45 protein-coding genes and 1 pseudogene (1 of these 46 running past the window's edge) are annotated in these 57671 nt (G+C 72.1%); 26 read left to right on the top strand and 20 right to left on the bottom strand.

Going from position 1 to position 57671, the window contains the following annotated elements; genetic code table 11:
- The 12 genes from ACWGI6_RS10810 to ACWGI6_RS10755 form a co-directional block, all read right to left on the bottom strand.
- Positions 1-1550, bottom strand: partial view of a molybdopterin-dependent oxidoreductase gene (locus tag ACWGI6_RS10810; RefSeq protein WP_453267171.1) — the 5' end (the start) only. 2725 nt of this gene lie to the left of the window's left edge; only the first 1550 of its 4275 coding nucleotides appear in the window; the start codon lies at positions 1548-1550; the stop codon falls past the left edge of the window.
- Positions 1551-1692: 142 nt separating this feature from the next.
- On the bottom strand, positions 1693-2925 hold the full coding sequence (locus ACWGI6_RS10805; RefSeq protein WP_453267170.1) for an NAD(P)/FAD-dependent oxidoreductase: 1233 nt from the start codon (positions 2923-2925) through the stop codon (positions 1693-1695).
- Positions 2926-3012: 87 nt separating this feature from the next.
- Positions 3013-3783 carry an HpcH/HpaI aldolase family protein gene (locus tag ACWGI6_RS10800; RefSeq protein WP_453267169.1) on the bottom strand — a complete coding sequence of 257 codons (771 nt, stop codon included), beginning with the start codon at positions 3781-3783 and terminating at the stop codon, positions 3013-3015.
- A gap of 1 nt (position 3784) precedes the next feature.
- On the bottom strand, positions 3785-5032 hold the full coding sequence (locus tag ACWGI6_RS10795; RefSeq protein WP_453267168.1) for a type III PLP-dependent enzyme: 1248 nt from the start codon (positions 5030-5032) through the stop codon (positions 3785-3787).
- Positions 5029-6810: an IucA/IucC family protein gene (locus ACWGI6_RS10790; protein ID WP_453267167.1), complete on the bottom strand. Its 1782-nt coding sequence runs from the start codon at positions 6808-6810 to the stop codon at positions 5029-5031. Before ACWGI6_RS10790 ends, ACWGI6_RS10795 begins: the two co-directional genes overlap by 4 nt.
- Positions 6798-8078 carry an MFS transporter gene (locus tag ACWGI6_RS10785; protein ID WP_453267288.1) on the bottom strand — a complete coding sequence of 427 codons (1281 nt, stop codon included), beginning with the start codon at positions 8076-8078 and terminating at the stop codon, positions 6798-6800. The genes ACWGI6_RS10790 and ACWGI6_RS10785 overlap by 13 nt, the downstream gene beginning before the upstream one ends.
- A gap of 5 nt (positions 8079-8083) precedes the next feature.
- The gene (locus ACWGI6_RS10780; protein ID WP_453267166.1) at positions 8084-9892 is read right to left on the bottom strand and encodes an IucA/IucC family protein; all 1809 of its coding nucleotides are present in this window, start codon (positions 9890-9892) and stop codon (positions 8084-8086) included.
- Complete coding sequence (locus tag ACWGI6_RS10775; protein ID WP_453267165.1) at positions 9889-11079, bottom strand: ATP-grasp domain-containing protein; 1191 nt, start codon at positions 11077-11079, stop codon at positions 9889-9891. Before ACWGI6_RS10775 ends, ACWGI6_RS10780 begins: the two co-directional genes overlap by 4 nt.
- Positions 11080-11171: 92 nt before the next feature.
- Positions 11172-12185 carry an ABC transporter substrate-binding protein gene (locus ACWGI6_RS10770; RefSeq protein WP_453267164.1) on the bottom strand — a complete coding sequence of 338 codons (1014 nt, stop codon included), beginning with the start codon at positions 12183-12185 and terminating at the stop codon, positions 11172-11174.
- Between the two features lie 60 nt (positions 12186-12245).
- Positions 12246-13055 carry an ABC transporter ATP-binding protein gene (locus tag ACWGI6_RS10765; protein ID WP_453267163.1) on the bottom strand — a complete coding sequence of 270 codons (810 nt, stop codon included), beginning with the start codon at positions 13053-13055 and terminating at the stop codon, positions 12246-12248.
- Positions 13052-14134, bottom strand: coding sequence for a FecCD family ABC transporter permease (locus ACWGI6_RS10760; protein WP_453267162.1), 1083 nt, complete (start codon positions 14132-14134; stop codon positions 13052-13054). The genes ACWGI6_RS10765 and ACWGI6_RS10760 overlap by 4 nt, the downstream gene beginning before the upstream one ends.
- Positions 14131-15141, bottom strand: a complete 1011-nt coding sequence (locus tag ACWGI6_RS10755; protein WP_453267161.1) for a FecCD family ABC transporter permease — start codon at positions 15139-15141, stop codon at positions 14131-14133. The genes ACWGI6_RS10760 and ACWGI6_RS10755 overlap by 4 nt, the downstream gene beginning before the upstream one ends.
- A gap of 325 nt (positions 15142-15466) precedes the next feature.
- On the opposite strand from ACWGI6_RS10755, the gene ACWGI6_RS10750 reads away from it, so the two are divergent.
- The 5 genes from ACWGI6_RS10750 to ACWGI6_RS10730 all read left to right on the top strand — a co-directional run bounded on the left by ACWGI6_RS10750 (position 15467) and on the right by ACWGI6_RS10730 (position 20744).
- Positions 15467-16624, top strand: coding sequence for an FAD-dependent oxidoreductase (locus ACWGI6_RS10750; RefSeq protein ID WP_453267160.1), 1158 nt, complete (start codon positions 15467-15469; stop codon positions 16622-16624).
- A gap of 331 nt (positions 16625-16955) precedes the next feature.
- Positions 16956-17720: a VOC family protein gene (locus ACWGI6_RS10745; RefSeq protein ID WP_453267159.1), complete on the top strand. Its 765-nt coding sequence runs from the start codon at positions 16956-16958 to the stop codon at positions 17718-17720.
- 174 nt (positions 17721-17894) lie between these two features.
- Entirely contained in the window at positions 17895-18314 is a 420-nt protein-coding gene (locus ACWGI6_RS10740) for an SH3 domain-containing protein (RefSeq protein WP_453267158.1), read from the top strand.
- 121 nt (positions 18315-18435) lie between these two features.
- Entirely contained in the window at positions 18436-19230 is a 795-nt protein-coding gene (locus ACWGI6_RS10735; protein WP_453267157.1) for an SDR family NAD(P)-dependent oxidoreductase, read from the top strand.
- Positions 19231-19523: 293 nt separating this feature from the next.
- On the top strand, positions 19524-20744 hold the full coding sequence (locus ACWGI6_RS10730; RefSeq protein ID WP_453267156.1) for an acyl-CoA dehydrogenase family protein: 1221 nt from the start codon (positions 19524-19526) through the stop codon (positions 20742-20744).
- Between the two features lie 242 nt (positions 20745-20986).
- Here ACWGI6_RS10730 and ACWGI6_RS10725 read toward each other — a convergent pair whose 3' ends face one another.
- Positions 20987-21448 carry an NUDIX hydrolase gene (locus ACWGI6_RS10725; RefSeq protein WP_453267155.1) on the bottom strand — a complete coding sequence of 154 codons (462 nt, stop codon included), beginning with the start codon at positions 21446-21448 and terminating at the stop codon, positions 20987-20989.
- Between the two features lie 231 nt (positions 21449-21679).
- On the opposite strand from ACWGI6_RS10725, the gene ACWGI6_RS10720 reads away from it, so the two are divergent.
- The 3 genes from ACWGI6_RS10720 (at position 21680) to ACWGI6_RS10710 (ending at position 27323) form a co-directional block, all read left to right on the top strand.
- Positions 21680-24007 carry a bifunctional glycosyltransferase/CDP-glycerol:glycerophosphate glycerophosphotransferase gene (locus tag ACWGI6_RS10720; RefSeq protein WP_453267154.1) on the top strand — a complete coding sequence of 776 codons (2328 nt, stop codon included), beginning with the start codon at positions 21680-21682 and terminating at the stop codon, positions 24005-24007.
- Positions 24008-24334: 327 nt separating this feature from the next.
- Positions 24335-25180: an oxygenase MpaB family protein gene (locus ACWGI6_RS10715; protein WP_453267287.1), complete on the top strand. Its 846-nt coding sequence runs from the start codon at positions 24335-24337 to the stop codon at positions 25178-25180.
- A gap of 28 nt (positions 25181-25208) precedes the next feature.
- The gene (locus ACWGI6_RS10710; RefSeq protein ID WP_453267153.1) at positions 25209-27323 is read left to right on the top strand and encodes a protein kinase domain-containing protein; all 2115 of its coding nucleotides are present in this window, start codon (positions 25209-25211) and stop codon (positions 27321-27323) included.
- A 51-nt stretch (positions 27324-27374) separates the two neighbouring features.
- Here ACWGI6_RS10710 and ACWGI6_RS10705 read toward each other — a convergent pair whose 3' ends face one another.
- Entirely contained in the window at positions 27375-28682 is a 1308-nt protein-coding gene (locus ACWGI6_RS10705; protein WP_453267152.1) for a glycoside hydrolase family 27 protein, read from the bottom strand.
- A gap of 179 nt (positions 28683-28861) precedes the next feature.
- Here ACWGI6_RS10705 and ACWGI6_RS10700 point away from each other — a divergent pair, with 179 nt between their 5' ends.
- From ACWGI6_RS10700 to ACWGI6_RS10675, 6 genes are all read left to right on the top strand, one after another.
- Positions 28862-30433 carry a phytoene desaturase family protein gene (locus ACWGI6_RS10700; protein ID WP_453267151.1) on the top strand — a complete coding sequence of 524 codons (1572 nt, stop codon included), beginning with the start codon at positions 28862-28864 and terminating at the stop codon, positions 30431-30433.
- A 141-nt stretch (positions 30434-30574) separates the two neighbouring features.
- A complete protein-coding gene (locus ACWGI6_RS10695; RefSeq protein WP_453267150.1) occupies positions 30575-31678 on the top strand; it encodes an NAD(P)H-dependent flavin oxidoreductase in 1104 nt (367 codons plus the stop codon).
- Between the two features lie 19 nt (positions 31679-31697).
- Positions 31698-33257 (top strand): acyl-CoA synthetase, encoded by a 1560-nt coding sequence (locus ACWGI6_RS10690; protein WP_453267149.1) that lies wholly within the window; start codon positions 31698-31700, stop codon positions 33255-33257.
- A 140-nt stretch (positions 33258-33397) separates the two neighbouring features.
- On the top strand, positions 33398-34948 hold the full coding sequence (locus ACWGI6_RS10685) for a fatty acyl-CoA synthetase (protein WP_453267148.1): 1551 nt from the start codon (positions 33398-33400) through the stop codon (positions 34946-34948).
- 112 nt (positions 34949-35060) lie between these two features.
- Complete coding sequence (locus tag ACWGI6_RS10680) at positions 35061-35861, top strand: VOC family protein (RefSeq protein WP_453267147.1); 801 nt, start codon at positions 35061-35063, stop codon at positions 35859-35861.
- Positions 35862-36103: 242 nt separating this feature from the next.
- Positions 36104-36991 carry an alpha/beta fold hydrolase gene (locus tag ACWGI6_RS10675; protein WP_453267146.1) on the top strand — a complete coding sequence of 296 codons (888 nt, stop codon included), beginning with the start codon at positions 36104-36106 and terminating at the stop codon, positions 36989-36991.
- Positions 36992-37088: 97 nt separating this feature from the next.
- Here the strand turns inward: ACWGI6_RS10675 and paaK are convergent, their stop codons facing one another.
- Entirely contained in the window at positions 37089-38405 is a 1317-nt protein-coding gene (gene paaK, locus ACWGI6_RS10670; protein WP_453267286.1) for a phenylacetate--CoA ligase PaaK, read from the bottom strand.
- 121 nt (positions 38406-38526) lie between these two features.
- Here paaK and ACWGI6_RS10665 point away from each other — a divergent pair, with 121 nt between their 5' ends.
- Both ACWGI6_RS10665 and ACWGI6_RS10660 read left to right on the top strand, forming a co-directional pair.
- A complete protein-coding gene (locus tag ACWGI6_RS10665; RefSeq protein ID WP_453267145.1) occupies positions 38527-39225 on the top strand; it encodes an alpha/beta fold hydrolase in 699 nt (232 codons plus the stop codon).
- 111 nt (positions 39226-39336) lie between these two features.
- Positions 39337-39966, top strand: coding sequence for a chorismate mutase (locus ACWGI6_RS10660; protein WP_453267144.1), 630 nt, complete (start codon positions 39337-39339; stop codon positions 39964-39966).
- A gap of 66 nt (positions 39967-40032) precedes the next feature.
- Here the strand turns inward: ACWGI6_RS10660 and ACWGI6_RS10655 are convergent, their stop codons facing one another.
- Positions 40033-41661 carry an acyl-CoA synthetase gene (locus ACWGI6_RS10655; RefSeq protein WP_453267143.1) on the bottom strand — a complete coding sequence of 543 codons (1629 nt, stop codon included), beginning with the start codon at positions 41659-41661 and terminating at the stop codon, positions 40033-40035.
- A 163-nt stretch (positions 41662-41824) separates the two neighbouring features.
- On the opposite strand from ACWGI6_RS10655, the gene ACWGI6_RS10650 reads away from it, so the two are divergent.
- The 5 genes from ACWGI6_RS10650 (at position 41825) to ACWGI6_RS10630 (ending at position 46213) form a co-directional block, all read left to right on the top strand.
- On the top strand, positions 41825-42625 hold the full coding sequence (locus ACWGI6_RS10650; protein WP_393909723.1) for a crotonase/enoyl-CoA hydratase family protein: 801 nt from the start codon (positions 41825-41827) through the stop codon (positions 42623-42625).
- Between the two features lie 15 nt (positions 42626-42640).
- Positions 42641-43588 carry a Zn-ribbon domain-containing OB-fold protein gene (locus ACWGI6_RS10645; protein ID WP_453267142.1) on the top strand — a complete coding sequence of 316 codons (948 nt, stop codon included), beginning with the start codon at positions 42641-42643 and terminating at the stop codon, positions 43586-43588.
- Positions 43588-44670 (top strand): thiolase domain-containing protein, encoded by a 1083-nt coding sequence (locus tag ACWGI6_RS10640; RefSeq protein WP_453267141.1) that lies wholly within the window; start codon positions 43588-43590, stop codon positions 44668-44670. Before ACWGI6_RS10645 ends, ACWGI6_RS10640 begins: the two co-directional genes overlap by 1 nt.
- On the top strand, positions 44670-45836 hold the full coding sequence (locus ACWGI6_RS10635; RefSeq protein ID WP_453267140.1) for a thiolase domain-containing protein: 1167 nt from the start codon (positions 44670-44672) through the stop codon (positions 45834-45836). The genes ACWGI6_RS10640 and ACWGI6_RS10635 overlap by 1 nt, the downstream gene beginning before the upstream one ends.
- Positions 45837-45973: 137 nt before the next feature.
- The gene (locus tag ACWGI6_RS10630) at positions 45974-46213 is read left to right on the top strand and encodes a DUF397 domain-containing protein (protein ID WP_453267139.1); all 240 of its coding nucleotides are present in this window, start codon (positions 45974-45976) and stop codon (positions 46211-46213) included.
- 169 nt (positions 46214-46382) lie between these two features.
- Here the strand turns inward: ACWGI6_RS10630 and ACWGI6_RS10625 are convergent, their stop codons facing one another.
- Positions 46383-47123 carry a leucine-rich repeat domain-containing protein gene (locus tag ACWGI6_RS10625; protein ID WP_453267138.1) on the bottom strand — a complete coding sequence of 247 codons (741 nt, stop codon included), beginning with the start codon at positions 47121-47123 and terminating at the stop codon, positions 46383-46385.
- 108 nt (positions 47124-47231) lie between these two features.
- Here ACWGI6_RS10625 and ACWGI6_RS10620 point away from each other — a divergent pair.
- The 3 genes and pseudogenes from ACWGI6_RS10620 to ACWGI6_RS10610 all read left to right on the top strand — a co-directional run.
- Positions 47232-47647: pseudogene (locus ACWGI6_RS10620) on the top strand (CGNR zinc finger domain-containing protein); the annotation flags it as partial.
- 9 nt (positions 47648-47656) lie between these two features.
- On the top strand, positions 47657-48052 hold the full coding sequence (locus tag ACWGI6_RS10615) for an ACT domain-containing protein (RefSeq protein WP_453267137.1): 396 nt from the start codon (positions 47657-47659) through the stop codon (positions 48050-48052).
- Positions 48053-48149: 97 nt separating this feature from the next.
- Complete coding sequence (locus tag ACWGI6_RS10610; RefSeq protein ID WP_392378172.1) at positions 48150-48650, top strand: hypothetical protein; 501 nt, start codon at positions 48150-48152, stop codon at positions 48648-48650.
- A gap of 98 nt (positions 48651-48748) precedes the next feature.
- Here ACWGI6_RS10610 and ACWGI6_RS10605 read toward each other — a convergent pair whose 3' ends face one another.
- Entirely contained in the window at positions 48749-50755 is a 2007-nt protein-coding gene (locus ACWGI6_RS10605; RefSeq protein ID WP_453267136.1) for an N-acetylmuramoyl-L-alanine amidase, read from the bottom strand.
- Positions 50756-51133: 378 nt separating this feature from the next.
- Positions 51134-52267, bottom strand: coding sequence for an aminoglycoside phosphotransferase family protein (locus ACWGI6_RS10600; RefSeq protein ID WP_453267135.1), 1134 nt, complete (start codon positions 52265-52267; stop codon positions 51134-51136).
- A gap of 284 nt (positions 52268-52551) precedes the next feature.
- Between ACWGI6_RS10600 and ACWGI6_RS10595 the strand changes: the two genes are divergently transcribed.
- A complete protein-coding gene (locus ACWGI6_RS10595; RefSeq protein WP_453267134.1) occupies positions 52552-54081 on the top strand; it encodes a DNA-binding protein NsdB in 1530 nt (509 codons plus the stop codon).
- 158 nt (positions 54082-54239) lie between these two features.
- Here the strand turns inward: ACWGI6_RS10595 and ACWGI6_RS10590 are convergent, their stop codons facing one another.
- Positions 54240-55706, bottom strand: coding sequence for a PP2C family protein-serine/threonine phosphatase (locus ACWGI6_RS10590; protein ID WP_453267133.1), 1467 nt, complete (start codon positions 55704-55706; stop codon positions 54240-54242).
- Between the two features lie 312 nt (positions 55707-56018).
- On the opposite strand from ACWGI6_RS10590, the gene ACWGI6_RS10585 reads away from it, so the two are divergent.
- Positions 56019-57434, top strand: coding sequence for a HEAT repeat domain-containing protein (locus ACWGI6_RS10585; protein WP_453267132.1), 1416 nt, complete (start codon positions 56019-56021; stop codon positions 57432-57434).
- The last annotated feature ends 237 nt before the right edge of the window (positions 57435-57671 follow it).

The raw sequence follows: 57671 nt of genomic DNA, 5'->3' as shown, positions 1-57671 counted from the left end.
TCCTCCGCGCTCCGGTAGCCGAAGGCGTCCTCGTACCCCATCTCGCAGGCGATCCGGGCGATGATCCGCCAGTCCGGCCAGGCCTCGCCCGGGGCATCGGCGGCCTGCCGGACCAGCGTCAGATTGCGCTCGGAGTTGACCATCACGCCCTCGGACTCGGTCCACATGGCGGCCGGCAGCACCACATCGGCGTAGGCATGGGTCTCGGTCTCCGCGAAGACGTCCTGCGAGACGACGAATTGTGCCGCCTCCAGCCCCTCGATGACCGTCCGGCGGTTGGCGACCGAGGCGACGGGGTTGGTGCAGATGATCCAGCAGGCCTTGATGTCCCCGTCCGCCATCCGCCGGAACATCTCGACGGTCCCCCGGCCGGGCTCGTCCGCCCGTACCGTGCCCGCCTCCAGGCCCCACAGCTCCTCGACGAACGCCCGGTCCTCCGCCACCAGCGTCGAGCGCTGGCCGGGCAGGCCCGGCCCCATGTAGCCCATCTCGCGGCCGCCCATCGCGTTGGGCTGGCCGGTGAGCGAGAACGGGCCGCTGCCGGGGCGGCAGATCGCGCCGGTCGCCAGATGCAGGTTGATCAGTGCGTTGGTGTTCCAGGTGCCATGGGTGCTCTGGTTCAGGCCCATGGTCCAGCAGCTCATCCAGTCGCCCGCCGCGCCGATCCACTCCGCGGCCCGGCGGAGGTCCGCCTCCGGTATCCCGGTGATCTCCGCGACCGTCGCGGGCGGATAGTCGCGGAGAAAGTCCGGCATCGCCTCCCAGCCCTCGGTGTGCTCGGCGATGAACTCCGCGTCGATGGCGCCGCCTTCGACCAGCAGGTGCAGCAGACCGTTCAGCAGCGCCAGATCCGTACCCGGCGCGACCTGCAGAAACAGATCGGCCTTGGCCGCGGTGGCGGTGCGCCGGGGATCCACCACGATCAGCTTGGCGCCCGCCTTCACCCGTTCCATCATCCGCAGGAAGAGAATCGGGTGGCAGTCGGCCATGTTCGAGCCGATGACGAAGAAGACCTCGGCGTGCTCGAAGTCCTCGTACGAGCCGGGCGGGCCGTCCGCGCCCAGCGACAGCTTGTAGCCGCTGCCCGCGCTCGCCATGCACAGCCGCGAGTTGGACTCGATGTGCCGGGTACGTACGAAGCCCTTGGCGAGCTTGTTCGCCAAGTACTGTGCCTCCAGGGTCATTTGACCGGAGACATAGAGGGCGAGGGCGTCCGGGCCGTGCTCGTCGACGATCTCGCGCAGCCGCGCGGCGGTCCGCTTGACCGCCGTTTCCATCGACTCGGCCACCGGCTCGTCGCCACGGTCCGCGCGCACCAGAGCGGTCGACAGCCGCCCCGGCGCGCTGAGCAGCTCGGCGCTGGTCGCACCCTTCGTGCACAGCCGCCCGCCGTTCGCCGGGTGGGCCTTGTCACCGGCCGCCCTGCGGACCGTCCGCCGCCCGTCCGGGCCCGTCGCGACATCCAGCACGATCCCGCAGCCGACGCCGCAGTACGAGCATGCCGTCCGCACCTGCGTGAGGCTCTCGGCCGGCGGTTCCGGTGCGGTCACGGGCGGTCCCCTTCGTGGTCGGATGCTCCGCTCCACGGTACGAACCGCCCGTTAACCAGGTGTCACGTCAAGCGATCACCCGTCGTTACGGCGGCCACACAGTCGCCGGCCTCGCCACGTGAGATCGGCCGGCGGCCGCCGCTCAGGGGACCAGATCGCCCAGCGGTACGTCCGGATCGGCGAGCCGCTCGGGGTCCACGGCCCGCCCGCTCGCCACCAGGGCCCGGATCGGCTCGGTGACGTCCCAGACGTTCACATTCATCCCGGCCAGCACCCGGCCGCCGGACAGCCAGAAGGCGATGAACTCACGGGCACCGGTGTCGCCGCGGAACACGACACGGTCGTATCCCTCCGGTTCCACCTGGCCGGTGTACTCCATGCCCAGGTCGTACTGGTCGGTGAAGAAGTACGGCAGCCGGTCGTAGCTGACCTCCTGGCCCAGCATGGCCTTGGCCGCGGTCTGCGGCTGGTTGAGGGCGTTGGCCCAGTGTTCGACGCGGAGGTGCCTGCCCAGGAGGGGGTGGTAGGCGTTGGCGACATCGCCGGCGGCGTAGATGTCCGGGTGGGAGGAGCACAGCCGCTGGTCCACGACGACACCGTTGTCGACCTTGAGCCCGGCCGCGGCGGCCACCTCGCTGTTGGGTGTGATCCCGACGCCGACGATGACCGCATCGGCCGCGATGCGGGTGCCGTCGGCCAGCCGTACCCCGTCCACCGCACCGTCCGTGCCGGTGATCTCCGTGACCTGGGTGCCGCAGCGCAGCGCGACGCCGTGCTCGGTGTGCAGATCGGCGAAGATCTGGGCGGCCTCGGGGCCCAGCACCCCCAGCAGGGGCAGCGGCGCCGACTCCAGCACGGTCACCTCGACCCCGGCCGCGCGCGCGGCGGCCGTGGTCTCCAGACCGATCCAGCCGCCGCCGATCACCACGATCCGGGAAGCGGACCGGAAGAGGTCCTTGAGGCGGTCGCTGTCCGCCAGACGCCGCAGCGTGTGGACCCCGTCGAGGTCCGCGCCGGGCACCGGCAGCAGCCGCGGTGTGGAGCCGGTGGCCAGCAGCAGCTTGGCGTAGCCCAGCCGGCTGCCGTCGGCGAGGGTCACTTCGTGGGCCGCCGGGTCGAGGGCGGTGACGGCGTTGCCCAGGCGCAGATCGACGTCGTGCTCCGCGTACCACTGCGGCGGATGGACGTACACCTTCTCCTTCTCGGAGCTGCCCAGGAGATAGCCCTTGGACAGCGGCGGACGCTCGTAGGGACGCTCGTGCTCGTCACCCAGCAGCAGAACGGGGCCGTCGAAGCCCTCCGCCCGCAGTGTCTCCGCGGCCTTCGCGCCGGCCAGCCCCGCTCCCGCGATCATGAATGCTGTGTTCTGGGCCATGTCCCGCTCAGCTCCTTCGGACGATCGGTTACCCGGTCATCAGTTACCCCTCCGAAGCGCGAGTGGATACCGCCGATGGAGTTGCCGTCACCCCCGCCCGGCGGTCCGCTCCAGATGCCCGCGCAGCGCCCGCGCCGTCAGATCGCGGTCCTCGCCCAGGACGAAGGCCCGCACGCCGTCGGCGTGCCACTCGGCGCGGCGCTCCGGCGTGGTGGACATGGCGCAGAACGGAACCATGTGACGGGCGCAGGCGCCGCGGACGGCCTCGACCGCTTCCCGGACGCGGGGGTGCCGGACCTGCCAGGGCACTCCGTAGGACTGGGAGAGATCGCCGGGACCCGGCAGGACGAGGTCGACGCCGCCGGGGGAGAGGATCTCGTCGATCGCGTCGACCCCCTCGGCGTCCTCGATGAGCGCCACGACCATGATCTCCTCGTTGGCCCGGCGGATGTATTCGGCCGGGTCGATACGGCCGAAGCCGGGGCCCCGGCCGCCGTTGAGGGAGCGCATGCCCTCGGGCGCGTAACGGGCGGCGCGGATCGTGGCGTCGATGTCCGCGCGCCGCCGGACGTGCGGGACGACGATGCCCATCGCCCCGGCGTCCAGGGCGCGCAGCACGGCGCCGGGGTCGGCCTCGGGGACCCGGACGAAGGGGGTGAGCCCGGTCGTCTCGGCGGCCCTGATGAGGTTCTCCAGTTGCTGCGGGTCGACGAGGGTGTGCTCGGTGTCCAGAATGACGAAGTCATAGCCGGCGCAGCCGATCATCTCGACCATCGCGGGCTCGGGCAGGGTGCCGAACAGGCCGTGCACCTCCTCGCCCGCGGCGAGCCGCTGCCGGACCGCGTTGGGGCGGAGCATCTCAGGCCTCCTCGGTCGTGCCGGGCTCCGCGGCGCCGAGGAAGTGGAACTCGGGGCGCGGGTGCATCAGGAAGTCGTGGTGCGAGATGTTCCAGGCGTACGCCCCGGCGACCCCGAACACCACCCGGTCGCCGGGCCGCAGCCCCGGCGCCGGGACGTTGCGGGCGAGGACGTCCTTGGGGGTGCACAGCTGCCCGGTGACGGTGACCTGGCCGCCCCGCGCCGCCGACCGCGGCCAGGGGTGCGGCCAGGGCGCGTCGGACGGCAGGACCGTGCAGGGCTGGTCATGGCCCTTGGTCGCGGGGGTGCGCAGATGGTGGGTGCCGCCGCGGACGACGGCGAACTCCTCACCGTGGCTGTGCTTCACATCCAGCACCTCGGTGGCGTACCAGCCGCAGTACGCGGTGAGCGCCCGGCCGGGCTCGATGCGCAGGGTGAAGCCGGGGTGGGCGGCGGCGAGCCGCGCCAGGCCCGCACCGAACGCGGTCCAGTCGAAACGGCGCTCCGGGGCGGCGTAGTCGACGGCCATCCCGCCTCCGATGGTCACCTCGGAGAGGGGGATGCGGTGGTGCGCGGCCAGCTCGGCGGCCCACGTCACGATGGACTCCGACACGGCGAGTTGCTCGGGCGCCTCCAGGCCGCTGGCCAAGTGGGCGTGGATGCCGCGCAGTTCGAGCTGCGGGTAGGTGCCGTCGGTGAGCAGGGCGACGACCTCACCGGCCTGCGCGGGGTCCAGGCCGAAGGGGGTGGGGCGGCCGCCCATGGCGAGCGAACTGCCGTCCAGGGAGCCGTCGTCGACCGGCAGGTTGAAGCGGGCCAGCACCGCGATACGGCGCTCCGGGGCGAGGCGGGCGGCCAGGCTCGCGAGCATGTGGAGCTCGTACACGCTCTCCACATGGAAGCGCTCCACACCGGTCTCCAGCGCCTGCGCGACCTCGGCGGGTGTCTTGCCCGGTCCGCCGAAAGCGAGCGGGGCGCCCGGCACGGCCTTGCCGACATGCGCCAGCTCGCCGCCCGAGGAGACCTCGTAGCCGTCCACGTACGGGCGCAGCGCCTCCAGGATCTCCGGCTCCGGGTTGGCCTTGGCCGCGTAGTACAGCTCCACGCGCTCGGGCAGGGCGGCCCGAACCTCCGCCAGATGTGTGCGCAGCGCCGTCAGGTCGTAGAGGTAGGCGGGCAGTTCCGCGGGGGAGAGGGTCAGCGCTCGGTCCCGGACCTGCGGGGTGAGGGCGGGGGCGGGAGTGGTCATCGTGCGCTCCAGCGGGTGGTGTCATCGGTACGCACGGCGCCCGACAGGACGGCCTCGGCCAGCGGCGAGGGCAGCAGGACATAGCCGGCCTCGCGGTCGGCCTTGCGCTCCCAGCGGGTGAGCAGATTGGCCTTGGCGGGCAGCGGGACGCCGGCCAGCAGGGCGGCCAGCCGCGGCGGGCAGCCGTAGCGGTCCGCGTGGGTCTGCAGGGTGCGGCGGACCTGCGCCCACAGGTCCGTCTCGGTGTCCGGGTGCAGATCGGCGAGCGCGGCGAGCATCTCGGCGACGTGGTTGACCAGCAGGCAGTACACGACGCGGTCCCAGCCGCGCTGGGCGTCGTAGGTCATCGGCGCCGCGATCTGTCCCGGCAGCGAGGCCAGCAGTTCGGTGTGGTGCTCGGGGACGAGCTTGGTGCCCTCCAGGTCACGGAAGAGGACCTGTGCGGGCATGCCGTCGCCGTCGACACAGACCAGCACGTTCTGCAGATGCGGCTCCAGCACCAGGCCGTGGTCGAAGTAGGCGGCGAGCACCGGCGGCAGGAGCAGATTGAGGTAGGCGGCCCACCACTCCAGCGCGGCCTGCGGGCCGGCACCGTCCAGGAGGCGGGAGATGTGTGCCGGGCTGGTGGGGTACTCATCGGCGACCGCGGCCGCCAGCAGCGGGGTGGTGCCCGGCAGCAGCTGCTGGGACAGGCCCTCACGGACGATGACCCCGAACCCTTCGAGCAGTTCGGTGTCCGGGCGGCCGTCGGCGCCGGGCAGCGCGAGGCTGCGGTAGGCGGGTTCACGGAGCACCGCGCTGCCGGGGAAGCGGGTGGCGAGGTCGGAGAGCGCCGGGGCGAGCAGGCGGGTGAGGGCCACCGCGCCGGACAGCTCGTAACTGGCGTTCTTCCGCAGGCAGTTGGTGATCCGGACGTTCAGGCTGAACTTCAGGAAGGCGTCGCCGTCGTAGAGCGTGCGCACCGACGCGGTGGCGGCGAACGGCGTCTCGCTGGTGCCCAGGACGCGGATGTCGTCGCGGTCCAGCGCCTCCTGCAGGCCCGCGTGGTCGCGCAGCAGCTCGTACTGCCAGGGGTGGACGGGCAGCAGCCGGTAGCCGTCCGGGACGTCGGTGTGCAGCGCGTCCAGGGGGTCGGTGGCACCGTCGGCGGACACCTCCTCGGCGATCAGCTCCTCGCGTACGGCGAGCAGCAGCAGCGGGAAGACGGCCCCGGCCTCGGGGGCGTACGACTGCCAGGCGGCGGGGTCACCGGTGCGGGCCTTGGGGGTCGGGTGGAAGCGGTGGCCGAGGATCAGCGCCTGCTCGGAGGTGACATAGGCGGACTGCCAGTCGTCCGCCGCGGCCTGGCCGGCGGCGGTGTCCTGCTCCGTACGGGCCGCCAGCGCCGCGGAGACGGCCCGATGGCTGGAGGCGATCTGCGCCAGGAACTCCTCGTTGTGCACCCCGGTCCGCAGCGACAGCTCGGCGTGCACATACTCGGCCAGCCGGCGCCAGCCGACCTCGGCCCAGCCGTCGGCGGTCTGTTCGGACACCGGGCCGGTGAACCGGTGCGCGCCGAGCAGCGAGGTACGGCGCAGCGCGACCCGCAGCAGCACCCCGCGCCGCGGCAGCCGCAGCAGCAGCCGGCCGTGGTCGACGGCGGTCTGGTGCTCGGGTCCGGACACCTCCCGCAGCAGGCAGTTGAGCAGGGTGTGCGCCACGGCCTGGTCCGCGGTGGGCAGCCCGGCGGGGGCGGCGCAGGCCGGGGCGGTGGTGGGCGAATTGGTCAGCGAGGGCATCGAAGGCTCCTGCGGGTGCGGAGAGTACGGGGGAGGGCGGTCGCCAACACGGTGACCAGCGCTATCGCGGTGCCGGTCAGGACGGGCGCGGTGGGGCCGAACCAGTCGTTTCCGGCCGCGGCGGCCACACCGGCGGCGACCGCGCCGGCCTTGGAGAAGAATTCGATCGAGCCGAACAGCCCACCGGGGGCGCGGCCCTTGGCACAGTCGGCGGCCAGCACCGACATACAGACCAGGCCCAGGGTGAGGCCGGCACCGAGCACCAGACGCACCGCGACGAACGAGGTGAGCGAGTCGGCGATGCCGTGCCCGGCCAGGCCCAGTGCGATACAGCCGAAGCCGAGCGCGATGCCGGTCCGGGGGCGGCTGCGGAAGAGCGAGTGCACCGGGATCGCCGCGACCAGGTAGCACATGTGCGGCAGGGCGAACAGGACACCGGACACCATCGGGCCGGTGCCCGGTATGCGCTCCTTGATGAGGGAGATCAGGTACGGGAAGGAGATGACGGTGGAGAAGACGAAGGCGAACTCGATGGCGTACAGGGCCCGCAGGGAAGCGGCCGGGGCACGCCCGGAGGGCTCGGCGGCGGCCTCGACCACCGGGGTGCCGTCCGCCTCGGTCTCCGCGGTGGTGGCCTGCGGTGGTGCGGGCCGGGACCGCGGGGGCTCCGGCAGCGCCGCCAGCATCGCCGCGGCGGCCAGCGGCAGCACGGCCAGCAGCGCGTACTGGCGGTGCGGCGACAGCCACGGCGTCAGCGAGCCGACCACGATCGGCGCGCACACCAGCGCCGCGCGGGCACTGCCCTGCATCAGCGTCAGCGCCCTGGACAGCGCATGGCCCTCCAGCGCCGCCCCCAGATAGCCGTTCGACGCGGCGAAGGTGCCGCCCAGTACGCCCTGGATCACCAGGGCGGCGGCGAAGGTGCCGATCGAGTCGGCCCAGCCCGCCAGCAGGAAGGCCGCGGCGAGTCCCAACTGCGCCCGCAGCAGCAGCCGTTTGCGGCCGAACCGGTCGGCGAGCCGTCCCCACAGCGGCGCACCGAGGGCGCCGAAGATGGTGGGCACGATGTAGAGCAGACCGGCCCAGCGGGCGGCGCCGTCGCCCAGCTCGGGCAGGATTTCGGTGAGGTACGGCGGCAGGCCCAGCGCGGCGAACGAGGCCACGAAGTAGCACCCGGCCACGGCGAACACCTGACGGCGGGCGAGGCCGGGAGTTGTCTTGGTCTCGACGGCGGCCGGTTCGACGCGTGGGGAGGTGGCGGTTTTCATCGGGCTCATCGGGAAGTCCCCGTCGGCAGCAGATAGTTGGGGCCGGTGGTGTAGTGCTTGTTGATGTCGGCGGCGCCGGACCGCTCCTTGGACAGCAGGGTGCCGGCGCTGACCATCGCCTTGACCGGCAGCTCCGGGGCGTCCAGGAGGTGTGCGCGCAGCGCGGCGCCCGGCCCGCCCGGTGCGGTGCCCAGCCGTGCGACGGCCTCGGCGAGCCGGTCGCGGACCAGGCCCAGCAGCCGGTCGAGCGGGGCCCGTCCGTGCCGGGCCAGCCCGAAGGCGTAGGAGCCCGCGCACAGATGGAGGGTGATGGTGGTGAACAGGTCCAGCACCGGCCGGTCGTGGTCCGCGAAGATCCGCGGATCGGCGAAGTCCGCGGGGTCGGGGGCGTCCTCGCCCAGGGTCTCCCGCAGCCGTACGGCGTTGATGCGCGGCGCGTCGTTGTCCTTGAACAGCAGCCGCAGCCGGGTGCCGTGCGCCCCCTCGTCCAGCACCAGCGAGATGTTCTGCTGGTGCGACTCCAGGCCGAAGCCGTAGCCGAACAGGGTGGTCTGCCAGTCGAAGAGCAGGGCCAGACAGGCGTCCAGCAGGGCCGGCGGGTCACCGCCGTAGAAGCGGTCGGCGAGCTCGTCGATCACCAGCCGACCGCCGGGCGCCGGGGCCAGCAGCGCGGCCATCGGCACCACGGCACTGCCTTCCAGCCCGGCCGGGTAGCGCCGGCACAGCACGGCGAGCAGCTCGTGGTCGGCGTGTGCGTAGACCGTCTCGTCGGCCTGCAGGATCGACTCGGCGAACCGCGGCTCGCGGGCGATCACCTTGTCCAGCAGCCGCTGGCCCTCGGCACCGTCGATGAGCGTGCGGGGCTTGATGGTGCGCCGGTTGCGCAGCCCCAGCGTCGCGGTGGCCAGCGGCAGCTTCAGATGCAGCCGGGGATCGCCGTTCACCGCCACGGTCCGCATCGACAGGGTCGGCACCGCGCCGAGCAGCGCACGGTCGGACAGCACCGCCTCGCGATCCAGACCGGTCTCGCGCAGCGCCTCGTGCAGCGCGTCGCCGAGGGTCAACGGGTGGACGGGGAGCGCGAGATGGCTGTCGTCGAGGTGCGGAAGATCCAGCTCCGCCGGCGTCGGCCAGCAGTCTGGCAGCGCCGCGGCGCCGCCCGCGACGGTCATCGCGGCGCGGGGTACGGCCAGCCAGCGCAGCGCGAAGTCCGGACGGAACTCCGGTGCGTAGGACCGCAGTTGGCCCTCGTCCAGACCGGATCGGCCCCGCGAGGTCGGGTAGACGGGGTGGTCGATGCGCGCGGCGAGCGTGTCGTACGCCAGACCGCCGTCCACTCCCCGCCAGCCCTCGGACGAGGCGCCATGACGTTCCGTCAGGATATGGTCGACCTCGTCCCGGGTGCGGGTGTGCAGCCGCATCGTCGCCAGGGTCTGCCGGCACTCCTCGGCGAAGGCGTCGAAGCCGGGGTGGTCGGCCGGATCGGCGAGGGTGCGCAGAGCGGTGAGGATCTCGTCGACCGAGGTGAGCCGGGCGCCGTCGGATTCGCGGACGAGCAGCGGCAGCCGGGCCGCATAGGTGCTCTGGTACCCGTCCGCGCCCAGCGGCAGCAGCAGGGCACCGGCGGCCGGGTCCGCGGGCAGCCGCAGCCAGGGGCCGTCCGGCCGCTCCAGCAGCGTGCCGCGGGTGCGCAGCCCGACCACGTCCTCGCGCAGCAGCGCGCTCAGCACCCGCAGCAGCAGCTCGGACTCCTCGGCCGCGCCGGCCGTGTCCTCCTTGGCCGCGTCGGTGCCGGTGTCGAGGGAGACGGTCATGACGAGATCTCCCAGCGCTCCGCGGCGAAGAAGTCTTCCGCGACCCGGTCCAGCACGCTGCGGTCGGTGCCGGTGGACCGCAGGACGCCGAGGTAGTCGCGGTTGGTGCGGTACAGCGGGTGCTCGGCGCCGACCGTGCGCAGCGGCCGGTAGGCCAGCCGTACGCCGTCCGCGTCGCGGTCGGTGGCGCCGGGCGCGGCGGTGAGCGTGCCGGCCCGGTCGGCGAGGGCGTACTCCACCCGGCCCGCGCCGTCCTGCCGGGCACCGAGATCGGCGGGCAGCGGCTCGCCGAGATGGGTCCGCAGGACGTGCTCGAACAGCTCGATGCCCAGCACCTGGGCGAGCAGCAGATCGCACTGGTCGCCGATGACGCGGTAGTTCACCTCGATGAGCCGTGCCCGGCCCTCGTGCACCACGAACTCGGTGTGGCAGGCGCCGAATCCGACGCCCAGCGCGTCGAGTTGGGCGAGCACCTGCGCGACGACCGGCTCCGGGTGGGCGGCGACGAAGTCGTGCCGCTCCTCGATGAAGGCCGGCGGTGCGGAGAGGGTGGTGTGGAAACCGCCCAGGACATGGCGCAGCCGGCCGTCACCGAGGGTCTCCAGGGTGTACAGCTCGCCGGCCAGGAACTCCTCGGCGACCAGCGCCGCCTGCGGGCGCCGCGCCTGGATCTCCGCGGCGCGCGCCACCAGTTCCACGGGGCCGGCGGCCAGCATCACATCCTCGCTGGCCACGCCCTCGCGGGGCTTGACGACACAGGGGTAGGGCAGCTCCGCGGCGGTGAGCGCGGACGGGTCCTGGCCGGGGGCGAGCTCCGCGGACCGCACGGTGTCGGTGCCGGAAGCGGCGAGATGGCGGCGCATCTCGGCCTTGTTCTTGGCGCGCAGCGCGGCCCGCCAGTCCTTGCCGGGCAGCCCGAAGTACTCGGCGGCCAGGGCCGCCTGGGTCTGCAGATGGTCGCTGTTGGTGAAGACCGCGGCGGCCGGGTGATGGCCGGCTATGCGATGGATGACGGCGCGGAAGTCATGGACGTCGCACTCCAGGACCTCGGCCCGGTCGCAGGTGCGCCGGTGTGCTTCGGGCTGGTCCGTCAGCACCGTGACGTCGAGACCGAGGCGGGCGGCGGCGGGGAGGAATCCCTCGGTGACCGAGTCGGTGGGGTTGAGAGCGAGCAGATACATCCGCATGGGCGGGGTCCTTCAGGATCAAGGGTGGTGCGGGGGACATCGGGGACGGGGGCGGGCCGTGGGGACGGCGGCCCACCCCCGTTTCGGGCGCGTCAGCTCTTCGGCAGCGGCACGCCGATGGCCTTCGCCACGTCGGCGAGCATGTGCTCGGCGGCCTGGATGCCGATGCCGGACATCCAGGTCTCGTCGGGCACGTCGAAGACCTTGTGGTTCTTGACGGCCGGCAGGTCCTTCCAGACGGGGTTGGACGTGACGTCCTTCTGCTGGGTCTTGTCCGGCGAGTCGGCGACGGTCACGAACACCAGGTCGGCGTCGGCCTTGTCGATCTGCTCCGGGCTGACGTCGAGCATCGTCTTGACCGGGTCGGTCGAGCTCTGCGACTTCGGCCGGGCCAGGCCGATGTCGTTCAGCACCACGCCGCTGTAGGAGGACTTCTGGTACAGGCGGGTCGGGCCGGCCACGAAGCGGACCACGGACGCCGAGGGCATCTTGCCGTGGTACTTCTTCTTGATGGCCTCGCCCAGCGCCTTGGCGCGGGTCTCGTACTCCTTCAGCTTCCGGTCGGCCTGCTTCTCCAGACCCAGCGCCTTGGCGTGGACCTTCAGATTGGCCTTCCAGGGACCGCCGGTGGTCTCGGTGAAGACGGTCGGCGCGATCTGCTTGAGCTTGTCGTAGATCTTCTCGTGCCGGACCTTGGAGGACAGGATCAGGTCGGGCTTCAGGGAGATGATCTTTTCGAGGTTCGGCTCCAGCAGCGGACCGACGTCCTTGACGCCCCCGATCTCGTCCTTGAGGTAGGTGGGGAAGCCGCCCTCGGTCTTCATGTGCGGGGAGACCGCGCCGACGGGCTTGACGCCGAGCGTGGTGACATCGTCGAGCTCACCGGTGTCCAGGACGACCACGCGCTTGGGCTTGGCGGGGATCTTCACCTCGCCGCCCATGGCGCTCTTGACGGTGCGCGGGAAGCCGGCGCCGCCCTTCGCCGCGTCATCGCCGGCCGAGGACGAGCCGCCGCCGCACGCGGTGAGGGCGCCGGCGCCCAGGACGACGGCGAGCAGTGCGGCCGGCAGCCGGCCGGCGCCGTGAAGAGTGGATCTGGTGAGCATGAGGGTTCAACTTCCTTACGGGGAGCGGAAAAGGGAGAGGTCGTGGGGGGAGCGGTGGGGTCAGACGGCGGTGGTGTGCCGTTTCGCGCTGCCCTTGGGGACGACCAGCGGGGTGCCGGTCTCGGGGTCGGGGATGACCCGGCAGTCCACGTCGAACACGGACTTGACCAGCTCCGCGTCGAGTACGTCCGCCGGTGCGCCGGCCGCCGCCAGCTGCCCGTCCTTGAGGACCACGAGGTGATCCGCGTAACGGGCCGCCTGCCCGAGGTCGTGCAGCACCATCACCACGGTGCGGCCCGCCTCGGAGTGCAGCGCGGCGACCAGATCGAGGACATCGAGCTGGTGCCGCAGATCCAGGAACGTGGTCGGCTCGTCGAGCAGCAGCAGCTCGGTGTCCTGCGCCAGCGCGAGCGCGATCCAGGCGCGCTGCCGCTGGCCGCCGGAGAGCCGGTCGACGGGCTGGTCGCGCAGCTCCACGGTGCCGGTGCGCCGCAGCGCCTCCTCCACCGCCTGCTGATCCGCCGTCGACCAGGGGCTCAGCAGCCGCTGGTGCGGGTAGCGGCCCAGGCGTACCAGCGCCTCGACCGTGATCGCCTCGGGGGTGACCGGCTGTTGGGGGAGCAGCCCCATCCGCAGGGCCAGCGCCCGCGCGGGCATCCGGTGGATATCGGCGCCGTCCAGCGCGACGGTGCCGGCGGCCGGCGCCAGCAGCCGGGTCAGACCGCGCAACAGGGTCGACTTGCCACAGGCGTTGGGGCCCACGACGGCGGTGACGGCGCCGCCGGGCAGCACCAGGTCGAGGCCGCCGACGATCAGCCGGTCGCCGTAGCGCAGATCGAGTCCCTGGGTGGAGAGCTGGTTGGCGGTCATCGGACACTCCTGTTGACGGAACTGCTCTGACGGATCATCAACACCAGCAGCCACGGCGCGCCCAGAGTGGCGGTGACCATTCCGACCGGCAGCCCGCCGACCGGCAGCAGGTACTGCGCCACGAGATCGGAGGCGAGCAGCAGTACGGCACCGGCGAGGCCGGACAGCGCCAGCGTCCCGGCGGTCGGCGGCCCGGCGAGGAACCGCACCACGTGCGGAACGGCGAGCGCGACGAAGGCGACCGGGCCGGTGAGCGCGGCGGCCAGCGAGGCGAGCACGATGGCGACGACCAGGACCTGCAGACGGGCGGCGTGGGTGCGCAGCCCGAGCGCGCCGGCCGAGTCGTCGCCCAGGTCGAGGACGGCGAGCCGGCGGTGCAGCGCGAAGGCGCCGAGCAGCCCCACGGCCATCGCCCCGCCGGCGGACCACACTTCGGTCCAGGTCCGCCCGTACACCGAGCCCGTCGTCCACTGCAGGGCCGACCCCGCGAGTTCGGTGGGGAAGCGGACGACCATGAACGTCACCGCCGCGGACAGGCCCGCCTGCACGGCGAGACCGACCAGCACCAGGCGGGTCACACTGACCCCGGAGCGCCAGCCGAACACCCCCAGCAGCGCCGCGGCGAGCAGCCCGCCACCCAGCGCGGCCAGCGGCATCAGCGCCTGCGAGGCCCCGGCAGCCAGCATCGCCACCGCGCCGAACGAGGCACCGCCGGTCACGCCCATCACATCGGGGGAGGCGAGCGGATTGCGGAACAGCCGCTGCAGCAGGGCACCGGCCACCGCCAGACCCGTCCCCGCGACGATCGCCGCGACCATCCGCGGGGCCCGGAACTGCTGGACCACCAGCACCGTGGCCGAATCGCCGATACCGAACAGGCCCTTGACCGCATCGGCGGGCGGCAGCGGCATATCGCCGTTGGCCACGGACACCGTCACGAGTGCGGCGAGCACCACGACGCCGGCGAGGGCGAGCAGCGGGATCCGGCGGACCGCGGGCTTGCGTCCGGGGGCCGGGGCCCGGGGCGGGGCGGAGGGCGGCGAGCCGAGCGCCTTCGTGCTCCGTATGCCGTCGGTCATCGGGCCACCTTCCGGGCCAGCAGCGCCAGCAGCGGCGCGCCGAGGAACGCGCTGATGATGCCGACCTGCAGCTCGGACGGCCGGATGACGATCCGTCCGAGGATGTCGGCGGTGAGCAGCAGCAGGGGGCCGGCTATCAGGCAGCCGGGCACCAGGATCCGGTGGTCGGAGGTGCGCAGCAGCTGGCGGACCAGGTGCGGGGCGGCCAGCCCGATGAAGGCGAGCGGACCGGTCACGGCCACCGCCGACGCGGCGAGCAGTATGACGGCCAGACCGCCGGCCACACGGATCCGGGCCACCCGTACGCCCAGCGCCTGCGCCGCATCGTCGCCCAGCGCCAGCGCGTTGAGGGCGGGGGCGAGGGCCAGCGCGAGGACCAGACCGAGCGCCAGGGTCGGCAGCACCGGGTAGAGCACCGACAGCGGGCGTTCGGCCAGCGAACCGGCCATCCAGAACCGGGCCTCGTCCAGCGACCGCTTGCTGGCCAGCATGACCGTCGACGTCCAGGAGAGCAGGACGAGTTGGAGGACGGTGCCGCCCAGCGCGAGGCGCGCGGGGTCGAGATCACCCGCGCGCCGGGCCAGCGCCTGGGCGAACAGTGCGGCGGCCGCGGCTCCCGCGAACGCGAACCAGACGTACTGGGCGGGGCGGGTCAGATGCAGTGCATAGATCGCGGTGACCACCGCGAAGCCCGCGCCCGCGTTGATGCCGAGCGTCGTCGGGGACGCGAGCGGGTTGCGGGTGACGCCCTGGACGACCGCGCCGGCGACACCGAGGGCCGCGCCGACCGCGAGGGCCACCACGGTCCGTGGCAGCCGAAGTCCCGTCACCACAAGGGCATCCCGCCCGTGGACGGTGCCGGACAGCGCGTCCCACACGGTGGACAGCGGTACGGACCGGGCGCCGAGGGCGAGGCTCAGGGCGGCACAGACCGCCAGGGCACAGAGTCCGGCCACGAACAGCGGGACGCGCCGCAGGGCGTTCGCGGCGGGGCGCGCATCGGGCACAGGGGGTGCGGTGGCAGTTGGTTTGATCGTCGGCACGCGTCGTTACATTAGGTTAGGCATACCTAAACTTGCAAACGCGCCTGCGTTAAACGATCAACTGTCCCTTTTGTCGGGCGGAGATCCACCGAAGAGCCGTCGCGGGGCCCCGACCTGGGGTGATCTACCCGTCTTCATGCCTGCTCACTCCACTGAACTACCGCCTGTGCCCCTGCCGTCGATCCGGCGGCGCGTGAGTGAATCGCCCGGAAAGCGGGTCGATGGCACTGTTTCGTCGATGTGCTTCTCTGGGGGGCGAGGCTGCCGTCTTGCCCAGCTGAGGAGCGCCATGGCCCCCACCACTCCCCGTATCGCGATCATCGGCGCCGGCCCCGGCGGGCTGACCTGTGCCCGCGTCCTGCAGCGCCACGGCGTACCGGTCACCGTCTTCGACCACGAAGCGTCCGCGGACGCCCGCCCGCAAGCCGGTGCCCTGGCACTGCAGATGACGGAAGGTCAGGCAGCACTGCGGGCCGCCGGTCTGCACGAGGAGTTCGCCGCAATCGCCCGTCCCGAGGGGCAGGAGATGCGGCTGCTCGACCACACCGCGACGGTGCTCTTCCAGTACACCCCCGCCCCCGGCGAGACCGGCCGCCCCGAGATCGACCGGGGCGAGCTGCGCCGGCTGCTGCTGGACTCCCTCACCCCGGACAGCGTGCGCTGGGGCAGCTATCTGCGCACCCTGCATCCGCTCGGCGACGGCTGCCACAAGGCCGAGTTCGACGACGGTCACACCGAGACCTTCGACCTGGTCATCGGCGCCGACGGCGCCTGGTCCCGGGTCCGGCCGATGCTCTCCGACGCCACCCCCCACTACACCGGTGTCACCCTCGTCGAGTCCCGATTCGAGGACGCCGACACCCGTCACCCGGATGTCGCCCGCCTGGTCGGCGGCGGCAGCATGAGGGCCGAGTCCGCCGACCAGGCGCTGATCGCCCACCGCGACAGCCGCGGCCGCATCCGCCTCTATGCCGCCTTCCGCGGCTCCGAGGACTGGGCGCTGGAGACGGGGGTGCACAGGGCGGACACCGAGGCCGTCCGCGCCGCGCTGCTCGACCGGTTCGCGGGCTGGGACGAGCGGCTGCTGGCGCTGCTGCGGGACAACGACGGCGGGTTCGTCAACCGGCCGCTGTTCGCCCTGCCGGTGCCGCACACCTGGACCCACACCCCGGGCCTGACCCTGCTCGGCGACGCCGCGCATCTGATGTCCCCGTTCGCCGGCACGGGCGCCGGCCTCGCCATGCTCGACGGCGCTGAACTCGCCCAGGCCCTCGCCGGACACGGTGACCCGGACGAGGCGGTACGCGCCTACGAAACGGCCATGCTGCCCCGCGCCGCCGAGGCCGCCGCGGCCGCCGCCCGCGTCCTGGCCGAGGCCCTCGCCCCCGACGCCCCGCGCGGCTCGCTGCGCCATCTGCGCGCCGGCTCCGGTGGCCTGCGGCCGTAGCGGGGCCGGTGCCGTCACCACAGGATCCGGCCACCCCGGCCGCTCGCGCCCCGAGCCGACCCCGCTCCCCGCGTTGCCCGGTCACGAGAGATGATCGCCTGTCATGGCCCGGCCGACGCCCGGACGCCGCGCACCCGAGAAGACCCGGCCCCGCCGGGCACCGGCCGACACCGCGCTCCCGGGCGGCCGAGCCGGCCCGCCGTCCGCCCTCCGGTTGCGGCCCTGTCGTACCCATCGGACGATCGGCAGCGTACGGATACCGACCGGCAGGGTGCGGACGCGAGCGCGGCACCGCCCGGCCACGGCTCGGCGCGGAGGGACGGAACACACCGTGAAGATCACTGAGCCCACACCCGGCGCGCCCTGCTGGGTGGAGCTGGGTACGTCGGACGTGGACGCCGCCAAGGTGTACTACCGCCAGGTCTTCGGCTGGCGCGCCGAGACCGACGCGCGGGAGGAGGCGGGCGGCTACACCATGCTCTACCTCGGGGGCGCCCCGGTCGCCGCGCTGACCCCCCTCTACACCCCCGGGCAGCCCACTGCCTGGACCGTGTCGTTCGCGACGCGGGACGCCGACGCACAGGCCGCGGCGGTCGCCGAGGCGGGCGGGCGGCAGCTGATGGGGCCGATGGACGTCTTCGACCTGGGCCGCTTCGCCGTCGTGGCCGACCCGGAAGGCGCGGTTTTCTCGCTGTGGCAGGGCCGTTCCTTCGCCGGCGCCGCGGTGTTCAACGCACCGGGCTCGCTCGGCTGGGTCGAGCTCGCCACCCGGGACGCGGAGGCCGCCAAGGCCTTCTACACGCGGATCTTCGGCTGGACCGTGGGTACGCACGAGGACTATCCGCAATGGGGTATCGACGGCGCCGACTTCGGCGGTATGAGCGCGCTGGACGAGTTCTATCCGGACGACGTCAGGGCGCACTGGCTGCCGTACTTCGCGGTCGCCGACGTCGATGGGACGGCCGCCCGGGCCGCCGAGTCGGGGGGCATGCTCCTGGTGCCCCCGACGGATGTGCCCGCGGGACCGAGGGTCGCGGTGATCCGGGATCCGCAGGGGGGACACTTCGGGATCCATCGGGCCGGTACCGAGGGCTGACCCTCGGCGGCTCCGTGTGCCGGCGGGGCGGCGACTGCCCGTGACCCGGGCGCACTTGTGCTGTCACACGATCGGCGGCCTGTTCGTCGTTTCACCACATTCCGCGGGGTGATTGCGCGTAATGTCCACTTCGCGCCAATGGGTGGCATTGCGCGTCGAGAACAGGAGACCCCTATGTCCACGACCGACCTCCTCGTGGCCCGAGGTAAACAGCTCGCAGCCGGCGCGGGCGCACTGACCGCGGCCGTCGCCCTCGGCGCGACGCTGCTCTCCGCGGCCCCGGCCCAGGCGGCGCCCGCACCCACCAAGCCCTTCGGCGTGGTCACTGCCAAGGCGGGTCTGAGCCAGCGTCAGTACCCCAGCACGGACTCCTCCGTGCGGGGCTACCTCCGTCACCGCTCACAGGTCGGCCTGGTGTGCAAGGTGCGCACCCAGAGTGTCCGCGGCAACTCCGTCTGGTACCTGACGCGCAACGAGCGGCCGGCGTGGGTCTCGGCGAAGTACGTGACCAACAGCGGCTACGTGAAGTACTGCAAGGACGTGCAGCACACCCGGGTGCAGGCGAACACCCCGGCGAAGCACGCCGTGGGCTGATGGAGCCCGGGTAAGGCCCGGTCCGGTGCCGCGGATGTGCCGGGCCGGGCCTACGTGTGTGCGAGGGGCAGGGCCGGGCGCGCGGGGTTCAGGGACGGGAAACCGAGAACGGAGAAGAACCGTGCAGATCGATCTCACCGGCCGGACCGCGATGGTGACCGGCTCCACCCAGGGCATCGGGGCGGCCATCGCCATGGGGCTGGCCCGCGCCGGCGCCCGGGTCGCCGTGAACGGCCGCAGCGCAGGATCCGTGGATGAGGCGCTGGAGCGGATGCGTGCCCAGGAACCGGGCGCGGCATTTCTCGCGGCGCCCGGCGACCTCGGCACCGACAGCGGCTTCGGCCAGGTCGTCGAGGCCGTCCCGCAGGCGGACATCCTCATCAACAACCTGGGCATCTTCGGCCCCAGGCCCGCTCTGGAGATCGATGACGCCGAGTGGCGGCGGTATTTCGAGATCAATGTGCTCACGGCCGTCCGGATGATCCGCCGCTATCTGCCCGGAATGACCGAACGCGGCTGGGGCCGCATCCAGAACATCGCCAGCGACTCCGCCCTGGTGATTCCGGCGGAGATGATTCATTACGGAATGTCGAAGACCGCGCTGCTCGCGGTGTCCCGGGGCTTTGCGAAGGAGGCGGCGGGGAGCGGGGTGTGTGTGAACTCGGTGATCGCCGGCCCGACCCATACGGGCGGGGTCGAGGACTTCGTCCGCGACATCGTCGGCCGGGATCTGTCGTGGGACGAGGCGCAGCGCGCGTTCATGCGGGAGTACCGGCCGCAGTCGCTGATCCAGCGAATGATCGAGCCGGAGGAGATTGCCGCCATGGTGGTCTATCTCAGCTCCCCGTTCGCCTCGGCGACGACCGGTGCGGCCGTCCGCGTCGACGGCGGGTACGTCGACTCGATCGTGCCCTGACCGACGGCGGACGGGTGACCCGCCCGCTGCCCTTTCCCCGCCGGTCTGCCCGCCGCCTTTCCCCGCCGGTCTGCCCGCCGCCTTTCCCCGCCGGTCCGCCCGCCGCCCTTCCCCGGCCGGTCCGCCCGTCGCCTCTCCCGGTCGGCCCGACCGGACCGGACGTACCTCCCGCTCGCCGCCCTTCCGTATTACTGGAACAAGTTCTACTGTGCCCCTCGATCCGGCAACCGACGGGCCGTCAGCATCCTGCGCCCCTCGGCCCGGACGACCGGACCGGACGAACTGGAGGGGCCGTGCACCTCGAATACACCCCCGAGCAGCAGCAGTTGCGCGCCGAGCTGCGCACATACTTCGCCGAGCTGGTGCCGGGCCACGCCCCGGCCGGCCACGGCTCCGAGGCCGCCGGAGACGCCCCCCTCACCGGTCCCGCCGCCCAGAAGCGCTTCTACCGTGAGACCGTACGCAGGTTGGGCGCCGACGGCTGGCTCGGTGTCGGCTGGCCCAAGGAGTTCGGCGGGCGCGGCCTGTCCCCGACGGAACAGTTCATCTTCTTCGACGAGGCGGCCCAGGCGGGCGTGCCGCTGCCGCTGATGGCGCTGAACACCGTCGGCCCGACGATCATGCAGTTCGGCACCGACGAGCAGAAGGCCTACTTCCTGCCCCGGATCCTCTCCGGCGAGATCGACTTCGCCATCGGCTACAGCGAACCGGACGCCGGCACCGACCTGGCCGCCCTCAAGACCCGCGCCGTACGCGAGGGCGACGAGGAGAGCGGGCACTACGTCGTCAACGGGCAGAAGATCTGGACGACCAACGGCGACACCGCGGACTGGGTATGGCTCGCCGTGCGCACCGACCCGGAAGCCCCGCCCCACAAGGGCATCACCATGCTTCTCGTCCCCACCAGCGACCCCGGCTACTCCTGCACCCTGATCAACACCCTCGCCTCGCACGACACCACCGCCAGCTACTACGAGAACATCACCGTCCCGGCCTCCCGCCGCGTCGGCCAGGAGAACAAGGGCTGGCGGATCATCACCAACCAGCTCAACCACGAACGGGTCACCCTCGCCGCCCACGGCACCATGGCCATCCGCGCGCTGCACAACGTCCAGCGCTGGGCCGCCGACACCAAGCTCACCGACGGCCGCCGGGTCATCGACCTGGGCTGGGTGCGCGGACGGCTGGCCCGCACCCACACCCGACTCGACGCCATGAAGCTGCTGAACTGGCAGATGGTCGACGCGCTCCAGCAGGGCACCCTCACCCCGCAGGACGCCTCCGCGGTCAAGGTCTACGGCTCCGAGGCCCGCCGGGACGCCTACGCCTGGCTGATGGAGATCGTCGGGTCCGCCGGCCCCCTCAAAGAGGGCTCGGCCGGTGCGGTGCTGCACGGCGAACTGGAACGCGGCTACCGCTCCGCCGTCATCTTCACCTTCGGCGGCGGCAATAACGAGATCCAGCGCGAGATCATCTCGTGGATCGGCCTCGGAATGCCCCGCGTACGGCGCTGAACCGCTGCGACGAGGCTTTTTCTCGGCGCACGGTCACCCCAGCCGCGGGCCAGGATCCACGGCCGCACGAACCGCGAGTACCTGCGCTTGAACCCGCTGCGGCCGGTGTCATGGATGCTCACGCCCGTGAGGCGCGGTGATCTGACGAATGGCCGGTGAGCCCGCCTGGAGACGGCGACCGTGCTGGTCGCGGTCCTCGACGAGTGGCTGTGACCGGCCCTTTGGCCCCCGGCGCCTGAGTTTCAGCCTGTGATGGGGTGGCACTCCGAGCCGGGTGGCGGACCGTCCAGAAGGCGAAGTGCATCAGCAGCGGCCGGTGAGAGCGCGGAGTCCCGCAGCTCGGACAGGGGTATCCACCGCGTCGCGTCGGTCGAGCCGTCGGCCTCCGTTACCGCCGGCGCCCCTGCCTTCAGATCAATGGCGTAGAACAGCGCCACGAGGTGCCAATTCACCTCGTGCCGTGGAACGGCATACGACCGCACGTCGAGCAGCCGGGCATCAAGGAGCTCAAGTCCCGTCTCCTCGCGAAGCTCACGCGCGAGTCCCTCCATGGGTTGCTCGCCGTAGTCGATCCCCCCGCCGGGCAAGTGCCACAGCCCTGGAGTGAAGATCGGCGAAGCCTCCGACAGGCGAGTCAGCAGGAGCCGCTCGTCCTCGATGGCGATCGCGTAAGCCGATACCCGGGTCTGCGCACGAGCAGTCAAGGTTCCCTCCCCACTTCAAGGCCAACGGCCGGGAAACTCCGGCCCGGCCAGGATCCACTTCGCGACAGGTCCTACGCGACCGTCCCACCGATGCCCCGGAGTGTGATGGGCACAACAGGGAATCAACGCAGGCCGGGCGCAACCTTTCCGCGCTACCGGTGGTCCCACCCATGGTCGCAAAAAATTCAGGCCCTCGTCTTGAGGCCGACACCTCCTAGGAGCAACCCCGCCATGCCCGAGACGGGCCTCAGATCCGCCCCGCGCTTCAGCATCATCGTTCCCGTGTACAACGTGCAGGGCTTTCTTCGCGCGTGCCTGAACTCGTTGCTGGGGCAGGACTTCACCGACTTCGAGGTCATCGCGGTCGATGACCACTCGCCGGATCGGAGTGGTGACATCCTGGCGGAGTACGCTGCCCGCGACCCGCGGGTGATCACCGTGCGCCATGAGGAGAACCGTGGCATCGGCGCGGCCCGCAACACGGGAGTGGAACGCGCCGGCGGGGACTATCTGTTGTTCCTCGACAGCGACGACACCCTCACTTCGGGCGCGCTGCAGGCCATGGCCGACCGCCTGGGCGCATCCGAGGACCCGGACCTCCTGCTCTTCGACCATGTGCGTACGTATTGGTGGCACGCGGTCAAGCCGAGTGCCGCTCGCGAACTCCTCTCGGAGGCCGGGGCGGAGGTGTTCAAGCCCGCTGAGCGCACCGAGTTCCTGCAGATGTTCGCGGTGGTGTGGAACCGGGCGTTCCGGCGCGACTTCTTCGTGGACAACGGTTTCCGCTACACCGACGGGCTCTACGAGGACGCCCTCATGGTCTACACCACCATGCTCACCGCCGAGCGTGCGGTGTGCCTGGAGCATGCCTGCGTCGAATACCGCCAGCGCCGCCACGGCAATTCCATGAAGACGCCGGGCCGCAAGCACTTCACCATATTCGAGCAGTACCAGCGGCTCTTCGAGTTTCTCGACAGCCGCCCGGACCTGGACCACCTGCGGCCGCTCTTCTTCGAGCGAATGGTCAGCCACTTCCTCTTCACCGGCGCGCGGGAGAGCCGGGTCCTCGTCGAGGACCGGCCGGAGTTCTTCCGTCGCGCCGCAGCGATGTACCGGCGGCACAAGCCCGCCGGATTCACCCCGCCCGAGGAGGTCGACGCCCTTCAGTTCCAGGCACTGGAACGCGGCTCCTACCGCGCTTTCCAGGCCCTGAATCTGATGAGCCGTACCCGGAAGAGCGGTGAGCAGCGCTGGCGCAAGGCCCAACGCGCCATGAGCAAGCGTGCCTCGTCGGCCTTCTACCGGATGCAGCTGAGCCGCCCCCTCGACCCCGACCTCGCGGTCTTCAGCGCGTATTGGAACCGCACCCCGGCCTGCAATCCGCTCGCGATCTACGAGAAGGCCAAGGAACTGGTTCCGCACCTGCACGGTGTGTGGGTCGTGCGCGAGGACCTCGTGGACACCGTGCCGGACGGCATGGACCACGTCGTCGTCAATACCCAGCGGTACTGGGAGGTGATGGCGCGCGCGAAGTACTTCGTCAACAACGTCAACTTCGCCGACAATGTGGTCAAGCGCAAGGGCCAGGTCCATCTCCAGACCCACCACGGCACCCCGCTCAAGCGCATGGGGATCGACCAGCAGAAGTACCCGGCCGCCGCCAAGGGAATGAGCATGAGCAAGCTGCTCGAACGCGCCGACCGCTGGGACCTGTCGGTCTCGTCCAACCAGCACACCACCGAGCAGTGGGAGCGGGTCTACCCCTGCAGCTTCGAGTCGATCGACGCCGGCTACCCGCGCAATGACGTCTTCTTCCGGGCAGGTGCCCAGGAGGTGCTCGACATCCGTGCGCGGCTGGGGATCGCGCCCGGCAGCACAGCGGTCCTTTACGCCCCGACGGTGCGCGACTACCAAGTCGGCTATGTGCCGCAGCTGGACCTGGAGAGGCTCACCAGGGAACTGGGCCCGGACTTCGTCCTGCTGGTCCGCACGCACTACTTCTACGACCAGGACCCGCACCTGCAGAAGCTCCAGGAGCAGGGTGCGCTGATCGATGTCTCCCGGCACCCTTCGGTGGAGGAGCTGTGCCTGGCCGCGGATGCGCTGGTCACCGACTACTCGTCGATCATGTTCGACTACGCCAACCTCGACCGGCCGATCATCAACTACGCCGTTGACTGGGAGACTTACGTCCGCTCCCGGGGCGTCACCTTCGATCTGCTCTCGGGAAAGCCGGGAGAGACCCCCGGCATCACCGCCACCCATGAGGACGAGCTGATCGAGGCGTTCGTCAGCGGACGCTGGAAGGGCGCCGAAGCCACCGAGCTGCGTGCCGCGTTCCGCGCGCGTTTTTGCACGTGGGACGACGGCCGCGCCGCCGAGCGGGTGGTCCGCCGGGTATTCCTCGGCACCGAGGACCTGAGCCCCGCCCCGCTTCCGCAGTCCGGGCGCACCGTCGCGCCCGCTCCGCACGAAGCCGCCCTCATGGCCGACGGCACCGTCCTCACGCACGCGGCGGACAACTCTCCCGGCCGGCCCGAGGTCGAGTTGACCAGCTGACCGAGTGCCGCGCCGGTCCGGGCTCCCGGGCCGGCGCAGCGCCACGGCGGTCAGCGCGCCCTGCCCACCGGCCGACGGCCGGACCGGGTCTTTCGTACGGCAGGGTGCCGCGCGCATGATGCAGATGAGCCCTTGCCGGGTCGAGAATGGGAGCACGTCGAGGAGAGGGCGGGCCGCAGCCCGCCGGACCCTGAGGCACCCGGCGTCAGTGCAGGTCATCGAGGTGTTCCGGGGACGGCTACGGTCAGGCGTCGCATCCGGCAGCGGGAGGTGTGGTCAGTGGCAGGCGACCCGGGGCTCTTCGGGCCCCGCTCCGTGACCTGGCAGATGCACAGCGATCCGATGATGTGGGTCGCGGGTGTCCGTGCGCTGTACCTCCAGGCGCTGCACCCCCGTGCGGTGCGCGGTGTCGTCGAGAACTCGGACTTCCGGAGGGACGCCTGGGGCCGGCTGATGCGGACCGCCCGATTCGTCGGCACCCTCACCTACGGCACCACCGACGCCGCCGAACAGGCCGGTACCAGGGTCCGCCGCATCCACCGCAGGCTGTCCGCCGCCGACCCGGCCACCGGCGAGCGCTACGGCGTCGACGATCCGGATCTGCTGCTGTGGGTGCACTGCGCCGAGGTGGACTCCTACCTGCACGTCCTGCGCCGCTCCGGTTACCCGGTCAGCGACGCCCACGCCGACGCCTACCTCCGCGAGCAGCGCGAGAGCGCCCGGCTCGTCGGCCTCGACCCGGCCGGCGTGCCCGGCAGCCGGGCCGCGCTCGCCGCCTACTTCGCCCGCGTACGGCCCGAGTTGGCGCTGACCCCCGAGGCCCGTGAGGTGGACGATTTTCTGCGCAGGCCACCGGTCCCGGCGCCTCTGGTGCCGGCCCGCGCCCTGCTCTGGCAGCGGGTGGCACGGCTCGCCTACGGCGCACTCCCGGCGTATGCCCATGAGCTGTACGGGCGCCCCGCGCCCCCGTCCGCAACCGTCACCCGTCGGCTCCGCGCCACCGGCCGCCTCCTTCGCGCCATTCCCCCCACGGTCCGCTGGCAGCTCCCGCCCCGGCACATCCCGCACGCCGTCGCACGACTCGGCCCCGATACCCGCCCAGCGCCCTACAAGCTCCGCGGTTCCGCCGCCATACTGGACGGGCAGGACACGCAGGGGGAACTGCGCGGCTGACCACGGGGGACGGGGGCGGCGATACACGGTGGTGGAAAACAGACTGATCCAACAGCGGTACCGGCTGCTCGACACCATCGGGCGGGGCGGCATGGGGGAGGTGTGGCGGGCCCGCGACGAGTCGCTGGGCCGGCAGGTCGCGGTCAAATGCCTCAAGCCCATGGGGCCGCGGCACGAACCATCGTTCCTGCAGGTGCTGCGCGAACGGTTCCGCCGCGAGGCCCGCGTCGCCGCCGCGCTCCAGCACCGCGGCATCACCGTCGTCCACGACTTCGGTGAGGACGACGGCACCCTCTTCATCGTCATGGAGCTGCTCAGCGGCCGTAACCTCAGCCAGCTGCTGGACGACAACCGCCGCCAGCCGCTGCCGATTCCGGACCTCGTCGAGATCGCCGAGCAGGTCACCGCCGCGCTCGCCTACACCCACGAACAAGCCATCGTGCACCGCGATCTGAAGCCGGCGAACATCGTCCGGACCGCCGACGGCACGGTCAAGATCTGCGACTTCGGTATCGCCAGGCTCGGCCACGACATCGGCTTCACCGCCCGCCTCACGGGCACCGGCATCGCCATGGGCAGTCCGCACTACATGTCGCCCGAACAGATCGGCGCCCACGGCGTCGACCACCGCAGCGATCTCTACTCCTTCGGCTGTGTGCTGTACGAGATCGCCACCGGTGTGCCGCCGTTCGACCTGGGCGATGCCTGGGCGGTGCTCGTCGGGCATCGCGATCTGGAGCCGAAGCCGCCCCGTACGCTCCGTCCCGACCTTCCCGAGGCCTACGAGCGCATCATCCTCGAACTGCTCGCCAAGGACCCCGACGACCGCCCCAGGGACGCCGACGAGCTGGGCAAACGCCTCGTCGACGGCCGCCATCCGCACCCCGGGCCGGGCGCCGCTGCCCGCCCGGACGATCTGACGGTGCCCGCCCGGAGGCTGCCCTCCTGGACCCGCGGCATGACCGCCGGCTCCCCGGCCCGCCCCGCCCGGTGGCCGCACGGGTACCCGTCGGACCGGGCCGCCACGGTCCTGACCGACACCTGGACCGGCGGGAGAGAGCCACAGCGTGGCGACGTGTCCCCAGCCGCGGGCATCGCCAGCCCGGCTCCGCCGGACGACCGCCGCGCCACCCTCGCCGCGCTGACCGGCCGGCACACCGCCGCGCTGAACCTCGGCCGGCTGGGCCGCTGGGAGGAGGCGGGCGAGGCGCACCGTGCGCTCGCCGCGGAACGCGAGCGACTCCTCGGCCCCGACCACCCCGACACCCTCACCAGCCGTCTGGAGGCCGGCCATGCCCTGAGCCGTCTCGGCCGGAGCTTCGAGGCGCATCAGATCTACGCCGAGGTGCTGGCGGGCCGTGAACGTGCCCTGGGCCCCGACCACCCCGACTCGCTGAGCTGCCGCCACCATGTCGCGCTGAACCTCGGTCGGCTGGGACGGCTGGAGGACTGCCGCGCCATGGCCCGGGAGGTGGCCGACGCCCGCGCCCGAGTGCTCGGCGCACACCACGCCGACACTCTGGCCACCTGTTGCGAACTCGCGCATGTGATGGGCAAGTTGGGCGGGTGGAGGGAGGCGCTGCACATCTACCGGGACGTCGCGGTGGCGCGCACCGCCTCGCTCGGCCCCGACCACCCCGACACCCTCGCCGCCCGCTACGAGGTCGGCATCGGTCTCGGGCGGCTCGGCCGGAACGCCGAAGCGCTGGAGCTCTACCGGGACCTGACCGCGGCCTGCACCCGTGCCCAGGGCGCGGACGATCCGGAGACGCTGCGCGCCCGGCACGGCCTGGGCGTCAACCTCGGACGGCAGAACCGCTGGCAGGAGGCGCTCGTGGAGGCCCGTGAAGTCGCCGCGGCCCGCGCCCGGGCGCTCGGTCCCGACCACCCCGACACCCTGGTCAGCCGCCGGGAGACCGCCGTGGCACTCGGCTGGCTCGGCCGCTGGGACGAGGCGCTGGACCTCTACCGCGAGGTCGCGGACGCCCGCGAACGGGTCCTGGGCGCCGCCCATCTCGACGCGCTCGCCAGCTACGCCGACTTGGCCCAGTGCCTGGAGCAACTGGACCGTGCGGACGAGGCGGCCGCCCTCCACCGCCGGGGCGCGGAATTGCGCCAGGAGCGCGCCGAACGCCGGCGGTAGGGGGCGGATCGCGGTTCACCGGATGCGCCGGGGCGGCCCGCGGCGACCCGGTCAGTCCGGGGTGACGCGGTAGAGCACCGTGCTGTGCGGCGGCACCTCGCGCGCCACGATCGTGTCGCCGCCGCGGCTACGACGGCCGCTGACCAGATCGTGCAGCCGGTAGGAGTCCGCCTCCGGCAGTCCGGCCGCTTCGGCCGTGACCGACAGCGTCCGTGGCGCGCCGCCCGAGTTGAACAGGGCGATCGCCCGGTCGCCGTTCTTCAGCGGCTTGGCCAGTACCGCGGAGCCGTCGTCCTGCTGTACGACGGTTCCCTGGACGCCGAGCGTGTCCTGGTCGACGGCGATGACCTTCTTGTTCCCGAGCACCTTGCGCGCCGCCGGGGACAGGTGGTCCAGATCCGTGCTGGAGATCAGCGGAGCGGCCATCATCGCCCACAGCGACATCTGGCTCTGCATCTCCCGCTGCGTCAGGCCGGTGTCGCCGGCCAGCAGGAAGTCCGGGTCGTTCCAGCGCCCCGGACGCTGGAGGCCGGCCAGCCGCGCGTTGTAGCGGAAGTTGTAGACGATGGAGGACCACTTCGCCTCCGGTGTGCTCTTCTGCAGCGCCACATCCCGCCCGCCCCGCCACAGATTGCCGAGCTCGGCCGACCAGTCGATGACCCGGTGCCAGACGCTGTCGCCGTCGAACTGGAAGTAGGCCGGTGCGGACACCGAGAAGGTGATCGGGCGGCCGGTGGCCCGCAGCGCACGGCTCATCTGCCCGTACAGATCCCGGTAGGTCTCCTCCTTGGTGTGCCCCGACGCGACGGGCACATTGCAGCCGTCCGCCTTGACGTAGTCGACCTTCCAACGGGCGAACAGCTCGGCGTCCTGCTGAAAATGGCCAAGACTGCCCGGGTATTTCTCACAGGTGAGGGTGCCGACATCCTCATAGATCCCGAACTTCAGCCCCAGCTCGTGCAGCTGCCGCCCGAGGTAGGCCATGCCGTGCGGGAACTTCGCCCGGTCCGCCGTCAGCTCGCCCTGGGGGCCGCGCTGTCTGCCCATCCAGCAGTCGTCGACGGTGACGGTGCGGTAGCCGCGCCGCGCCAGCCCCGAACGGACCAGTGCGCGCGCATTGTCGAGGACGGTCTTCTCGTTGATGTCGCACATGTAGTAGGACCAGTTGTTCCAGCCCATCGGGGGTCTGGGGGCCAGATTCGGATACCCGCCGGCGGCGTGCCGGGCGCCGGGCGCACGGCCCGTACCGGGGGCGGCGGAGGCGGGCGCGGGGGACGCGAGCAGCCCGGCCGAGCAGGCGGCGACGGCGGTGAGTCCGGCGAAGGTGCGGCCGATGCGGGGTACCGACGAGTGGGACACGGGTCACCTCACGGGTGGGCGGGACGGCCTGAGGAGAGGACGGCGGGCGCGGTGCCGGGGCGGAGCACGGCCGGACGCTAGGAGCAGCCCCCTGCCCGGTCAAGAAGCCGCACCGACCTGGGCGAAGGTTTCAGCCGCCTGCACCTGGCGACCGAGATCACCGCGTGCTACCAAGGGGCATGCCGGAACGGACTTCGTATGACGCGGTCATCGTCGGTGGCGGGCACAACGGACTGGTGGCCGCCGCCTATCTCGCACGCGCCGGGCGCAGCGTGCTGGTGCTGGAGCGGCTGGACCACACCGGTGGTGCCGCCGTGTCGACCCGGGCATTCGCCGGGGTCGACGCCCGGCTGTCCCGTTACTCCTACCTCGTCAGCCTGCTGCCGCCGAAGATCGTGCGGGACCTCGGTCTGCGCTTCGCGGTCCGCAAACGCACCGTCTCCTCCTACACCCCCGTCGTCCGCGACGGCCGCCCCACCGGTCTCCTCGTCGGCGGCGGCGAGGACCGGACCCGTACCGCCTTCGCCGAACTCACCGGTTCCGACCGGGAGTTCACCGCATGGCAGCGCTTCTACGGCACCACAGCGCGCCTCGCCGAACGCGTCTTCCCCACCCTGACCGAGCCCCTCCCCACCCGCGCCGCGCTCCGCGCCACGGTCGACGACGACGCCACCTGGCACGCCCTGTTCGAACGTCCCCTGGGGGAGGTGGTCGAGGAGACCTTCACCGACGACCTGGTCCGCGGTGTGGTGCTCACCGATGCCCTCATCGGCACCTTCGCCACCGCCCACGATGCGTCCCTGCGTCAGAACCGCTGTTTCCTCTACCACGTCATCGGCGGCGGCACCGGCGACTGGGACGTCCCCATCGGCGGGATGGGCGCCCTCACCGACGCACTGGCCGACGCCGCCCGCGGCGCCGGGGCGGAGATCGTCACCGACTGTGCGGTGACCGGTATCGCCACGGACGGCCGGACCGCGGAGGTGACCTGCGACCAGGGCACCGTCGGCGCCCGCCGGGTCCTCGTCAACGCCGCCCCGCGCGAGCTGGCCCGCCTGCTGGGCGAGGCCCCGCCGCCGCCCGCCGAGGGCGCCCAGCTCAAGGTCAACATGCTGCTGACCCGGCTGCCGCGGCTGCGTGACACCCGCGTGGATCCACGGGAGGCGTTCTCCGGCACGTTCCATATCGCCGAGGGCTACGGCCAACTGGAGAGCGCCTACCAGCAGGCGGCGTCCGGCACCCTCCCTGCCTCCCCGCCGTCCGAGATCTACTGTCACTCCCTCACCGACCCCTCGATCCTCGGCGCCGACCTGGTCCGCCAGGGCTACCAGACGCTCACCCTGTTCGGGCTGCACGCCCCCGCGAGCCTGTTCACCGCCGACAACGACACCACCCGCGACCGCCTCCTGACGGCCACCCTCGCCGAACTGGAGCGCCACCTCGCCGAACCGCTCGCCGACTGCCTGGCCCACGACGCCGACGGCCGCCCCTGCATCGAGGCCCGTTCCCCCCTCGACCTGGACCGCGAACTCGGCCTGCCGGGCGGCAATATCTTCCACCGCGATCTGGCCTTTCCGTACGCGGACCCCTCGGACGAGGCCCTCGGCGACGCCCCGTCCGCCCCGGCCCGCTGGGGGGTGGCGACCACCCACCCCAACGTTCTCCTGTGCGGTGCCGGCGCGGTACGCGGCGGGGGAGTGAGCGGTATCCCGGGGCACAACGCGGCGATGGCGGTGCTGGAGGAGGAGTGAGGGGCGGGGACCGGCCGCCCCGGCGTCGTCCCGGGACGGCCGGGGGGCGCCGCCGCCCGTCCCGGGGCCCGGCGCCAAGTTTCTGACGCCGCATCAGAATCTCTCTTCCCTCGTACGGCCCGCTGCGGCATCCTTCGCCCCATGCAGACGGAGCTGAGCAACACGCTGGGAGTCGAGCACGCCGTCTTCGGGTTCACGCCCTTCCCCGCGGTCGCCGCGGCGATCACCCGGGCCGGCGGGTTCGGGGTGCTCGGCGCGGTCCGCTACACCGCGCCGGACGAGCTGGCGCGCGACCTCGACTGGATGCAGGAGCACACCGAAGGGCTCCCGTACGGGCTCGATGTGGTGATGCCCGCCAAGAAGGTGGAGGGCGTCACCGAGGCCGAGGTCGAGGCGATGATCCCGGAGGGGCACCGCCGCTTCGTCACCGAGCTCCTCGACAAACACCAGGTGCCGCGGCTCGCGGAGGGCGAGGCGTCCGGCTGGCGGATCACCGGGTGGATGGAGCAGGTCGCCCGCAGCCAGCTCGATGTGGCCTTCGACTATCCGGTCAAGCTGCTGGCCAACGCCCTCGGCTCCCCGCCGCCCGACATCATCCGGCGCGCCCACGACCACGGCATCCTCGTCGCCGCGCTGGCCGGCAGTCCGCGGCACGCTCTGCACCACAAGGCCGCCGGAATCGACATCGTCGTCGCCCAGGGCTACGAGGCGGGCGGGCACACCGGCGAGATCGCCACCATGGTCCTCACCCCGGAGGTGGTGGCCGCCGTCGACCCGCTGCCGGTGCTCGCGGCGGGCGGTATCGGCACCGGTGAGCAGATCGCCGCCGGGCTCGCCCTCGGCGCACAGGGCGTCTGGCTGGGCTCGCTCTGGCTGACCACGGAGGAAGCCGATCTGCACTCCCGGCGGCTGACCGCGAAACTGCTCGCCGCAGGTCCCGGCGACACCGTCCGCTCCCGCGCCCTGACCGGCAAACCCGCCCGCCAGCTGCGCACCGCATGGACCGACGCCTGGGACGAACCGAACGGCCCGGGCCCCCTCCCGATGCCGCTGCAGGGGCTGCTGGTCGCCGAGGCCAACTCCCGTATCCAGCGGCACGAGGTCGAGCCGCTGCTCGGCACCCCGGTCGGCCAGATCGTCGGCCGGATGAACAGTGAACGCAGCGTACAGGCCGTCTTCGACGACCTCACCCGTGGCTTCGAGCGGGCCATCGACCGCATCAACCGCATTGCCGGACGCGCCTGATCACGAGGAGGACTGCGGAATGACCCAAGACTCCCCACCGCCCAACGGCTTCTGGGCGCAGGCCACCGCCGACCCGGACCGTACCGTCCTGATCGCCCCGGACGGCGAGGAGTGGACCGCGGGCCGGCTGCACGCCGCGAGCAACCAACTGGTCCACGGGCTGCGCGCGGCGGGCCTGCGGCGCGGCGACGCGTTCGCCGTGGTCCTCCCCAACGGCGTCGAGTTCTTCACCGCGTATCTCGCCGCGTCCCAGGCCGGTTTCTACCTCGTCCCCGTCAACCACCACCTGGTCGGCCCGGAGATCGCCTGGATCGTCGCCGACTCCGGGGCGAAGGTGCTGATCGCGCACGAGCGGTTCGCCGAGGCGGCCCGGCACGCCGCGGACGAGGCAGGGCTGCCGGCCTCCCACCGCCATGCCGTCGGTCACATCGACGGTTTCCGGTCGTACGCCCAACTCCTCGACGGGCAGCCGGAGTCCGCACCCGGGGACCGCACACTGGGCTGGGTCATGAACTACACCTCGGGCACCACCGGACGCCCGCGCGGTATCCGCCGCCCGCTGCCCGGCACCGCGCCCGAGGACGCCTACCTCGGCGGATTCCTCGTCATCTTCGGCATCACCCCGTTCGACGACAATGTCCATCTGGTCTGCTCGCCGCTCTACCACACCGCCGTCCTGCAGTTCGCCGGTGCCTCGCTGCACCTCGGCCATCGCCTCGTCCTGATGGACAAGTGGACGCCGCAGGGCATGCTGGCGCTGATCGACGCGCACCGCTGCACCCACACCCATATGGTGCCCACCCAGTTCCACCGGCTGCTCGCGCTGCCCGAGGAGACCCGCGCGGCGTACGACGTGAGCTCGATGCGGCACGCCCTCCACGGCGCCGCACCCTGCCCCGACCACGTCAAACGCGCGATGATCGACTGGTGGGGGGACTGCGTCGAGGAGTATTACGCGGCCAGCGAGGGCGGTGGCGCTTTCGCGACCGCCGAGGACTGGCTCAAGAAGCCCGGGACGGTCGGCAAGGCCTGGCCGATCAGCGAACTGGCGGTCTTCGACGACGACGGAAACCGGCTGCCCGCGGGTGAACTCGGCACCGTCTACATGAAGATGAGCACCGGCGGCTTCCGCTACCACAAGGACGAGGGCAAGACGAAGAAGAACCGGATCGGTGACTTCTTCACCGTCGGCGACCTCGGGTACCTGGACGCGGACGGATATCTCTTCCTCCGCGACCGCAAGATCGACATGATCATCTCGGGCGGGGTGAACATTTACCCCGCCGAGATCGAATCCGCCCTGCTCGGCCACCCCGCGGTCGCCGACGCCGCCGCCTTCGGCATCCCGCACGACGACTGGGGCGAGGAGGTCAAGGCCGTCGTGGAACCCGCCGAGGGCCAGGTGCCCGGGCCCGGGCTGGCCGCCGAGATCCTGGCCCACTGCGCGCGGCAACTGGCCGGCTACAAAAGGCCGAAGACGGTCGACTTCATCACCGTCATGCCACGCGACCCCAACGGCAAGCTCTACAAGCGCCGGCTGCGTGACCCGTACTGGGAGGGGCGGGAGCGCGCCGTGTAGCGGGTGCCCCGGTGCCGGGTGCCGGGTGCCGATGCCCGGTGCCCGGACAGCCGGCGGACAACACGCCCGCGGGCGGCCGCCGTCCCCGAACTCCGGTCAGGTGGCTTGACCGGCGATGAGGGGCGGCCGAGGATCGCGCCATGACGCAAGCGCGGAGCAATACGGTCGACGGAGTCCTGCGGCGCAGCGCCCGCCGGGTGCCCGGGCGGACTGCGGTGCGGTACGCGGACCGGGCCTGGACCTATCGCGAGCTGGACGACGCGGTGACCGCCGCGGCGGGGGTACTGCGGGCGGCCGGCCTCCGGCCCGGAGACCGGGTGGCCTCCTACGGCCACAACTCGGATGCGTATCTGATCGGTTTCCTGGCCTGCGCCCGCGCCGGACTGGTGCATGTGCCGGTCAACCACAGCCTCACCGGCGAGGATCTGCGCTACCTCGTGGAGCAGTCGGGCAGCTCACTGGTGCTCACCGACGCCGCGCTCGCGCACCGGCTGCCGGACTCCGTACGCACCATGCCGCTGTACGGGGCGCCCGACGGGCTGTTGGAGCGGCTCGCGGCCCACGACGAGCCGGCCGACGCCGAGCCGGCGACCGAGGTGTCCGACGAGGCCCTCGTCCAGCTTCTCTACACCTCGGGGACCACCGCGCTGCCCAAGGGCGCGATGATGACGCACCGTGCCCTGGTACACGAGTACACCAGCGCGGTCGTCGCCCTCGACCTGAAGGAGACGGACCGGCCGCTGCACTCGCTCCCGCTCTACCACTCCGCGCAAATGCATGTCTTCCTGCTGCCCTACCTGGCGGTGGGCGCGGAGAACACCATCCTGGACGGGCCCGAGCCGGCACGGATCTTCGACCTGGTGGAAAAGGGCCTGGCCGACAGCCTGTTCGCACCGCCGACCGTGTGGATCGCGCTCTCGAACCACCCCGACTTCACCGCCCGGGAGCTGAGCGGGCTGCGCAAGGCCTACTACGGTGCCTCGATCATGCCGGTGCCGGTCCTGGAGCGGCTCCGCGCCCGGCTGCCCGGACTCGCCTTCTACAACTGCTTCGGGCAGAGCGAGATCGGGCCGCTGGCCACCGTGCTCGGCCCCGGCGAACACGACGGCCGGATGGACTCCTGCGGGCGGCCGGTGCTGTTCGTCGAGGCGCGGGTGGTGGACGAGGAGGGCCGGGAGGTGGCGGACGGCACCCGGGGCGAGGTCGTCTACCGCTCCCCGCAGCTGTGCACCGGCTACTGGGACAAGCCGGAGGAGACCGCCGAGGCGTTCCGGGACGGCTGGTTCCACTCCGGGGACCTCGCCGTCCGTGACGCGGAGGGCTATTTCACGGTGGTCGACCGCGTCAAGGACGTCATCAACTCCGGTGGTGTACTGGTCGCCTCGCGCCAGGTGGAGGATGTGCTCTACGAGCATCCCCAGGTGGCCGAGGTCGCGGTCATCGGGCTGCCGGACGCGCGCTGGATCGAGGCGGTGACCGCGGTGGTCGTACGGCGTACGGACGGCACGGGCGGTGCCGGGGACGAGGACGGCGGCGAGGCGGTGGGGGAGCAGGAGCTGATCGCGGCGGCCCGCGCCCGCCTTGCGCCGTTCAAGGCGCCCAAACGGGTGATGTTCGTGGATGCGCTGCCGCGCAACGCCAGCGGCAAGGTCCTCAAGCGTGAGCTGCGCGCACGGTTCGGCGCGCCCTGAGCCGGGCCCGGCACGGCGTGCGTGAAGGGCGGTTGTCAGTGCCCCCTGCCATGCTGAGAAACGGCGGGAAACAGCCGTGAAAGTTCACGATCCGTGCGACGGAGGACCACCCATGCTGACGACCAACTACGTCCCGGGCACACCGAACTGGCTCGACCTCGGGGCCCCCGACATCGACGACGCCGTCTCCTTCTACAGCGCCGTGTTCGGCTGGACCTTCCAGTCGGCCGGCCCGGACGCCGGCGGGTACGGCTTCTTCCAGCTCGACGGCAAGACGGTCGGCGCCGTCGGCCCGCTGACGGACGAGGGCGCGCGCTCCGCCTGGACGGTGTATTTCCAGACCCCCGACGCGGACGCCACGGTCAAGGCGGTGGAGCAGGCCGGCGGGTCGGTACGCGTCCCGCCGATGGATGTCTTCACCGCGGGCCGGCTGGCCGCCTTCACCGACCCGACCGGCGCCGATTTCGCCGTCTGGCAGCCGGGCGACGTCAAGGGCCTGGAGGCGGTCATGGAGCCGAACACGCTGTGCTGGACGGAGCTGTACACCACCGATGCGGCCGCGGCGAAGGAGTTCTACCGCTCGGTCTTCTCCTGGGGCTGTCAGGACATGCCGATGGGCGGCGACCTGATCTACTCCGTCATCTCCGCGCCGGGCGGCGGCAAGGGCGACGACACCGGGCACGGCGGCATCATGCAGCTGCCGAAGGAGAATCTGCAGGCCGGTTCGACATCGGAGTGGCACCCGTATTTCGGTGTGACCGACTGCGACGCCACCTTCGCCGCGGCCACCGACCACGGCGCCACGACCCTGATCCCGCCCACCGACGCCCCCGGCGTCGGCCGGCTGGCCATGCTCAAGGACCCGGCAGGAGCCCCGTTCGCGCTGATCAAGGGAGACCCGACGATGAGCTGAGCCGACCCCGCGTCCTGCCCGTGCCTCGCGGGTGCGGCGAGCCGGCGGCGCCCGGCCGCGAGGGGGCCGCGCCTGCCCGTCTGCCCGCCGGGCCCGCCCGCCGGTGCGCACAGGCCGCGAGCCGTCGCGTCGGCGCGGCAGGTTCCCCGCGCCGCGCAGCCAAAAATGCCGGACCCGCAACGGTCACCAGCGCCTATCGTCCCCCGGAGCAGTGGGACGGATGAGGGAAGCATGAGGGACGCATGACCGCAGGACGGAGCGCGGACGCGGTGGGAGCGGAGCGGCAGGAGCGGCAGGAGTGGTGGACGGCTTCGGGAGTCCGGCTGCGCCAGGTCACCTCCGGTAACGGGCACGGGAACTGGCTCTTCGTGCCCGGCGGACCAGGACTGGGCTCCGAGTCCCTGCTCGGCCTGGTGGCGGCGGCCCGGGTCCCCGGAGCCGCCTGGCTGGTCGATCTGCCCGGCGACGGCTCCAACCGTGGACTTCCGGCGATTCCCGCAGATCCCTACGCCCACTGGCCGGGAGCCCTGCTGGAGGCCGCGCAGGCGCTGGACGAGGTGGTGATGGTCGGCCACTCCACCGGGGGCATGTTCCTGCTGTCCGTCCCGGAACTCGCGGCACATCTCCGTGGCATGGCGCTGATCAGCAGCGCACCGCACGCCGGCTGGCGTCCCGCCTTCGCCCGCTACGCACAGGACCACCCGCTCCCCGGCGTCGACACCGCCGCCGAGCGCTACGCCCGGCAGCCGGACGACCGGACCCTGCGTGCCCTGACGCTCGCCGCCGCGCCATGGAACTTCAGCCGGTCCGCGTCGGCCGACGGCCGGGCGCTCCTTACGGACCTCCCGTACTGCCATGACGCGGTGGCCTGGGCCGACGCCCATTTCGACGACAGCTACCGGGCCCGCTGGACACCACGGGCCCTGCCGACGCTGATCGTCAGCGGCGACCGGGACCACATCGTCGACCAGGGGCTCTGGCAGGACGGGCCGGGCTTCCACGGGCCGCACATCCTGCACCGCCCCATCGCGGAAGCCGGCCATTTCCCCTGGATCGAGAACCCCGAGGCCGTCCGGGCGGCCTTTGCCGACCTCGCCGACCTCGCCGGCCGCCCGGACCCGGCGGGCTGAGCGGCCCATCGGCCGCGCCCTGCCCCGCCGAACCTCCCGCGGGATTCCGGCCTCCACCCCCCGGCGAACGGGCCCCGGAGGACGGCCGGCCTTGCTCCTACGCCTTGTCCCGCGGCCGGGCGTCCACAATGCGCTTGATCTTGCCGACCGAGCGCTCCAGGGTCTCCGGGTCGACGATCTCGACCGCGACCGAGACCCCGATCCCGTCCTTGACACCGCGTGCGATCAGCCCGGCGGCGACCGTGCGCACCTCAGGGGTCGCGCCGGGCCGGGCCTCGGCGCGCACGGTCAGCCGGTCCATCCGGGCCTCCCGGGTCAGCTTCAGCTGGAAGTGCGGGGCGACGCCGGGCGTCCGCAGCACGATTTCCTCGATCTGCGCGGGGAAGAGATTGACCCCACGCAGAATGATCATGTCGTCGCTGCGTCCGGTGATCTTCTCCATCCGGCGGAAGGCGGCGCGTGCGGTACCGGGCAGCAGCCGGGTCAGATCACGGGTGCGATAACGGATGACCGGCATCGCTTCCTTGGTGAGCGAGGTGAACACCAGCTCGCCGTGCGCACCGTCCGGCAGCACTTCACCGGTGATCGGGTCGACCACCTCCGGATAGAAGTGGTCCTCCCAGATGTGGAGCCCGTCCTTGGTCTCCACACACTCCTGCGCGACGCCGGGGCCCATCACCTCCGACAGGCCGTAGATGTCCACGGCGTCGATCGCGAACCGCTCCTCGATCTCACGGCGCATCTCCTGCGTCCAGGGCTCGGCGCCGAAGACGCCCACCTTGAGCGAGGTCGTACGGGGATCGATGCCCTGCCGCTCGAACTCGTCGAGCAGCGTGAGCATGTAGGACGGCGTGACCATGATGATCTCGGGCCGGAGGTCCTGGATGATCTGCACCTGCCGGCTGGTCATTCCGCCGGACGCCGGGACGACCGTGCAGCCGAGCCGCTCCGCGCCGTAGTGGGCGCCCAGACCGCCGGTGAACAGGCCGTATCCGTACGCGATATGGACGGTGTGGCCGGGGCGCCCGCCGGCCGCATGGAGGGAGCGGGCGACGACATCCGCCCAGTGCGACAGATCGCGCTCGGTGTAGCCGACGACCGTCGGGCGGCCCGTGGTGCCGCTGGAGGCATGAATGCGCCGCACCTTCTCCTTCGGGACGGCGAACATCCCGAAGGGGTACTGGGCGCGCAGATCATCCTTGACGGTGAACGGGAAGCGGGCGAGATCGCCGAGCGAGCGGCAGTCCTGGGGATGCATCCCGGCCCGGTCGAAGGACTCCCGGTAGAACGGGACGTGGTCGTAGGCATGCTGCAACGAGGCGCGCAGCCGGGTCAGTTGCAGGGCGTGCAACGCGTCCGCGGAGAGTCGTTCCGCCTCATCGAACGTTTCACTGCCCGTAGCCGTTTCCGGCATGGAGTTCACCGCCTCGTTTCCCTACCGATCATTCGGTAGCCACATGCTGATCCAAGTAATCAGCGCGCGGCGAACACGTCAAGGGGCGTGGCGCAGACACCTCCCGGGTAGCGTCCGGCACATGAGTGACGTCCAGAAAGTGCAGGTCGGTGAGGTCCAGCTGGCGTACCGGGTGTGGGGAGAGGAGGACGCGCCCCCGGCCGTGCTGTTGCACTGCCTCGGGGAGGACGGCGAGGACTGGCGCGGTGTCGTCGGCCGGCTCGCCGGCACCCATCGGGTCTACGCCGTCGACCAGCGGGGCCATGGGCTCAGCGACTGGCCCGGTCAGTACGGCTTCGAACGGTGGCGGGACGACGCGATCGGCTTCCTGCAGGCGCTCGGCCTGGAGCGGGTGACCCTCGTCGGGCACTCACTGGGCGCGGTGGCCGCACTGCTGCTGGCCGCGGAGCGGCCCGAGCTGGTGGACCGGCTGGTCCTGGAGGAAGCGGTTCCGCCGCTGCCCGCCGACCCGCCGCAGGAGGCGCCGGAGCAGCCGGCCGGTCCGCAGCCGTTCGACTGGCAGGCCAAGCTCGCGGTGGTGGCGGAGCGCAATGCGCCCGACCCCGTGTGGTGGGAAGCGCTGGAGAAGATCACCGCACCGACCCTGGTCATCGCCGGCGGCGAGTCCGGCCACATCCCTCAGGAACACCTCGCCGAGCTGGTCGAGCGGATCCCCGATGCCCGCCTGGTGACGGTGGAGGGTGCCGGTCATCTCGTCCACGAGGAGCGCCCCGGAGAATTCCTCGCCGCGGTCAACTCGTTCCTCGCGCCGCACTCATAGGCTGCCGGGCGGCCCGCTGCGCCCGGCCGCCCGGTTCCCTTAGGCTCACGGCCGTACGCCGTCCCCTGAACTCCCCGGGCCTTTCCCGGGGTTCGAGAAAGGCCGCCGACCGTGCACCTGACCCCCTCGATGCGGAGCGCCCTGGCCGCCGGCGCGGCCGCGGCCGTCCTGTTCACCGGAACCGGCACGGCCGTCGCGGCACCGGCCGCCCCGTCGGCCGCGGCCGCACCGTCGGCCGCCGGCGGACACTCCCCGTACGGCCAACTCCGGCCGCTCGCCGGACTGTCCGCGGAGCGGCTGGCCACCGGCGACCTGGTGGCCGCGGCGAAGTGGGGCACCGGCACGCCCATCGACGACCCGGCCCGTGAGCAGGAGGTGCTGAACACGGTGGCCGAACAGGCCCGGCAGTTGGGCGCCGATCCGGCGGCGACGGTGCGGATCTTCCGGGACCAGATCGAGGCCAGCAAGATCGTGCAGCGTGGGCTGCACCGCAGGTGGGACGCGGACCCCGCGCAGGCACCGACCGGGCGGCCGGACCTCAAGGAGGTACGCAAGGAGATCAACGGCATCAACGGCGCGCTGGTGCGGGCCCTGGCCGGCTCCCCGCACGCCCGCTCGGCACCGTACTGCGCTCCGCTGCTGACCGCGGCCGCCGCGCAGGTACGCCATGAGCGCCACCTGGACGGGCTGCACACGGTGGCACTGGCCCGCTCGCTGCGGTCGGTCTGCGCCCGAACCTGACCCATGGCGGGGCCCGGCGGCCCGCCCGGCTCGGCCCGTCCGCCCGGCTCGGCCCGTCCGCCCGGCTCAGCCCGTCCGCTCGCCCGCCGCCACCGCCTTCGCCCAGCGGTAGTCCGCCTTGCCGCTGGGCGAGCGCTGGATGCGCTCGGTGAAGACGACGGCGCGCGGAATCTTGTACCCCGCCAACCGGGTCCGGCAGTGGAGCTGCAGGCCTTCCAGGTCCAAGGGCGCCGCGCCGGGGCGGAGTTGGACCACGGCCGCGACTCGGTGGCCCCACCGCTCGTCCGGCACGCCCGCCACCAGCGCGTCATAGACGTCCGGATGCGCCTTCAGCGCCTGCTCGACCTCCTCCGGATAGACTTTCTCCCCACCGGAGTTGATGCACTGCGAGCCCCGGCCGAGAACGGTGACGATGCCCGCCTCGTCGACGGTCGCCATATCGCCCAGCAGCACCCACCGGTCACCGTGCGCCTCGAAGAAGGTCTCGGCGGTCTTCTTCGGGTCGTTGTAGTAGCCCAGCGGGACATGCCCGCGCAGCGCGATTCGGCCCACCTCGCCGGCCGGAACCGGCTCGTAGGTCGCCGGATCCACCACCGCCGTCCGGGAGTTGACGTGCAGCCGGAATCCCTTGGCGGGGCCCGAGTCGTCGGTGGCGGTGCCGTTGAACCCGGATTCGGACGAGCCGAAGTTGTTGAGCAGCATGACGTGCGGGGCCAGCGCACTGAACTGGGCGCGTACGGTCTCGGAGAGGATCGCGCCGGAGCTGCTGACACTGAACAGCGAGGAGCAGTCGGTGCCCTTGAGCGGCCCGCCCAGCGCATCGACGAGCGGACGCAGCATCGCGTCGCCGACCAGCGACACGCTGGTGACCCGCTCCCGCTCGATGGTCCGCAGCACCTCCTCGGGCACGTATTTGCGGTGGATGACGACCTTCTGACCGAAGTGGAAGGCGATGAACGCGGTGAGGGTGGAGGTGCCGTGCATCAGCGGGGGAGTGGGGAAGAAGACGATCCCGTCGCCGCCGGCCGCGACCCGCTCGGCCAGCTCCTGCGGCCGCTGCACCGGCTCGCCGGTCGGTGCCCCGCCGCCCATCCCGGCGAAGAAGAGGTCCTCGTGGCGCCACATCACGCCCTTGGGCATACCGGTGGTGCCGCCGGTGTAGATCACGACCTGGTCGTCGGCGGAGCGCGGCCCGAAGCCGCGCGCGGGGGAGCCGGCGGCCTCGGCGTCGGCGAGCGCGACGGGTGCGATCCGTGGCTCGGGGGCGCCGGCGGGCGGAGTGCCGACCCGTACGAGATGCCGTAGCCCGGGTGCCTGCGGGAGGGCGGCGGCCACCCGCGCGGTGAACTCCGCTTCGAAGACCAGCGCCGCCAGGTCGGCATCCCGGTAGAGGTAGACCAACTCCTCCTCAACATAGCGGTAGTTGACGTTCACCGGGACGGCCCGGATCTTCAGGCAGGCGTAGACGGCCTGGAGGTATTCGACGCCGTTGTAGAGGTGCAGTCCGACGTGCTGACCGGGGCCGATGCCGCGGTCGCCGAGGTGGTGGGCCAGGCGGTTGGCGGCGCGGTCCAGCTCGGCGTAGGTCAGCCGCCGTTCGCTGCCGGTCCCCGGATGGTCGATGTACACCAGCGCCTCGCGGTCGGGGACCGTGTCGACGATCGACTCGAAGAGGTCGGCAAGGTTGTACTCCACGTCTCCTCCAGACCGGGCGGGCGTCGGCTTGGCGGTCATTACAGCGCCGCCGGAAGGAGCAGGGAAGGGCCACGGCGAAGAAATCTGACTACCTGTCAGAAAGGTCTTGAAGTCGGTGTGCGGCTACTGCAACCTGTTCTACGTCGTGAGACGGGAGGACGGAATGGGCAGCACGGAACATCTGTCGGTGGAGCGCATCGGCGCGACACTGGTGCTCACCCTCAACCGGCCGGAGGCGAAGAACGCGCTCTCGCTGCCGATGCTGGTGGGCCTGTACGACGGCTGGACCGCGGCCGACGAGGACGACGAGATCCGCTCCATCGTCCTCACCGGCGCCGGCGGCACCTTCTGTGCCGGCATGGACCTCAAGGCCCTCGCGGGCGACGGCATGGCTGGCGAGCAATACCGCCACCGGCTGCGCGACGACCCCGATCTGCACTGGAAGGCGATGCTGCGGCACCACCGCCCCCGCAAACCCGTGATCGCCGCCGTCGAGGGCCACTGTGTCGCGGGCGGGACGGAGATCCTCCAGGGCACCGACATCCGCGTCGCCGGCGAGAGCGCCACCTTCGGGCTCTTCGAGGTCCGGCGCGGACTGTTCCCGATCGGCGGCTCCACCGTCCGCCTCGCCCGCCAGATTCCCCGCACCCACGCCCTGGAAATGCTGCTCACCGGCCGGCCCTACCCCGCGCGCGAGGCCGAACGCATCGGGCTGATCGGCCATGTCGTGCCCGAGGGGACCGCGCTGGAGAAGGCCCTGGAGATCGCCGAGCTGATCAACGCCTGCGGACCGCTCGCCGTCGAAGCCGTCAAGGCGTCCGTCTACGAGACCGCCGAGATGACCGAGACCGACGGGCTGCAGGCCGAACTCGCCCGTGGCTGGCCCCTCTTCGACACCGCCGACGCCAAAGAGGGCTCCCGGGCCTTCGCCGAGAAGCGCCCACCCGTCTACCGGCGCGCCTGACCCAAGGAGCCACGCATGCCAGAGGTCCTCACGGCGCCCCTCGTCGTGGAATTCCCCTTCACCCGCTCGCTCGGGCCCGTCCAGAGCGCCTTTCTGACCGGGCTGCGCGAGCGCACCGTCCTCGGTGTCACGGCGAGCGACGGCCGGGTGGTCGTACCGCCCACCGAATACGACCCGGTCACCGCCGAGGAGATCCGCGAGCTGGTCGAGGTCGGCACCGGCGGCACCGTCACCACCTGGGCCTGGAACCCGGCCCCACGCCGCGGCCAGCCGCTCACCACCCCCTTCGCCTGGGTCCTGGTCCGGCTCGACGGCTCCGACACCGCGCTGCTGCACGCGCTGGACGCCCCCGGCCCCGGCGCCGTACGCACCGGCATGCGGGTCCGTGTCCGCTGGGCCGCACAGCGCACCGGCGCGATCACCGACATCGCCTGCTTCGAGCCGGACGACGGCCCGGCCGGTGACGGCCGGCCAGTTGCCCACAGCGGGGAGTTCGCGGACCCGGTCACCGGGATCACCACCCCAGCCCGGCTCGACTACACCTACTCGCCCGGCCGCGCCCAGTCCCGCTACCTCCGGGCGCTCTCCGGCCACCGGACCGTGGGCGAGCGCTGCCCCTCCTGCCGCAAGGTCTATGTCCCGCCCCGCGGCGCCTGCCCCACCTGCGGCGTCGCCACCGACACCCAGGTCGAGGTCGGCCCCCGCGGCACCGTCACCACCTTCTGCATCGTCAACATCAAAGCCCGCAATCTCGACATCGAGGTCCCCTACGTCTACGCCCATATCGCCCTGGACGGCGCCGATCTGGCACTGCACGCCCGCATCGGCGGCATCGCGTACGACCAGGTCCGTATGGGGCTGCGGGTCGAACCCGTCTGGGCCGAGGACGGCCGCTTTCCGGACCACTACCGCCCCACCGGCGAACCCGATGCCGACTACGACAGCTACAAGGAGCTGATCTGATGCGCGACGTCGCCATCGTCGCCTTCGGGCAGAGCGATCACGTCCGCGACAGTGCGGAGACCTCCGAGGTCGAGATGCTGATGCCGGTACTCCACGAGGTGCTGGACCGGACCGGCCTGGCGGCCCGGGACATCGACTTCACCTGCTCCGGCTCGTCCGACTACCTCGCCGGCCGGGCCTTCTCCTTCACCATGGCACTGGACGGCGTCGGCGCCTGGCCGCCGATCTCCGAATCCCATGTCGAGATGGACGGCGCCTGGGCGCTGTACGAGGCCTGGGTGAAGATCCTCACCGGCGAGGCGGAGACCGCACTCGTCTACGCCTACGGCAAGTCCTCGCCCGGCGACGTCCGCGACGTCCTCACCCGCCAGCTCGACCCGTACTACGTCGCCCCGCTGTGGCCCGACTCCGTGGCGCTCGCCGCCCTCCAGGCCCAAGCCCTGATCGATGCGGGACTCACCGACGCGCGGGCACTGGCCGGTATCGCCGCCCGCAGCCGCGCGGCCGCCGGCTCCAACCCGCACGCCCAGCTGCGCGGCGAGGTGCCCGCGGGCGAGCTGCTCGTCGCCCCGCTGCGTACCGGCGACTGCCCGCCCATCGGCGACGGCGCGGCCGCCGTCATCCTCGCCGCCGGCGACACCGCCCGCCGGCTGACCGGCCGCCCCGCCTGGATCCGCGGCCTCGACCACCGCATCGAGGCACACAGCCTGGGTGTCCGCGACCTCACCGACTCACCGTCCACCCGGCTCGCCGCCGAGCGCGCCGGCGCCTTCGAGGTCCCGCACGGTCGCCAGGGCACGGGCGGTGCCCCCATGGTGGACACCGCCGAGCTGCACGCCCCCTTCACCTCCCAGGAGGTCGTGCTGCGCCGCGCCCTGAAACTCGACGCGCCGGACAGCACGGTGTGTATCAACCCGTCCGGCGGCGCGCTGGCCGCCAATCCCGTCATGGCCGCGGGCCTGATCCGCCTCGGCGAGGCGGCCGCCCGCATCCACCGCGGCGAGTCCGACCGCGCCCTCGCGCACGCCACCTCGGGGCCGTGCCTGCAGCAGAACCTGGTCGCCGTCCTGGAGGGTGAGTGATGAGCAAGGAGCCCGTGGCCGTCGTCGGCATCGGCCAGACCAAACACGTCGCCGCCCGCCGCGATGTCTCCCTCGCCGGACTCGTCCGCGAGGCCGCCCGACGCGCCCTCGACGACGCCCGGTTGACCTGGGCGGACATCGACGCCGTGGTGATCGGCAAGGCCCCCGACTTCTTCGAGGGCCTGATGATGCCCGAGCTGTACCTCGCCGACGCCCTGGGCGCCGTCGGCAAACCGATGCTGCGGGTACACACCGCCGGCTCGGTGGGCGGCTCCACCGCACTGGTCGCCGCGGGCCTGGTCGCCGCCCGCGTCCACCGCACCGTCCTCACCCTCGCCTTCGAGAAGCAGTCCGAGTCCAACGCCATGTGGGGCCTGTCCCTGCCGATCCCCTTCCAGCAGCCCCTGCTGGCCGGCGCCGGCGGCTTCTTCGCCCCGCATGTCCGCGCCTACATGAGGCGCACCGGCGCCCCGGACACCATCGGCTCCCTCGTCGCCTACAAGGACCGCCGCAACGCCCTCAAGAACCCCTATGCCCACCTCCACGAGAAGGACATCACCCTCGAAAAGGTCCAGGCCGCGCCGATGCTCTGGGACCCGATCCGCTACTCCGAGACCTGCCCGTCCTCCGACGGCGCCTGCGCGATGATCCTCACCGACCGCACCGGAGCCGCCCGCGCACCCCACCCGGCGGCCTGGGTGCACGGCGGGGCCATGCGCAGCGAACCCACCCTCTTCGCCGGCAAGGACTTCGTCTCCCCACAGGCCGGCAAGGACTGCGCCGCCGATGTCTACCGGCAGGCCGGTATCACCGATCCGCGCCGGCAGATCGACGCGGTGGAGATGTATGTCCCCTTCAGCTGGTACGAGCCGATGTGGCTGGAGAACCTGGGCTTCGCCGAGGAGGGCGAGGGCTGGAAGCTCACCGAGTCGGGCGTCACCGAACTGGAGGGTGATCTCCCGGTCAACCCGTCCGGCGGGGTGCTGTCCACCAATCCCATCGGCGCCTCCGGGATGATCCGCTTCGCGGAGGCCGCCCTCCAAGTACGCGGTCAGGCCGGCGAGCATCAAGTCGACGGCGCCCGCACGGCGTTGGGGCACGCGTACGGCGGCGGCTCGCAGTTCTTCTCGATGTGGCTGGTAGGGGCCGACGCGCCGGTCACCTGACACCCAGGGGGGCGGGCGCGCCGAGACGGTGCGCCCCTTCCCCGACCACCACTCCACCGCCTCGCCACGTCCCCTGTCCGTCCCCGGACACAGTGGTTAGGCTGACCGCGGACGACGAACCGGGAGGAGCGGAACACGTGACCGACAGCATCACCGAGCAGCGGCTCGTGGGCGGGCCGAGGCCGGATCTCGACCTGACGCAGGCCGAGTGGCAGTCGAGCGGCCAGGGCGTGGGCGGCGTGCAGATCGCCTTCGTCGAGGGGTATATCGCGATGCGCAACCGCCACAGCCCGGAGGTCCCGGCGTTGATCTTCACGCCCGCCGAGTGGCGCGCCTTCGTCCTCGACGCCCGCGACGGCGAATTCGATCTCACCTAGGGCGTGTCCGTCGGATCAGCGCGGGCCCGCGTACCCGCCCTGGGCCCGTCCGGCAGGCCGCGTGACGCGACTACCGCTCACGACACATCGGACACGGGGGAGCGGCGCCCGGCGCCCGACGCGCCGGTCATGCCGCTGTCCCGCGGTGCACCACGTGGGCCCGGGGGCGTCAGGTGAGCACCACACACCCCCTCCGCCGTAGCGCCAGGACCGGTTCCGCCCCGTCGTCCACGGTGTTCCAGCGCAGGTCCAGCTTCTCCAGCGACGGCAGCCGCACGATCCACGGCGGCAGCACCGCGATCCGGTTGCCGCGCAGGTCGATCCGGCGCAGCAGCGGCAGCGTGCGCAGCGCTTCGGGGACGCCGGGGAGGGCGTTGTCCCGAAGTTCCAGCACCCTCAGTTCGTGCAGCGCCGCAACGCTTTCGGGCAGCTCCGTCAGCGCATTGCCGCCCAGCCACAGCTCCCGGAGGTGGCCGAGTCGCCCCAGCGTCTCGGGGAGAGTGGTCAACTCGGCGTTCTGTGCCCGGAGTTCGACGAGTCCGGCCATCCGGCCGAGTGCGGCCGGCAGCCGGCCGAGCGGATTCTCGCCGACGTTGAGATAGCCGAGCCGGTCCAGGTTGCCGAGCGAGTCCGGCAGGGCGGTGAGCCGGTTGTCGTGCAGATAGAGGAAGCGGGTCAGCCCGGCGAGCTCGCCGATCTCGTCGGGGACCGCGGTCAGCGCGTTGTGGCCGAGGTCGAGGGTGAGCAGCGCGCGCAGCCGGCCGAGCACCGCCGGGACCTCGGTCAGGGTGTTGTCGGCGAGGATCAGCACCTCCCAGTCCTCGCGCCGCCAGACCTCGGCAGGTACCGAACTGAGGCCCGCCTTCCAGAGGTTGAGGACCGGAGGTGTGGCGGACCCGGGAGGGGGCATGGGGATGGTGTCCTTCCGGAAGACGGTGCCGGAGCGCAGTCTGCAGGACCGACCGCCGCCCAGGCCGCGGACGCCTCGGCGAGGGCGGCCCGGACGGCGTGCCCGAGCGCCGCCGTCCGGTCGCTGTTCGCCCGTGCCGTCCGGCCGGGACCGCCCAGCTCCGCCTATGCCCACCGGCTGCTCCCGGAAGAAGAGGCGATCCGCCGGCTCAACGCCGCCGCGGCCCTTGTCCCCACGGCACCCCGGCTCAGCTGGGAGCCGGGCGCGCCGCCGGCCGTGCGGCACCACCCGGCCGGCTCCCCGCCGCCCGCCGACCGGATCGCCGCCGCGCCGGCCCGCGCCGCCCTCGCCTTCCTCACCGGTCCCGACCGGCTGCTGCTGCGGGCCTGCCCCGCCCCGCGCTGTGTGCGCTACTTCGTCAAGGACCACGCCCGCCAGGAGTGGTGCACCCCCTCCTGCGGCAACCGGGCCCGGGTCGCTCGCACCACGAGCGGCGCCGGGAAGGACAGGCCGGTGCCCCGTAGGGTGAGGGCATGACGGGCGAACGTGATCTCCGGGCCCTGCTGAGCGGGATGCGTCCCGAGCGGAACGAGGGCCGCTTTGTCTTCACGAGTGTGCCCGGCGCGGTCCCCGAAGGGCTGACGCCGGTGGTCACCGTCGCCGAGCCCGAAGGCCGCACCCTCGTCGTCCACCAGGAAGAGGCCGACCGCGCGGGCCTGGCGTACGACTATGTCGCAGGCTGGATCACCCTGCGGGTGCACTCCGCGCTGGACGCCGTCGGACTGACCGCCGCCGTGGCCACCGCACTCGCCCAGGCCGGCCTCAGCTGCAATGTCGTCGCCGGTTTCCACCACGATCACCTCTTCGTGCCGCATGCTGCGACCGACGAGGCGCTGCGCCGGCTTCGCGCACTGGCCGACCAGGCCTGACGGCCGACAGCAAGAGGAGGCGGCGGCTCCGCGCACCGGGCGCCGCTCACGCCGACGTCCGCGCCGCGGGCCCGGCCGGGCCACGTACGATGGCGGCATGTCCTTCCTCCGCCGCCGCAGCGCAGCCACGCCCGCCGGGCCTGACTTCGACGTCCTCGCCATGGACCCCGGGGACTGGCCGGGCAATCTCGGAGCGGGGCTGCTGCCCGCGCCCGACGGGAGCTGCCAGGGCGTCTTCCTCCGCTACGACCTGTTCGGCGGCCGCGGCCCCGCGATGATCATCGGCAATCTGCCCGACGGCTCCCCGGCCCGCGAGCTGGAGGACGACCAGGTGCCCTTCGAGGTGGCACAGCTGCTCGCGGCGCTCGGCAACGACGAGCCGGTGACGGTTGTCGAGAGCGAGGACACCCCCGTGATGCACGAGGACAACCTGCTGATCGTCAAGCGCATCAAGTGCTCCGAGAGCCGGATCTCCTGCGCTCAGTTCGACCGCAGTGACGGTGTGCTGGTCACCATCGCCAGCTGGGACCGGCCCATCACCGACGATCTGTACGCGCTGCTCAAGCCGCTGCCGGCGGAGCTCTTCCAGCAGGGCTGAGCCCCCGCGCAGTACCGGAGCGGACACCGTCGCGCCCGGTGGACGGTACCCCCGTCCACCGGGCGCGACGCGCTCACCCGATCGGTGCGCGCGGGATGCTAGGAACCCGAGTTCCGCACGTCGACGTCGGCCGCCCGCACATAGCCGACCCGGTGCCCGAGCTGGATCTCGTAGTAGACATCCTCGCCGCGCACGATCGCATGCTTGGAGACATCGAAGGTCGGCGCGTAGAAGTACTCGCCCGCCATCCGGTCCCCGACGGCGTACTTCTGGCCGGCGGCAAGCTTGTACGGCAGCGGGGAGACCGCCTGGTAGGGCACCCCGGCCGGGTAGGCCTCCTTCTCCGGGTACGCGCGGCCGTAGACCGGGATCTCCTCCCGGCCGGCCTTCGGCGTGGCGATCAGCCCCTTGGCCGGTACCGCCGTCGGCGCGTGGTGCGAATTGCGGAACCACGCCTTCTGCCCGAGGTACCAGATCGCCGTCCAGTCACCGGACCGGCCCGCCACCGCGAACCGCTGGCCCGTCGAGGCGCGGGCACCGGTGTCGTTCACCCCGGTCGTCGAGTCGCTGCCGTCCGGGTGCAGCCCGACGTCCTTGACCAGCGGTGCGCTCGTACTCGGCGCGGTGTGCAGCCGGACCGCCGTGGAACCGTGTGCCGCGCAGGTGTCACCGGGCTTCTGGCAGCCCGTGTAGACCGGCTTGTTCCGCTCGTAGCCGGGGCGGATGGTGACCAGCCCGCCGTGCGAGCCCGCGGTCGCCTTGAACGGCTTGCCCAGCAGGGCGAAGTAGTGCGCCCAGTCCCAGTACGGGCCGGGGTCGGTGTGCATACCGGGGATCGTGGCCGTGGTGGTGCCGGGCACATTGTCGTGGCCCAGGATGTGCTGCCGGTCGAGCGGTACGTCGTACTTGCGGCTCAGATACTTCACCAGCCGTGCCGAGGTGCGGTACATCGCCTCCGTGTACCAGGCGTCCGGCGAGGCGAGGAAGCCCTCGTGCTCGATGCCGACGGAGTGCGAGTTGATGTACCAGTTGCCCGCGTGCCAGCCGACGTCCTTGGTCGGCACATGCTGGGCGATCAGACCGTCCGAGGAACGGATGGTGTAGTGCCAGGACACATAGGTCGGATCCTTGATGAGCTTGAGCGTCGTCTCCCAGGACCCCTCGGTGTCATGGATGACGATGGTGCTGACCCGCTGGTCCTTGGGCCGGTCCGCCTTGTCGTGGTTGCCGTAGTCACCGTCGCCGAACTCCTCGTACGGCGCCGGGACCGACTCGCAGGCGACGTTCCACGGACACTCCAGCGCGCGGTCGGCCTGCGGCGCCGATGCCTTCGTGGCCGGCTTGCCGAGACGTTTCTGCTGCGCAGCGTCGGGGGTCAGCTCCGGCGTGGCGGCCAGCGTGACCCGCGCCCCCGCGTCCGTCGTACGTGTCTGGCCGTGGCGCATCACGTCGTAGACCTCATCCGCGAAGGCCCGGCCGCCGCGCATGTTGTCCTGGCCGCCGTAGCGCGCCACCGCTTCGTACCACTGCGCCGGGTCACCGCCCGCGGTATACCCCAACTTGCGCTGCTCCGCGGCGAGCAGCGCCGCCCCGCCGAGCACATTGGCCGCGGGGTCGGTGCGCAGCCTCTCGGCCGGGAGGCCGGCAAGCGTGGCGGCCGTCGTCAACGTCCGCAGCCTGGCGGGGAGTTGGGCGGGCAGCGCGGCCCGCTTCGCCGCCTTGGCCGGCACCTGCTTGGCGGGTCGCGCGCCGTCGCCGCGGGCGTCCGCTTCGTCCTCGCTGAACTCCGGGGCCCGGGTCAGCGCCGTACGGGCGTCGGTCAGATGCATCGGACCGTAGCCCCCGGAGACGCTGGGCGCGCCGCCATGGGTGTCCCAGCGGGACTCCAGATACGAGACGCCGAGCAGCACACTGCGCGGCACATGGAAGCGGGCGGCGGCATCGGTGAAGGCCCGTTGCAGATCGCCCGCCCGGGGCTGGCCGGCATGTGCGGACGGCGCTCCCGAGAGCGGCAGCAGCAGCACCGCCGCCGCGACGGCGGTGGCGGATCTGCGCAGGGCGGGGCGGTGGAATCTCTTGTCGTCTTCCGGGGCGGATCCTCGCAAAGCAACCTCCTCGAGCCGGCCCGAGCCGGGGCGGTGTGACGGTGGGTGCGCAAACGGCCGCACGGGCGGGACCCGAGACTAGAGCCCCCGTCGGCTTAGAGCTATACGTTTGCCGAGGGTCCGTCAACCACCGTGCCGGATCGGGATTCCGCATGTCAGGGCATCTCCCAAGGAGCCTTCCCGGACGGGTGCCCGGCCTGCGGGGCGTCAGTGGAATGGACCAATGACCGGGCGCGGGAGCGGGCCGCACCGACGGACGGCCGGAGGAGAGGGGCGAAGGCCGACCGGCGCACATGGGTGAGCGGCGCACCCCGTACCCGGGCGCGCCGCTCACAGTCCCCCCTTGCGGTGCCGGCGACATCCGGCACCCATCGGCGGTCAGCGGGTGCCGACCGCCGCCCGTACCGCACGACGTGCCATCTGGCAGTCGTCGTGCAGCCGGCGGAGGAGCAGCCGCTGCTCCTCGCCCGCCGCGGGGACGCCGGGTTGTCCCGGACCCGGTGTCCCCGTCGGCGTGGGTTCGCGCATGGTCCGTTGGACCGCGGTTTCATAACGTCGGATCTCGCGGGTGAGGACCAGCATCAGATTCACCAGGAAGGCGTCCCGCGAGGCCGGTCCCGCGTTCTGGGCGAGCTGGCTGATGTGCCGGCGGGCCACCGGCGCGTCGCCGAGTACCGACCACAGGGTCGCCAGGTCGTAGCCCGGCAGGTACCAGCCCGCGCTGTCCCAGTCCAGCAGGACCGGGCCCGCGGGGGAGAGCAGCACGTTGTTCAGCAGTGCATCACCGTGGCAGAACTGGCCCTGGGTGTGCGACAGACCGTGCATCAGCTTCTGCAGATCGCCGAGGTCCCGGTCGGTGAGCAGCCCCAGGTCGTGGTAGCGGCCGATCCGGCCCGCATAGTCCAGCGGGGCGTCGAACAGCCCGGCCGGCGGACGCCAGAGATTGATCCGGCAGATCGCGCTGAGCGCGGCCCGCACGTCCGCACGGGGCGGCGCCTCGGACGGGTGCCGGGTCAGCGCCGCGACCCGGCCGGGCATCCGCTCCACGACCAGCGTGCAGTTGTCGGGATCGGCAGCCACCAGACGCGGCACCCGTACCGGCGGACGATGCCGGACGAATGCGCGGTATGCGCTTATTTCCTGCCGGAACCTGTCCGCCCATGCGGGGGACTGGTCCAGTAAACACTTGGCCACCGCCGTCATACGGCCCGTCGTGCCGACGAGGAGGACGGACCTGCTGCTGCGGCGCAGTACCTGCACCGGGTTGAACTCCGGACAGATGCGGTGCACCGAGGCGACGGCGGCGCGCAACTGGGCGCCCTGGGGGCCGGACAGGTCGAGTCTCCCGCTGAGCGGTTGGGAGCCCGTGCCCTGCGTCCGCCGGGTACGGCCGCCGGCGAGACCGGTGACCGCTCCGGCGGAAGGGGCGGGGTCGAGATACGGCCCGCTTCCGGTGGCGTGCGGGCGGTACGGCCGGGTGGGGGCGGTCACGGCGGACGATGCTGCATACATGGGTGAAACAGATCCCTTCGTGCGCCGGCGAGTTGCGTGCGCTCCCGGCCCGGTGGTGGGAACCCGTGAACGGGCCCCGTGCAGGAGGCCGATCCAGGGTCCCTGTGAAGGGCGCGCACCCTGGGGAATGCGGTCCCGCCACCAGGCCGGGGGCGGCATGTCTACAGAACACTCGGCTGCGGGTGGCAGACCATCTGGCGCACCCTGGCGAACCCTGGCGAATGCCCACAGCCCATGTCAGCGGCCGTTACTGTCAACTCAGTCGAGGAACCTGGGGGCTTGACGTGGACAGGCAGCCGAACACCCGTCTCGCGGACCTTTTCGGTCTGGCCGGCTGGTCCAAAGGAGAGCTGGCGAGACTGGTCAACCGGCAGGCGGCGGCCATGGGGCATCCGCAGCTGGCGACCGACACCTCGCGAGTGCGGCGCTGGATCGACATGGGGGAGACCCCACGCGATCCGGTGCCCAAGGTTCTGGCTTCCCTGTTCACCGAGCGCCTCGGCCGTGTCGTAACCATCGAGGACCTCGGGTTCGCAAGAACCGGCCGCTCGGGGAAGCGGCAGGCCATGGACGGTCTGCCGTGGGCTCCCGAACGGACCGCTGCGGTCCTCACGGAATTCACGGGAATGGACCTCATGCTCAACCGACGCGGCTTGGTGGGTGCGGGCGCTGCGCTCGCCGCGGGCTCCGCACTCACCGGCGCCATGTACGACTGGCTGCACACCGACCCGGCCCCGGCCGGCGCCCCACGCCACGACGCCATGTTCGCCTCCGACTCCTTCGACGAACTCGACCAGATCGGCCTCGACCGCTATGAGGCGGCCCCCGTGGGGTCGCAGGAGATCGATGCGCTGGAGCGCTCGGTCGAGGTGTTCCGCGCCTGGGACGCGGCCCGCGGGGGCGGGCTGCAGCGCAAGGCCGTGGTGGGCCAGCTCAACGAAGTGGGCGGCATGCTCGCCTACCGCCACCCCGATCATCTGCAGCGCAGGCTGTGGGGGGTGGCCGCCAATCTGGCGGTGCTGGCCGGCTGGATGTCCCATGACGTGGGCCTGGAGCCCACCGCCCAGAAGTACTTCATCATCGCCGCCCATGCGGCGCGCGAGGGCGGCGACCGGCCGCGCGCGGGCGAGGCGCTCTCCCGTGCCGCCCGCCAGATGGTGCATCTGGGCCGCCCCGACGATGCGCTGGATCTGATGAAGCTGGCCAAGTCCGGCTCCGGCGAGGAAACCCTGCCGCGCACCCGCGCCATGCTGCACACCATCGAGGCCTGGGCGCAGGCGTCCAAGGGCCACGGCCAGGCAATGCGCCGCACCTTGGGCGAGGCGGAGGACCTCTTCGTCTCGGACAAGGGCGATGTGCCGCCGCCCAGCTGGATGCAGATGTTCGACGAGGCGGATCTGCACGGCATGCAGGCGCTGGCGTTCCGCACCCTCGCCGATCACGATCCGTCGGCCGCCAGGATCGCCCAGCATCACGCCAAGCGGGCGCTGAAGCTGCGGGAGAACGGCCGCCAGCGGTCGCAGATCTTCGACTACATCTCGATGGCATCGGCCTGCTTCATCGGCAACGACCCCGAACAGGCCGACCGCTACGCCCGGTTGGCGCTGGTGTCCATCGGGGAGAACTCCTCGCACCGCACCTGGGACCGGCTCCGCGAAATGTTCCGGCTCACGGGGCAGTATGCGAGCTACGCCAAGATCCAGGACCTGCGCGAGGAGATCCAGCATGTCCTGCCGAAGGCGAAGCCCAAGGCCAAGGCATCGGGTCTCGGCCCCGGCATCGGATCGGGGCTCGGGCAGAACTTCTCGGCCTGAGGCGGGGAGATTCGGGGAGTGTGACGGTGCGTCACCCCTAGGGGCGGCGTCCTGCGCGGCTCCGCTGCCTCACCCGTCAACCGACGGTGTGCCCGCTCACTCCTTCGGGGCGGTCGGCTCGGGATACGCCGGTCCGCCCTCGGCTGCCGCGGCGTGTGTCAGTCGCCCACCCTGGCGACCAGTACACATGCGTCGTCCTCGCGCTCGGCGCTGCCGAACTCCTCGACGACGATGCGGACGCTGTCCTGCGCACTGCGGGCCGCGGCGAACCGCGGTGCCAGGGCGAGGAGCCGCTCGGTGCCCTCGTGGGGGGCGTCCGCGCGAGACGTACGGCGGGGGACGAGCCCATCGGTGTGCAGGACGAGCAGGTCACCGGGCTCCAGTTGCTCGGTGTGCTGGGTGTAGGCCGCACCCGAGGTCGCCCCGAGCAGGACTCCCTCGGGCGGGTCCAGCGCGCGCCCCGTGTCGCCGCGGAACAGCAGCGGTGCGGGGTGCCCGGCCTGGGCCCACTCCAGGGTCCGTGCAGCGGGGTCGAACCGGCCGCACACCGCGCTGCCCAGTGCCGGCTGGGCGGCGGTGTCCAGCAGTTGATTGAGGAGGCACATCAGGGGTCCCGGCCGGTGTCCGGCGACCGCCATACCGCGCAGCGCGCCGAGCACCATCGCCATCCCGGACGTGGCGGTGGCGCCGTGCCCGGTGAGATCGCCGACGCTCAACAGCGTGGTCCCGTCCGGGAGTTGCAGTGCGTCGAACCAGCCGCCGCCGATCAGGGCGCGAGTGCCGGACGGCAGATAGCGCCCGGCGAGGTCGAGGGCGACCGGGCCGCCTTGCGGGAACCGCAGGGAGCCGCGCCACGGGGGGAGCACGGCTTCCTGCAGCTCGACCGCAAGCCGGTGCTCGGTCTGCGCGATATGCCGCTCACGGTGCAGCGAGTCACGGGTCTCGCGTACCGCCTGCTGGCTGCGGCGCAGCTCGCTGACGTCCCGCAGCACGGCCCACATGCAGGCGGTACTGCCATCGGCGTCGAGCACCGGCTCGCCCACCATGTGCACCGTGCGCAGACTTGCGTCCGGGCGCACGATGCGGAATTCGCCGTCGATCGGGCGACCGTCCACCAGGCAGTCGGTGACCATCGTGGCGAGCCCCTCCTGGTCGTCGGGGTGGACCAGGGACGGCAGTTCGTCGAGGGTGAGCGGGCCGTCGGACGGTGCCCTGCCGAACATCGCGAACAGCTCGTCGGACCAGCTGACCTCGTCGGTGAGCAGATTCCACTCGGCGCTGCCCACCCGGCGCAGCATCGAGCCGCGCTCGTGGGGGGCGGCCTCCGGCGGGGCCGGCGGCAGTTCGGCCTCCGGCGCCTGCTCGTCGTCACTGTCGGTGGGCAGGCCCTCTCTCAGCTGGTCGAGATGCCCGCCGAGGTCATCGAGGTGATGCACGGCGAGATCGCACAGCGCCCGCTGCCAGCGCAGCTGCGGGTCGGCGGTGAGGCCGGTGTCCACCGCGGACTCCCTGCGCACCGCATCGAGGTCACCGCGCAGGCGGCGGGCCTGCGTGATGAGGGACTCGACCGTGTCGCGCTCGGGGGGCCGGTCGGCTGGGTGATCCGCGAAGAGAGGGGACGGCATGACGTACTCCGTGATCAGGCGGCGCCGGGCTGAAGAGCCGGTAACGACTGTTGCACAGGCGGCGACCGTCCGTAAGGGATTTGGCACTACCCGATACGGTGGTGCATCTGGCATATGCCCCCGGCTATCCGGGGCAATCCCGGGGCGAATCGGCGGAATGACAGGTTCCAAGCTAGGCTTCGGCCGCCGTACAGCAGGCGCTTCCCTCCGATCCATGCTGGGAACGAGGCTTACGGCCCGCGGTCACCGGCAAGAATGCCGGTCAGCGGAAATCCCGTTGCCAGCCTGTCCCCCGCACCGGATGCTGACCTCATGTTCGATCCAGACATAGCGCCCAGTGGCACCCTGCTCGGCCTCCTGCAGCGAGGCCGCGGCGACGGGACCCTGCATGCCCTCGCGGCGCCGCGGGCCGAGGCGCTCGCGGCACTCAACGACAGTGTGCTGCGCGATCCCCGCCGCGACTGGCAGGTCGAGAACCGCTCGCTCTACTACGCGCGCCTCTACATGCAGCTCGACGGCGGACTCGAGGAGATCGAACGCCACCTCTTCCACCCCGACGACCTCGTCGACACCGGCGAGGAGCGCACCGGCCTCGCCCTCGCGGTCCTCGGCCACCTCGCCGCCTACGGCAGGGACGCCGCCCGTCTGCTACTGCGCAGCTACGCCGCGAACGGCGGCAACTGGCGCTGGGCCCTGGACGAGCTTGCGCTGCGTGACGACGACGCCGGGCTGATGACCCTCGCCCCCGCCGTCCTCGCCCGCTTCCCGGAGACCGAGGAGGGCGAGGCCGAGCTGGCCGTCGCCGTCCGCGACGCCTTCGAGCCCCGGCCCTGGCGCCTGTGGGCCGAGGACCCCCGGTACGGCACGCGACTGTCCGCCGCCGGGGAACAGGGCTCCTTCGACCGCTGGCAGCGGCAGCTGCGGCCCCGCGGACCGCGCCCCGGCTGGAGCGTGACCGAGGTGCTTCAGTGGGCCGAGCACGGCCTGGAGCAGGCGGCCGAGGAGCACCGGCACATCGCCGCCGCCCGCTGCCTGGCCGCCGTCGCCGGCCCCGAGGACCGCCCCGAGCTGCTGCGCGCCGCGCGCAGCGCACCGGACGCGGCCCGCGCCGCCGTACTGCACCACCTCGCCGAGCGCGGCGATCCGGACGCCCTCGATCTGATCGAGGACGCGGTCGTCGACCCCTTCTCCTCCGAGCAGCTCGCCTCCGCCGCGCTCGCCGCCTTCGCACGTATGCGCAGTGTGGCCGCCGTCGCGCGGGCCAGGGTCTGGGCGCCGCGCGCGGACCGGCTGGGCGCGTCCGCCGCCGCCATGCTCGCCCGCCGCGGCGGGCGGCGCGACGCCCAACCGGTGCTGGCCGCGCTGCGCCGGACCGTCCGCGAGGAGGGGCCGGACGCGGACGGCCTGTGGGAGCTGGTCGACGGCACCGGACGCCTCGGTGTCGGCTGCGCCGCCCCCGTCCTGCGGCACATCTATCGCGAGACGTCCTCCTCCCACCTCCGCGGCCGGGCCGCCGGTGCGCTCGCCGCCACCGACCCCGGGTTCGCGGCCGGCTTCGCCGTCGAGTGCCTGTGGGACTGCGAGGAGACCACCCGGGAACTGGCCGCCCGGCACGCCGCCACCGGCGACGACCGGGTCGTCGAACAGCTGCGCCGGCTCGCCGCCGATCCGGCCGAGGAGGCCGAGGTACAGACGGCCGTGCGCAGCCGAATCGGACCTGAGTCCTAGGCTCTTTCCCACGTTCTCGGCTTTCCCGCCGTGGGTGTTGCTCGCCGTTGCGCCTGGCGGCGGGCCGGGTCCGCTGCGCGGGGCTGTGGGTGCGGGCCACGGTCATAGCCGATTTTCCGTGCCGACGAGGCGCACCGAACCACCTGGGCCCACCCCCACCGGCCTTCTTCCCACCCTCCAACGGGAGGGGATGGGCCGGAGCGGGTGGGGTGCCGGACGTAAAGCGAAGCAGTCCGG

The sequence above is a fragment of the Streptomyces sp. NPDC054786 genome, assembly GCF_053611685.1.
Note: the sequence above shows the minus strand (reverse complement) of the source record. Positions and strands in the feature narration are given on the sequence as shown.

What these genes read in the sequence shown, in the direction of transcription:
- ACWGI6_RS10805 (WP_453267170.1), bottom strand. Translation starts at nt 2,925, where the DNA reads ATGGCCCAGAACACAGCATTCATGATCGCGGGAGCGGGGCTGGCCGGC.
- ACWGI6_RS10800 (WP_453267169.1), bottom strand. Translation starts at nt 3,783, where the DNA reads ATGCTCCGCCCCAACGCGGTCCGGCAGCGGCTCGCCGCGGGCGAGGAG.
- ACWGI6_RS10795 (WP_453267168.1), bottom strand. Translation starts at nt 5,032, where the DNA reads ATGACCACTCCCGCCCCCGCCCTCACCCCGCAGGTCCGGGACCGAGCG.
- ACWGI6_RS10790 (WP_453267167.1), bottom strand. Translation starts at nt 6,810, where the DNA reads ATGCCCTCGCTGACCAATTCGCCCACCACCGCCCCGGCCTGCGCCGCC.
- ACWGI6_RS10785 (WP_453267288.1), bottom strand. Translation starts at nt 8,078, where the DNA reads ATGAAAACCGCCACCTCCCCACGCGTCGAACCGGCCGCCGTCGAGACC.
- ACWGI6_RS10780 (WP_453267166.1), bottom strand. Translation starts at nt 9,892, where the DNA reads ATGACCGTCTCCCTCGACACCGGCACCGACGCGGCCAAGGAGGACACG.
- ACWGI6_RS10775 (WP_453267165.1), bottom strand. Translation starts at nt 11,079, where the DNA reads ATGCGGATGTATCTGCTCGCTCTCAACCCCACCGACTCGGTCACCGAG.
- ACWGI6_RS10770 (WP_453267164.1), bottom strand. Translation starts at nt 12,185, where the DNA reads ATGCTCACCAGATCCACTCTTCACGGCGCCGGCCGGCTGCCGGCCGCA.
- ACWGI6_RS10765 (WP_453267163.1), bottom strand. Translation starts at nt 13,055, where the DNA reads ATGACCGCCAACCAGCTCTCCACCCAGGGACTCGATCTGCGCTACGGC.
- ACWGI6_RS10760 (WP_453267162.1), bottom strand. Translation starts at nt 14,134, where the DNA reads ATGACCGACGGCATACGGAGCACGAAGGCGCTCGGCTCGCCGCCCTCC.
- ACWGI6_RS10750 (WP_453267160.1), top strand. Translation starts at nt 15,467, where the DNA reads ATGGCCCCCACCACTCCCCGTATCGCGATCATCGGCGCCGGCCCCGGC.
- ACWGI6_RS10740 (WP_453267158.1), top strand. Translation starts at nt 17,895, where the DNA reads ATGTCCACGACCGACCTCCTCGTGGCCCGAGGTAAACAGCTCGCAGCC.
- ACWGI6_RS10720 (WP_453267154.1), top strand. Translation starts at nt 21,680, where the DNA reads ATGCCCGAGACGGGCCTCAGATCCGCCCCGCGCTTCAGCATCATCGTT.
- ACWGI6_RS10715 (WP_453267287.1), top strand. Translation starts at nt 24,335, where the DNA reads ATGCACAGCGATCCGATGATGTGGGTCGCGGGTGTCCGTGCGCTGTAC.
- ACWGI6_RS10700 (WP_453267151.1), top strand. Translation starts at nt 28,862, where the DNA reads ATGCCGGAACGGACTTCGTATGACGCGGTCATCGTCGGTGGCGGGCAC.
- ACWGI6_RS10695 (WP_453267150.1), top strand. Translation starts at nt 30,575, where the DNA reads ATGCAGACGGAGCTGAGCAACACGCTGGGAGTCGAGCACGCCGTCTTC.
- ACWGI6_RS10690 (WP_453267149.1), top strand. Translation starts at nt 31,698, where the DNA reads ATGACCCAAGACTCCCCACCGCCCAACGGCTTCTGGGCGCAGGCCACC.
- ACWGI6_RS10685 (WP_453267148.1), top strand. Translation starts at nt 33,398, where the DNA reads ATGACGCAAGCGCGGAGCAATACGGTCGACGGAGTCCTGCGGCGCAGC.
- ACWGI6_RS10680 (WP_453267147.1), top strand. Translation starts at nt 35,061, where the DNA reads ATGCTGACGACCAACTACGTCCCGGGCACACCGAACTGGCTCGACCTC.
- ACWGI6_RS10675 (WP_453267146.1), top strand. Translation starts at nt 36,104, where the DNA reads ATGACCGCAGGACGGAGCGCGGACGCGGTGGGAGCGGAGCGGCAGGAG.
- paaK (WP_453267286.1), bottom strand. Translation starts at nt 38,405, where the DNA reads ATGCCGGAAACGGCTACGGGCAGTGAAACGTTCGATGAGGCGGAACGA.
- ACWGI6_RS10665 (WP_453267145.1), top strand. Translation starts at nt 38,527, where the DNA reads ATGAGTGACGTCCAGAAAGTGCAGGTCGGTGAGGTCCAGCTGGCGTAC.
- ACWGI6_RS10650 (WP_393909723.1), top strand. Translation starts at nt 41,825, where the DNA reads ATGGGCAGCACGGAACATCTGTCGGTGGAGCGCATCGGCGCGACACTG.
- ACWGI6_RS10645 (WP_453267142.1), top strand. Translation starts at nt 42,641, where the DNA reads ATGCCAGAGGTCCTCACGGCGCCCCTCGTCGTGGAATTCCCCTTCACC.
- ACWGI6_RS10640 (WP_453267141.1), top strand. Translation starts at nt 43,588, where the DNA reads ATGCGCGACGTCGCCATCGTCGCCTTCGGGCAGAGCGATCACGTCCGC.
- ACWGI6_RS10635 (WP_453267140.1), top strand. Translation starts at nt 44,670, where the DNA reads ATGAGCAAGGAGCCCGTGGCCGTCGTCGGCATCGGCCAGACCAAACAC.
- ACWGI6_RS10625 (WP_453267138.1), bottom strand. Translation starts at nt 47,123, where the DNA reads ATGCCCCCTCCCGGGTCCGCCACACCTCCGGTCCTCAACCTCTGGAAG.
- ACWGI6_RS10615 (WP_453267137.1), top strand. Translation starts at nt 47,657, where the DNA reads ATGACGGGCGAACGTGATCTCCGGGCCCTGCTGAGCGGGATGCGTCCC.
- ACWGI6_RS10610 (WP_392378172.1), top strand. Translation starts at nt 48,150, where the DNA reads ATGTCCTTCCTCCGCCGCCGCAGCGCAGCCACGCCCGCCGGGCCTGAC.
- ACWGI6_RS10600 (WP_453267135.1), bottom strand. Translation starts at nt 52,267, where the DNA reads ATGTATGCAGCATCGTCCGCCGTGACCGCCCCCACCCGGCCGTACCGC.
- ACWGI6_RS10590 (WP_453267133.1), bottom strand. Translation starts at nt 55,706, where the DNA reads ATGCCGTCCCCTCTCTTCGCGGATCACCCAGCCGACCGGCCCCCCGAG.
- ACWGI6_RS10585 (WP_453267132.1), top strand. Translation starts at nt 56,019, where the DNA reads ATGTTCGATCCAGACATAGCGCCCAGTGGCACCCTGCTCGGCCTCCTG.